This is a genomic window from Alishewanella aestuarii B11 (assembly GCF_000280055.1).
In the GTDB taxonomy this organism is placed as follows: Bacteria; Pseudomonadota; Gammaproteobacteria; order Enterobacterales; family Alteromonadaceae; genus Alishewanella; species Alishewanella aestuarii.
In genome coordinates this window covers 1-47,046 of sequence record NZ_ALAB01000037.1, presented here as the reverse complement: position 1 = coordinate 47,046, position 47,046 = coordinate 1, and the positions used below count along the sequence as shown (strand labels likewise).

General features: G+C 52.2%; 42 protein-coding genes. 20 read left to right on the top strand and 22 right to left on the bottom strand.

Annotated elements, in window-relative coordinates:
* From AEST_RS13950 to uvrD, 4 genes are all read right to left on the bottom strand, one after another.
* On the bottom strand, nucleotides 1–282 hold a 282-nt coding region (locus AEST_RS13950), incomplete at its 3' end, for a helix-turn-helix domain-containing protein (RefSeq protein ID WP_039925551.1).
* 755 nt (nucleotides 283–1,037) lie between these two features.
* Entirely contained in the window at nucleotides 1,038–1,829 is a 792-nt protein-coding gene (locus AEST_RS13945; RefSeq protein WP_008609800.1) for a hypothetical protein, read from the bottom strand.
* Between the two features lie 66 nt (nucleotides 1,830–1,895).
* Complete coding sequence (locus AEST_RS13940; RefSeq protein ID WP_008609799.1) at nucleotides 1,896–3,971, bottom strand: tRNA(Met) cytidine acetyltransferase TmcA domain-containing protein; 2,076 nt, start codon at nucleotides 3,969–3,971, stop codon at nucleotides 1,896–1,898.
* Nucleotides 3,972–6,140, bottom strand: a complete 2,169-nt coding sequence (gene uvrD / locus AEST_RS13935) for a DNA helicase II (protein WP_008609798.1) — start codon at nucleotides 6,138–6,140, stop codon at nucleotides 3,972–3,974. It abuts the gene before it with no gap.
* A 267-nt stretch (nucleotides 6,141–6,407) separates the two neighbouring features.
* Here uvrD and AEST_RS13930 point away from each other — a divergent pair, with 267 nt between their 5' ends.
* A complete protein-coding gene (locus tag AEST_RS13930; RefSeq protein WP_008609797.1) occupies nucleotides 6,408–7,331 on the top strand; it encodes a hypothetical protein in 924 nt (307 codons plus the stop codon).
* Nucleotides 7,332–7,377: 46 nt separating this feature from the next.
* Here the strand turns inward: AEST_RS13930 and AEST_RS13925 are convergent, their stop codons facing one another.
* From AEST_RS13925 to lptM, 6 genes are read right to left on the bottom strand one after another with little or no spacing between them, the layout of a single operon-like run.
* Nucleotides 7,378–8,076, bottom strand: coding sequence for an HAD-IA family hydrolase (locus AEST_RS13925; RefSeq protein ID WP_008609796.1), 699 nt, complete (start codon nucleotides 8,074–8,076; stop codon nucleotides 7,378–7,380).
* The gene (locus AEST_RS13920) at nucleotides 8,076–9,005 is read right to left on the bottom strand and encodes a tyrosine recombinase XerC (RefSeq protein WP_008609795.1); all 930 of its coding nucleotides are present in this window, start codon (nucleotides 9,003–9,005) and stop codon (nucleotides 8,076–8,078) included. Before AEST_RS13920 ends, AEST_RS13925 begins: the two co-directional genes overlap by 1 nt.
* On the bottom strand, nucleotides 8,992–9,651 hold the full coding sequence (locus AEST_RS13915) for a DUF484 family protein (protein ID WP_008609794.1): 660 nt from the start codon (nucleotides 9,649–9,651) through the stop codon (nucleotides 8,992–8,994). Before AEST_RS13915 ends, AEST_RS13920 begins: the two co-directional genes overlap by 14 nt.
* Nucleotides 9,648–10,478, bottom strand: a complete 831-nt coding sequence (gene dapF, locus AEST_RS13910; protein ID WP_008609793.1) for a diaminopimelate epimerase — start codon at nucleotides 10,476–10,478, stop codon at nucleotides 9,648–9,650. Before dapF ends, AEST_RS13915 begins: the two co-directional genes overlap by 4 nt.
* A gap of 13 nt (nucleotides 10,479–10,491) precedes the next feature.
* Nucleotides 10,492–11,748, bottom strand: a complete 1,257-nt coding sequence (gene lysA, locus AEST_RS13905) for a diaminopimelate decarboxylase (RefSeq protein WP_008609792.1) — start codon at nucleotides 11,746–11,748, stop codon at nucleotides 10,492–10,494.
* 5 nt (nucleotides 11,749–11,753) lie between these two features.
* Nucleotides 11,754–11,927 carry an LPS translocon maturation chaperone LptM gene (lptM, locus tag AEST_RS17095; protein WP_008609791.1) on the bottom strand — a complete coding sequence of 58 codons (174 nt, stop codon included), beginning with the start codon at nucleotides 11,925–11,927 and terminating at the stop codon, nucleotides 11,754–11,756.
* A gap of 72 nt (nucleotides 11,928–11,999) precedes the next feature.
* On the opposite strand from lptM, the gene cyaY reads away from it, so the two are divergent.
* Genes cyaY through AEST_RS13870 form a run of 7 tightly spaced genes read left to right on the top strand, consistent with a single transcriptional unit; the run spans nucleotide 12,000 to nucleotide 17,366 of the window.
* On the top strand, nucleotides 12,000–12,320 hold the full coding sequence (cyaY, locus tag AEST_RS13900) for an iron donor protein CyaY (RefSeq protein WP_008609790.1): 321 nt from the start codon (nucleotides 12,000–12,002) through the stop codon (nucleotides 12,318–12,320).
* The gene (locus AEST_RS13895; RefSeq protein WP_008609788.1) at nucleotides 12,320–13,003 is read left to right on the top strand and encodes an alpha/beta hydrolase; all 684 of its coding nucleotides are present in this window, start codon (nucleotides 12,320–12,322) and stop codon (nucleotides 13,001–13,003) included. Before cyaY ends, AEST_RS13895 begins: the two co-directional genes overlap by 1 nt.
* Entirely contained in the window at nucleotides 13,003–13,929 is a 927-nt protein-coding gene (gene hemC / locus AEST_RS13890; RefSeq protein WP_008609786.1) for a hydroxymethylbilane synthase, read from the top strand. The genes AEST_RS13895 and hemC overlap by 1 nt, the downstream gene beginning before the upstream one ends.
* A gap of 5 nt (nucleotides 13,930–13,934) precedes the next feature.
* Entirely contained in the window at nucleotides 13,935–14,672 is a 738-nt protein-coding gene (locus tag AEST_RS13885; RefSeq protein WP_008609785.1) for a uroporphyrinogen-III synthase, read from the top strand.
* Entirely contained in the window at nucleotides 14,669–15,793 is a 1,125-nt protein-coding gene (locus AEST_RS13880) for a uroporphyrinogen-III C-methyltransferase (protein WP_008609784.1), read from the top strand. Before AEST_RS13885 ends, AEST_RS13880 begins: the two co-directional genes overlap by 4 nt.
* Complete coding sequence (locus AEST_RS13875) at nucleotides 15,790–16,884, top strand: heme biosynthesis protein HemY (RefSeq protein ID WP_008609783.1); 1,095 nt, start codon at nucleotides 15,790–15,792, stop codon at nucleotides 16,882–16,884. The genes AEST_RS13880 and AEST_RS13875 overlap by 4 nt, the downstream gene beginning before the upstream one ends.
* The gene (locus tag AEST_RS13870; RefSeq protein ID WP_008609782.1) at nucleotides 16,860–17,366 is read left to right on the top strand and encodes a DNA-deoxyinosine glycosylase; all 507 of its coding nucleotides are present in this window, start codon (nucleotides 16,860–16,862) and stop codon (nucleotides 17,364–17,366) included. Before AEST_RS13875 ends, AEST_RS13870 begins: the two co-directional genes overlap by 25 nt.
* On the opposite strand, the gene AEST_RS13865 is transcribed toward AEST_RS13870, so the two are convergent.
* Entirely contained in the window at nucleotides 17,367–17,774 is a 408-nt protein-coding gene (locus AEST_RS13865; protein WP_008609781.1) for an acyl-CoA thioesterase, read from the bottom strand.
* 129 nt (nucleotides 17,775–17,903) lie between these two features.
* On the opposite strand from AEST_RS13865, the gene AEST_RS16850 reads away from it, so the two are divergent.
* On the top strand, nucleotides 17,904–18,689 hold the full coding sequence (locus tag AEST_RS16850) for an energy transducer TonB (protein WP_008609780.1): 786 nt from the start codon (nucleotides 17,904–17,906) through the stop codon (nucleotides 18,687–18,689).
* A gap of 48 nt (nucleotides 18,690–18,737) precedes the next feature.
* Nucleotides 18,738–19,133, top strand: coding sequence for a hypothetical protein (locus tag AEST_RS13855; protein ID WP_008609779.1), 396 nt, complete (start codon nucleotides 18,738–18,740; stop codon nucleotides 19,131–19,133).
* 87 nt (nucleotides 19,134–19,220) lie between these two features.
* Here AEST_RS13855 and AEST_RS13850 read toward each other — a convergent pair whose 3' ends face one another.
* The 4 genes from AEST_RS13850 to ubiD form a co-directional block, all read right to left on the bottom strand.
* Nucleotides 19,221–20,594 (bottom strand): pre-peptidase C-terminal domain-containing protein, encoded by a 1,374-nt coding sequence (locus tag AEST_RS13850; protein WP_008609778.1) that lies wholly within the window; start codon nucleotides 20,592–20,594, stop codon nucleotides 19,221–19,223.
* A 375-nt stretch (nucleotides 20,595–20,969) separates the two neighbouring features.
* The gene (fre, locus tag AEST_RS13845; protein ID WP_008609777.1) at nucleotides 20,970–21,677 is read right to left on the bottom strand and encodes an NAD(P)H-flavin reductase; all 708 of its coding nucleotides are present in this window, start codon (nucleotides 21,675–21,677) and stop codon (nucleotides 20,970–20,972) included.
* Nucleotides 21,678–21,702: 25 nt separating this feature from the next.
* Nucleotides 21,703–21,981 (bottom strand): 2Fe-2S iron-sulfur cluster-binding protein, encoded by a 279-nt coding sequence (locus AEST_RS13840; RefSeq protein ID WP_008609776.1) that lies wholly within the window; start codon nucleotides 21,979–21,981, stop codon nucleotides 21,703–21,705.
* Complete coding sequence (gene ubiD, locus AEST_RS13835; RefSeq protein WP_008609775.1) at nucleotides 21,978–23,462, bottom strand: 4-hydroxy-3-polyprenylbenzoate decarboxylase; 1,485 nt, start codon at nucleotides 23,460–23,462, stop codon at nucleotides 21,978–21,980. The genes AEST_RS13840 and ubiD overlap by 4 nt, the downstream gene beginning before the upstream one ends.
* Nucleotides 23,463–23,614: 152 nt before the next feature.
* Between ubiD and AEST_RS13830 the strand changes: the two genes are divergently transcribed.
* Nucleotides 23,615–24,259: a class II aldolase/adducin family protein gene (locus AEST_RS13830; RefSeq protein WP_008609774.1), complete on the top strand. Its 645-nt coding sequence runs from the start codon at nucleotides 23,615–23,617 to the stop codon at nucleotides 24,257–24,259.
* A 90-nt stretch (nucleotides 24,260–24,349) separates the two neighbouring features.
* The gene (locus tag AEST_RS13825) at nucleotides 24,350–25,120 is read left to right on the top strand and encodes an EAL domain-containing protein (RefSeq protein WP_008609773.1); all 771 of its coding nucleotides are present in this window, start codon (nucleotides 24,350–24,352) and stop codon (nucleotides 25,118–25,120) included.
* A gap of 91 nt (nucleotides 25,121–25,211) precedes the next feature.
* On the opposite strand, the gene AEST_RS13820 is transcribed toward AEST_RS13825, so the two are convergent.
* Nucleotides 25,212–27,710 (bottom strand): TonB-dependent receptor plug domain-containing protein, encoded by a 2,499-nt coding sequence (locus AEST_RS13820; protein WP_008609772.1) that lies wholly within the window; start codon nucleotides 27,708–27,710, stop codon nucleotides 25,212–25,214.
* A 181-nt stretch (nucleotides 27,711–27,891) separates the two neighbouring features.
* Between AEST_RS13820 and AEST_RS13815 the strand changes: the two genes are divergently transcribed.
* Together AEST_RS13815 and AEST_RS13810 are read left to right on the top strand one after the other, a co-directional pair.
* Nucleotides 27,892–29,064 (top strand): cystathionine beta-lyase, encoded by a 1,173-nt coding sequence (locus tag AEST_RS13815; protein WP_008609771.1) that lies wholly within the window; start codon nucleotides 27,892–27,894, stop codon nucleotides 29,062–29,064.
* A 259-nt stretch (nucleotides 29,065–29,323) separates the two neighbouring features.
* A complete protein-coding gene (locus AEST_RS13810; protein WP_008609770.1) occupies nucleotides 29,324–32,182 on the top strand; it encodes a TonB-dependent receptor domain-containing protein in 2,859 nt (952 codons plus the stop codon).
* A gap of 47 nt (nucleotides 32,183–32,229) precedes the next feature.
* Here the strand turns inward: AEST_RS13810 and AEST_RS13805 are convergent, their stop codons facing one another.
* Nucleotides 32,230–33,597, bottom strand: a complete 1,368-nt coding sequence (locus tag AEST_RS13805; RefSeq protein ID WP_008608766.1) for an IS4 family transposase — start codon at nucleotides 33,595–33,597, stop codon at nucleotides 32,230–32,232.
* Between the two features lie 131 nt (nucleotides 33,598–33,728).
* On the bottom strand, nucleotides 33,729–34,553 hold the full coding sequence (locus AEST_RS13800; RefSeq protein WP_008609769.1) for a hypothetical protein: 825 nt from the start codon (nucleotides 34,551–34,553) through the stop codon (nucleotides 33,729–33,731).
* A 147-nt stretch (nucleotides 34,554–34,700) separates the two neighbouring features.
* On the opposite strand from AEST_RS13800, the gene AEST_RS13795 reads away from it, so the two are divergent.
* A complete protein-coding gene (locus tag AEST_RS13795; protein WP_238534608.1) occupies nucleotides 34,701–35,540 on the top strand; it encodes an ion transporter in 840 nt (279 codons plus the stop codon).
* On the opposite strand, the gene AEST_RS13790 is transcribed toward AEST_RS13795, so the two are convergent.
* Both AEST_RS13790 and AEST_RS13785 read right to left on the bottom strand, forming a co-directional pair.
* Entirely contained in the window at nucleotides 35,537–36,247 is a 711-nt protein-coding gene (locus AEST_RS13790) for a VC0807 family protein (RefSeq protein WP_008609766.1), read from the bottom strand. The two genes, AEST_RS13795 and AEST_RS13790, sit on opposite strands and share 4 nt — an antisense overlap.
* Nucleotides 36,248–36,335: 88 nt before the next feature.
* Nucleotides 36,336–37,064 carry a LytR/AlgR family response regulator transcription factor gene (locus tag AEST_RS13785; protein WP_008609765.1) on the bottom strand — a complete coding sequence of 243 codons (729 nt, stop codon included), beginning with the start codon at nucleotides 37,062–37,064 and terminating at the stop codon, nucleotides 36,336–36,338.
* A gap of 362 nt (nucleotides 37,065–37,426) precedes the next feature.
* Between AEST_RS13785 and AEST_RS13780 the strand changes: the two genes are divergently transcribed.
* Together AEST_RS13780 and ppc are read left to right on the top strand one after the other, a co-directional pair.
* On the top strand, nucleotides 37,427–40,279 hold the full coding sequence (locus tag AEST_RS13780) for a TonB-dependent receptor plug domain-containing protein (protein ID WP_008609764.1): 2,853 nt from the start codon (nucleotides 37,427–37,429) through the stop codon (nucleotides 40,277–40,279).
* Nucleotides 40,280–40,453: 174 nt separating this feature from the next.
* Nucleotides 40,454–43,084: a phosphoenolpyruvate carboxylase gene (ppc, locus tag AEST_RS13775; RefSeq protein WP_008609763.1), complete on the top strand. Its 2,631-nt coding sequence runs from the start codon at nucleotides 40,454–40,456 to the stop codon at nucleotides 43,082–43,084.
* Between the two features lie 121 nt (nucleotides 43,085–43,205).
* On the opposite strand, the gene AEST_RS13770 is transcribed toward ppc, so the two are convergent.
* Both AEST_RS13770 and AEST_RS13765 read right to left on the bottom strand, forming a co-directional pair.
* Nucleotides 43,206–43,640, bottom strand: coding sequence for a hypothetical protein (locus AEST_RS13770; protein WP_008609762.1), 435 nt, complete (start codon nucleotides 43,638–43,640; stop codon nucleotides 43,206–43,208).
* On the bottom strand, nucleotides 43,597–44,229 hold the full coding sequence (locus AEST_RS13765) for a nucleotidyltransferase domain-containing protein (RefSeq protein ID WP_202948023.1): 633 nt from the start codon (nucleotides 44,227–44,229) through the stop codon (nucleotides 43,597–43,599). Before AEST_RS13765 ends, AEST_RS13770 begins: the two co-directional genes overlap by 44 nt.
* A gap of 327 nt (nucleotides 44,230–44,556) precedes the next feature.
* Between AEST_RS13765 and AEST_RS13760 the strand changes: the two genes are divergently transcribed.
* From AEST_RS13760 to AEST_RS13755, 3 genes are all read left to right on the top strand, one after another.
* A complete protein-coding gene (locus AEST_RS13760) occupies nucleotides 44,557–45,414 on the top strand; it encodes a DMT family transporter (protein WP_338009706.1) in 858 nt (285 codons plus the stop codon).
* 491 nt (nucleotides 45,415–45,905) lie between these two features.
* The gene (locus AEST_RS17600; RefSeq protein ID WP_169313980.1) at nucleotides 45,906–46,136 is read left to right on the top strand and encodes a zinc ribbon domain-containing protein; all 231 of its coding nucleotides are present in this window, start codon (nucleotides 45,906–45,908) and stop codon (nucleotides 46,134–46,136) included.
* A gap of 125 nt (nucleotides 46,137–46,261) precedes the next feature.
* A complete protein-coding gene (locus AEST_RS13755) occupies nucleotides 46,262–46,585 on the top strand; it encodes a hypothetical protein (protein ID WP_008609758.1) in 324 nt (107 codons plus the stop codon).
* Nucleotides 46,586–47,046 lie beyond the last annotated feature (461 nt).

Genomic DNA, 47,046 nt, shown 5'->3' with positions numbered 1-47,046 from the left:
CTGGCTATGCGATTCAATAAACTCGCCTAATTGCTTTTGCTGTTGCGCGCTGAGATAAGGAATCCGTCCCTTTGCTTTGCGGGCTTCAAGACCATCCAAGCCCGCTTCAAGGTAACTTGACACCCAGTTATTGACGCTAGTTCTGCTGATCTTCAATTGATTAGCGACTTGTGTGCGGTTTTTACATTCAAGGAATTGCGCGATCGCGAGTAAACGCATGCGTTTACGCGCATTTTTCTCAGCTCGGGAGAGCTTGAGGAGTTCTTCAGCGGTTTGATTCATAAAGCTAAGCGAGTGATTATTCGGAAACTGCAATTAGAACAGAAAACTAGACGGAATGGTATTATCCGCTACGCGGGTGTACTACACTCGCATGGCAGCCACAGCGCTGCGCTGGTGGCATTGTGCAGGCCTTCCTTGGCCTGCATCGCTTCACGACCTGCCTGCGGCAGTCCAACTTCGTTCCTGACGAAGTTGTCGCCATGCTACATCGCACTTCGATTACACAGCTTCTGTACGAAGCGCCAAACTAGAAGATGACACGATACTCAGACTCCGGTACGCCCGCCGTACCGGAGTCATTCTGCGATAGTGATAAAGACACGCAAGCGAGACAATAAACCAGACCAATAACAGCGAGCCATAACCACGCTATCAATGGTATGCCGTACTGTGACTACGCAGCCCCTTGCACGAAGCGCCAAACTAAACGAGTACACCACACCCAGACTCCGGTACGCCCGCCGTACCGGAGTCATTCTGCGATAGTAATAGAAGAGATAAAGCGAGAAGACAAAACAGACTTATCACAGCGAGCGATATCCGCGCCATCAATGACACGCCGCACTGTGACTAAACGCCCCCTGCACGAAGCGTCAAACTAAACGAGTACACCACACCCAGACTCCACTACGCCCGCCGTACCGGAGTCATCCTGCGATATTGATAAAAAAGACTAACCAAGGAATACAAAAAGTTATTAACAGGGATCTGGCTGTAGCCAACTTTGCAAAAGCGACAAAGATCCGTAGCAGTAACTATTTGCGGATCAAATTGCCATTAAGATCAAAAGTCCATTCGGCAGGGCCAAGCTCTGCGAGCAATGCCGATACCTCTGTTAATGGCCTGGCGGCGATAAATTGCTTTTGGGTATCGAGAAAGATCAGCCATTCACTGGCTTGTTTGCCGATATCCTGTTCATTAAATTGGCTATGCATACCCATATAGACTGGCATTACGCTACGCCAGCCCTGTTCCAGCCGGAAGATGTAACGACTCTGATAGTCGGGATGCAGAAAATTGGCCTGTTCGATCGCATTTAGTTGGCTGCGGTCGAATACCCGGGCGATGGCGACACCGCTGGAGCGTTGCAAATAGCCACGTAATAACAGCAACTGCTGTGCGCTTGCAGCTTCGGTCTGGTTGGCAGTTAGACTGCTTGTTAGTGGTTCGGCAATCTCCAATGCAAACAGCTGTAACTCGTACTGATCCAGATTCTCCCGATAGCGGTTAAATTCATCACAGCTGCCAGCTTGCAGAGGGTCACGTGGTTGTAGGCGTTGCCAGTCACCGGCTTGCCGGCTGGCGAATAGGAAATTCTGATATGGCAGCTGCAGTTTGGCCTCGATCGCCGAGCGTAACAGCTGCAAATCCGGTAAACCGGCCTGACGGTAGTCGCGTTGTGATTGGCATGCTTCATATTGCACGCTGAGCACACTATGGGCTTGCTGCGCTGCCAAGGCAGCCTGGAGCAGGCTGCGCTCGGACTGGCTAAGGTGTTCCAGGCTCGGCTGACTGGTGGCAAGTAACAACGATAACAGACTAAGCATAAGGTCTCCGCAAATTTTCCTGACTGTACCAGCTTTCGGCAGCCAGCCCCACTATTTCTGCGCTGTTTAATGATGTTTTGCGACGCTTTGCTGCATCAGTTTAATAATGGCGGCTTTACCGGCGAGTTGAAACCGCTTGGCAAGCAGTGACCAGGGCTGTCTTTGCCAGCAACGGGCGATAAAGACGGCAGTTGCCTGCGGATCTAACTGTAACCGGTGCTGGTTAAACCAATAGACCAGCAAGGTTGCCACCAGTTCATAAGGTCGTTGCCCGTTGGCAAACAAGCTAAGTTGCTGTCGCTCAAAAGGGCTAAGGATACGCAGTGGCGGTTTAACCAATCTTAGCAACAATGCCGGCTCCAAATTCGTCGGGTATTCGGTAAGTTCCAGATACAGTTGCTGCGAGAAATGTTCAGCCAGACGGCTGACCGTAGCAGTGTCACCCTGTAAGGCTTTACATACCAGTACCGAAGGTTCGGCGCTGGCTTTATCCAGTTGTTGACCGAGGCGGATTGGCAAAAAAGCATTGCGCTGCCAAAAACCTAATAAGCTCGGCGTGGCGCCAAAGCTACTACCAAGATAATGATAACCACGGCGGCTAAGTTCATCACTGACCCATTGCAGTAGCTGGCTACCCAGCCCTAGCTGTTGTAAGCCGGGCACTATGGCGATGCGCATAATGCGCGCCAGTTTTAGGCACGCCAATCCGGGCTCGGCGAGGTGAAAGGCCAGACTTTGCGCCAGCAAATGCCCCTGTACCCGCCGCTTGCCCTGATAGATCTGCTCTGCCAGTTCGGCGCTAAACTCGCCTTCGCTGCTAAGCAACATACAGCCAAGTAATTGGCCGTTTTGCTCCAGGGTATACACTGCGAGAGCAGCATTTTCTATTAACGCCAGTAAATCTTTAACCTGGGTTTGATAGTGGGCAAAGCTGAGCAAGGCAAAGACCTGCTGCAGCTTTTCCGGCTCGACCAGCCAGTCGTGATGTTGATAATGCTTTAACAGCACAGCTTGAGTACTGTCGTATGCTGGCTCGGGAAAGTCCAGTTTTAGCAGAAAGCTGTGCCGGATTAACTGTTCCAGCGGATCCTGTGCTTGATAGCGGATTGGCTCGGTTAAGCGTAGCTGCCGCCAGTCAGGACATTGTTGCGCTAAATAAGGCTGAAACCTTAACTGAAAACCCCGGCCTGTGCCTTCGTAACCATGCTCGGTGCTGGCAAACACCAACCGGCTATAGTGATTAACCAGCTGTTGTAATTGCTGGGCCGGCAGGGCTGCAGCTTCATCCACCAGCACCAGATCAGCGACTGGCAGCTCAGCCAATAACTGGTCAATCGCGATAAACTGCAGTGCTTTTTGTTGCGCTTGCTGGCTCTGGCTGGCGAAGTGCGCAAGAGCAACACTGGCCTGAAGCTGTGAGGGGGCCGTGATCAGGATGCGTTGTTTTCCCTGCTTAGCCAGCTCTGCTGCGGCCAGCCCCAGTGCAGCCGACTTACCACAGCCGCGATCGGCGGTTAATACCAGCGGGCGACGGCGATGACCTGTTACTACCTTTACAATAGCCGCCACGGCTGTCTGCTGCCCGGCAGTTTTAAAAGGCGGCTGACACTCAGCCGCCACGGCTAGCGGGGGAAAAGTGGGTTGTTGCAGGATCTGAATATCGCCATCCGCTGTAAGTTGGGCATGCAACAGATTGGCTTGTTGCAAAGTATTGCGCCAAAAAGCAGTAAAGCCTTGCGCGCCAGCCGGCGGTGTCAGTGGGTAGGATAATAACGGCTGATGGTCCGGATTGGGCTGCGCCAGCCAGCTGTCGGTAGGCGGTGTCAGCAGCAGCCACAAGCCACCGGCTTTTAAGGCGCCACTGGCGGCGGCGATCTGATCGCCGTTAAAGCCGCTACAGGCGTTAATCACCAACCAGTCACATTCGGTGCCCAGCAACTGATGCGCTTTCGCCTGCTTAAGCGCTGTGCACTGCTCCGGTGCCTCACTCCCCAGCCACCAACAACGCTCTGGCGCATATTGCGCCAGTAGTTGGTTGGCAAGGTGCAATAAGGCGGCAGGCTCACCTTGCAGCCATACTGGCAGCCGTACCCGCTGTACAGCGGCCTGCTGTAACAACTGGCCGAGCTGGTGTAGTCGCATTTAGATTGCTTCCAGCCGGGCGTATGCGGTCATCAGCCATTTACTGCCCAACTGATCAAAGTTGACCTGAATGCGCGATTGCGGGCCGCTGCCTTCGTAATTAAGGACAGTGCCTTCGCCAAATTTTTCATGCAGCACCCGTTGCCCGAGCTTAAAGCCGGTGTTTTCAAAGGCGCTGTGGCTGGCGGCACCGCTAAAGCGGTTATTAACCAGCGGCCGGCTAACCTGCGTGGTTAAACGGATTTCTTCGACACATTCGGCCGGCAACTCGCGTAAGAAGCGCGACGGTTTCGGATATTGTTCCTGGCCGTATAAACGGCGGCTTTGGGCATGGCATAAATACAACTTTTGCATGGCGCGGGTCATGCCGACATAACAGAGGCGCCGCTCTTCCTCCAGCCTTACCGGATCATCACCGCTTTGCTGGCTGGGGAACAGCCCTTCCTCGAGGCCACACACAAATACTAATGGGAACTCCAGGCCTTTGGCAGTGTGCAATGTCATCAGCTGCACCGCATCGGAATGCTCTTCCGCCTGATATTCACCCGCTTCCAGCGCCGCCTGAGATAAAAACGCCGACAGTGGGCTCATTTCTTCCAGCAGTGGGCTGTCGAAGTTCTGGCAGGCGGTGATCAGCTCGTTTAAGTTTTCAATCCGGGTTTGGGCTTTCTCGCCTTTTTCCGCCTGATACATGGCATAGAGCCCGGATTGTTTGATCACATGTTCAGCCTGCTCGTGCAGTGGCAGCTCGGTCAGCTCAGCATCCAATTGGCCAATTAACTGCATAAATTGCGCGATGGCATTCGCCGCACGGCCACTAAGCTGCTTTTGCTGCAACAGTTGCTCTAATGCCTGCCACAGCGTCTGACCCTGCGCGCGCGCTTGCTGCCGTACTTTATCCAGGGTGGTATCACCGATACCGCGGGCCGGGGTATTGATAATCCGCTCCAGCGCCGCGTCATCCTGACGGTTGTTAATCAGCCGCAGATAAGACAGCGCATCTTTAATTTCCTGCCGTTCATAGAAGCGCAGGCCGCCATAGATGCGATAATGTAAACCATCCTGAATTAACGCCTCTTCCAACACCCGTGACTGGGCGTTATTACGATACAGAATGGCAGTATCGGTGAGCGGATTACCCTTGTTATGCCAGTCGCGGATACGGCTGACAATAAAGCGGGCTTCATCCAGTTCGTTAAAGGCGGTATACAGCGAAATACTTTCGCCTTCGCTACCGTCGGTCCACAGATCTTTGCCAAGCCGGCTTTGGTTATTGCTGATCACCGCATTGGCAGCTTTCAAAATTGTTGCAGTGGAGCGGTAGTTTTGCTCCAGGCGGATGGTCTCCGCCCCGTCAAAATCTTTTAAAAACTGCTGGATATTTTCAACGCGGGCACCGCGCCAACCGTAGATCGACTGATCATCATCACCGACAATCATGACTTTAGCACTGCTGCCGGCCAGCAATCGCAGCCACTGGTATTGAATAGCGTTGGTATCCTGAAACTCATCGACCAGAATATGGCGGAAACGCTGCTGATAGTGGCCGCGTACCTCGGCATTCTGCTTTAACAGTTCAAAGCTACGCAGCAAGATTTCGGCAAAATCGACCAGACCGGCGCGATCACACATTTCCTGATACGCGGCATAGATCTTAATCATTTGCGCCAGGCTGTAATCACCACCGGCGTCCAGCATACCCGGACGTTGGCCTTCATCTTTACGCGCATTGATAAACCACTGCAGCTGTTTGGCTGGCCAGTGCTTTTCATCCAGATTCAGCGCTTTTAATACCCGCTTCACCAGCCTTAACTGGTCGTCAGAATCGATGATCTGAAAGCCCTGTGGCAAGCCGGCTTCCTGATAATGAGCGCGCAGCATACGATGTGACAGGCCATGGAAGGTGCCCATCCACAGATTATTCAGGCTGACGCCAATGGTGGTTTCAATCCGGGCGCGCATTTCCTGCGCCGCTTTATTGGTAAAGGTGACGGCCAGCAAACTATAGGGCGCAACCCGTTCTACTTGCATTAACCAGGCTAAGCGATGCACCAGCACCCGGGTTTTACCACTACCGGCCCCGGCCAGCACCAGCATATGTTGCGGGGGTGCCGCTACCGCATCGCGTTGTTTATCATTTAGCCCGTCCAGCAGGTAAGAAACATCCATTAGTTGGCCTCGTTTACTTAGTATCGGGGCATTATAACAGCCAGCAGCGCAGCGCCAAGTAAAGTGGCGAACACGGATGGAGAGGTTATCAGTGAGTAGTAAGGTATATTGCTTTAAATGATTGTTTTTGTTTGTTTTTTTTACTTAAATGCAATGATTGGTGTTTAAAAAACATCTTGTCTTGTCTTGTCTTTTGTTATAAATTTTTTACAAGATATTGTTTTAATATCTTGTAAAGTCAATAGATTAAATCACGGAGTGATGTAAATGAAGTTCATTTTCAAATATTTAAGTGCTGTTGCGCTCTGCTGTCTTCTTACCATGGCTTTTGTTGCCAAAGCAGTTTCAGATCCATGTTTTGATGACAACAAACAGTACAGCCAACAGTGCAGTCACTATCATTATGATAAGGTTACGGCATACTTTTTGGACGCCTTTAGTACCGAACAACAGGTGCATATATCCCGTGTTAGATCTCGCACCACCGGACAATTAGTGTATGCACACTACGATTTTGTTATTAATTGCTTAGTTAACTGTCCGGTATCTGATACTGACGTGATGCAAGAGGGGTTATGGGCTTTTAGGAATGCGCTACTAGAAAACCGCTTGTATGAAAAGGTTATGGAACAGTGTGATCCAAGGGTAGAAGTGTGTTGTTATGATTATGGTTGCAGTGAGATTTATTCAATTGGTGGTGGTAGCACTGAAACGAGCATGTCAGATAACTCAAGTACTGATGTGTCGGTACAAGGAAATAGTGGTGGTGGCATAAGACGAGTTGAACGCATTTTACATGGTGCTGATGCAGCGGTAAATTTGTACCAAAACTTAGCTAGAGATAGTCGGAATGCGGCGGACTTTCAGCAAGGCCATGCTTCACAATTACGCAAGCCATCGCTTTTCTCAATGAGAAAAATTAACGAAGGCTCTTACAAGGTAATGATGCTAACTGCCGAAAATATTTATGAAGACGCTGATGGCAGAGTGCAGCATGAACCTGAGCAAGGGCTACTCTATGTTGATTTAACGCATAACTGGGGAGACCAAAACAACATGGCCTTGCGCAATTTTCTTGAAATGGCCTTTGCTATTGGTACAACCTACCGCTGCTCACAATCAACAGAATGCAAGGGAGAAGCAGAAATGTTGCGATGTACTGTTAAGATGACTTGCAGACAAATAGATTAAGGCCACAGTTCTCTCTCTGCCAACGAGCTTGCATTATAGCAAGCTCCTACAGCAAGGCTTTTAGTAGGTTGAGCTCTGTCAGCCTGATATGTGGTAATACTGCAACTTGCTGTTGATAATGATCCAACCAGGCGGCCTGGCAACCGGCATTTAGCGCGCCCAGCACATCGGCACGGTGGCTGTCGCCGATATGCAGAATATGCTGTGGCGCGATCTGTAACCGGCTGGCGGCGGTAAGAAATAAATCGGCGTAGGGTTTCATCCGGCCATCCGGGCCGGCTTGCAGACTAAACTCAAATAAATCGCCCAAGCCCATTTTCTGAATACAGGCATTGCCATTAGTGATCGCAATCAGTTGATAACGGCTGGCCAGCGCCGTTAGCAGCGCTTTGACTTCCGGCTTGATCTTGATATTGGTACGTTCCTGCCAAAAAGCGGTATAAGCCACCTCGGCAATCTCGCCTGACTCACACTGGCTTAATCCTAAGCTGACTAAGCCGGCTTCAATACCCAGTAGACGCCAACGGCCTAAATCATGGCGGATCTCCGGTGTGGCCTTGGCCAGTAAACGGCGTTGCTGCCACCAAAAATCACTGTCGTAACCGCGGGTGATCGGGGCATGCTGTGCCAGACTGTGCAGCATGGCAGCTTCGGCGGCGGCAATCACCGGTTTGTTGTCGTACAGGGTATCGTCTAAATCGAAAGACAATACCGAAATAGGTTGTAAGGCTTTAAATAATTGCATTATTTTTTCCTGGCCCTTGGATGGGCGCTATCATAAACCTTGGCCAGATGCTGAAAATCCAGGTGGGTATACACCTGGGTGGTGCTGAGATTGGCATGGCCCAATAGCTCTTGTACGCCGCGCAGGTCGCCACTGGATTGCAATAAGTGGCTGGCAAAAGAGTGACGTAGCATATGCGGATGTAACTGTTGCCCCAAGCCTTGTTGTTTAGCCCAGTGTAAAACCCGTTCTCTGACCTGGCGCGGTGAAATACGCTGCCGCTCGATACTTAAGAACAGTGCCTGTTGATCGGCGGCTGGCGTATCTGCATCTAACAGCGCCGGGCGCTGCACCAGCCATTCACGCAGCGCCGAGCGCGCCATCCGGCCAACCGGTAACTGGCGTTGCTTATTGCCCTTACCGGTAACCCGCACTAAGGCTTCGCTCAGTTGTAAATCCGGTAAATTCAGCGCAACCAGCTCGGTCAGCCGCAAACCGGAAGAGTAAAACAGCTCCAGCATCGCTTTATCGCGGCAGGCCAGAATATCGTCGTGGCTGTCAAAGCTCAGCAACTGGCTAATTTGTTCAATTTCCAGCTGTTTGAGCAGGGTTTTGTCCGGTTTTGGCAGCTTGAGATAATCGGCCGGATTCTGGCTTAGCCACTGCTGGCTGATACCGTAGCGGTAAAAACTGCGCAGTGCTGAGGCCGCCAGGCTCAGGGAGCGGGCACTGAGGCTGCTTTTGCGGAAGCGTAAAAACTGTCGCTGCAATTGTTGTTCACTGAGCACAAACCAGCTGGCTGAGTCAGCATGCAGCGCAAGGCCCAATTTTGTCAGTTGCTGCTGATAGCTGCTCAGCGTTTGCGGGCTATAGCCACGTTCGTGCTTCAGGTAGTTGAGAAACTGCTGCACCGGTTCAGCCCAGTGCAGCGGTAGCTCAGGCGTTGACATAAGCAGGTAGCACCAGTGCCAGTAAGGTCACCAGGTGGCGCAGGAATAAGACATCCATCTCGGGCTGGAAATGATCATCCAGCTCGCTGCCAAAGGCCAGGATTGCCAGTGGCGCGTCCTGCTGGTCAATCCGTAGCAAGGCCACTGAATGCACCTTGGCCGGGAAGATGTTATGTTGTTCTTCTTTATTCAGCCGGCCCAGATACACCGGCTGTTGTTGCAGACGACGGCTTAGCAGCAGCTGATAGGGGCTCAGATCCGCGCCTGGCTGCTCCAGCCCGAGCAAACGGCAATATTTCACCTGCGGCATAGCATCGGCAAAGGCCTGTAATGCCTGTTGCACATCAGTGAGGCTCTTGGCCTGATGCACCGCGATATGCAAGGCATTTAACGCCAGAAAAATATGTTCGTTCTGGCGGGCTACCGACATTAAACGGGTAATATCTTCCTGTAACAGGTGGATTTTTTCGCGTTGCAGCTCCAGCTGGCGCTCGACCAGCGATACCGTGCCGCGCTGCTGATGCGGCAGGCGTAACAATGGCAGCAGCTCCGGATAATGTTGGAAGAAGTCCGGGTGTTGTTGCAGATAATCAGCCACTACCGAAGCAGCAACCAGTTCCTGGCTTTTTATCAGGGTGTCGGTCATAACGTCAGTTGTCCATCAAAAACATGTTCAGCCGGGCCGGTCATTTTTACCGGCTGGCCAGGTCCATTCCAGCGGATCTGCAGGCTACCGCCCGGTAAATCCACCCGTACTTGTTGCGCGAGTTTCTTTTGTAACTGGCCAACCACCACTGCCGCGCAGGCTCCGGTACCACAGGCCAGCGTTTCGCCGGCACCGCGCTCCCATACCCGCAGTTTAATATGCTGCGGATTGAGCACCTGCATAAAGCCGATATTGGCTTTTTCCGGAAACCGCTCGTGCAATTCCAGCTCCGGTCCCAGAGTGCGTACAGGCGCCGTATCGAGATCTGGCACGTCCAGCACCGCATGCGGATTACCCATCGACACCACACCGCAGAATACGGTTTGCTGTTCGCTCAGTAAAATATAGGTCGCTTCCTGCTTTTGTGCTTTAAAAGGCACCCGTGCTGGTTCCAGTTGTGGCACGCCCATATTGACGGTCACCTGACCATCCTGCTCGACATAAAGCGTGATCTTGCCAGACTTGGTGCTGACATTGATCTTGGTTTTATTGGTCAGGCCACGATAGCGCACAAATTTCGCAAAACAACGGGCACCATTGCCGCATTGCTCAACCTCGGAGCCGTCGGCGTTAAAAATGCGGTAGTGAAAGTCCAGGTCCGGATCATAAGGCGGCTCGACCATTAACAGCTGATCAAAACCAATACCGAAATTGCGATCGGCCAGCTGCTTGATCTGCTCCTTGGTCAGGAAAATGTTCTGGCTGACGGCATCTACCATCATAAAATCATTGCCCAGACCGTGCATCTTGCTGAAGTTAAGTAACATAGCGCCCTTAAGATTAACTGCTGATCACCTGCTCACCACGCCACAGATCCTGCCATTGCTCACGCTGGCGGATCAGATGACAGTGTTGGCCGTCTACCATCACTTCAGCGGCGCGCGGCCGGCTGTTGTAGTTAGAACTCATGGTAAAACCATAGGCGCCAGCAGAGCGAACTGCCAGTAAATCACCTTCGGCAATCGCCAATTCCCGATCTTTACCAAGGAAGTCGCCGGTTTCGCATACCGGGCCCACCACATCATAGTTCTGCCGCGGCAAGCTGTTATTCAGTACCACCGGCACGATATTCATCCAGGCGCTGTACAAAGCCGGCCGGATTAAATCATTCATCGCTGCATCAACAATGGCAAAGTGCTTTTCCTGGCCAGGCTTTAAAAACTCGACTTTAGTCAGCAGGATACCGGCATTGGCCATAATGGCCCGGCCCGGCTCCATAATCAGCTCCAGCTGTGGATAGGCTTTTAAACGTTCCACCACCTTGCTGATATAGTCGGCCGGCGACGGTGGCACCTCCTGATCATAGGTCACGCCCAGGCCGCCACCGATATCGATATGCTTCAGCTCAATACCATCCGCTTTCAGGGCTTCGATCAGGGCCAGCAGTTTTTCCAGTGCATCGAGGAAGGGTTGGGTTTCGGTCAGTTGTGAACCGATATGGCAGTCGACACCAACCAGTTCGATATGGCTCAATTCACGTGCCGCGCGGTAAATATCCGCTGCCAGCAGGATATCAATGCCAAATTTATTGGCTTTTAGCCCGGTAGAGATATAAGGATGGGTTTTGGCATCGATATCCGGGTTAACCCGCAGTGACACCGGAGCTTTTTTGCCCAGCGCTTTGGCAACGTCCTGTAAGCGGTGCAGCTCGCTGACCGATTCGACGTTAAAACACTTAATGCCCAATTGCAGCGCAAAGTGCATTTCTTCGGCAGTTTTACCGACACCAGAGAACACCACCTTCGCCGGATCGCCACCGGCAGCAATGACTCGGCGCAGTTCGCCGCCGGATACCAAGTCAAAGCCACTACCTAGGCGGGCCAGCAGGTTCAATACGGCCAGGTTGCTATTGGCTTTCACCGCATAACAGACCAGGCTGTGCGGATGCGCCGCCGCGGCATCGGCAAAGGCACGGTAATGGCGCTCTATGGTGGCGCGGGAATAAACATAGGTCGGTGTGCCATATTGGCTGGCGATATCGGCCAGGGCCACCTGTTCGGCAAATAAGCTATTGCCCTGATAACTAAAGTAATCCAATCTGCTTACCCCTGTGATTCAGTGTCTTCGGTAATCTTTTGCGGTGGCGGCGCTGCCACTTCCGGCTCGGCCTGTGGTAAGGTAAGCGGACCTTTCTGACCACAAGCACTAAGCAATACTGTGGCCAGCAACGCGCCGGTTAACAGGCGCAGTAAGCGCGAAATTCGCTGAGCGTGCATGGTTTTTATTTCATTAATTAATCGACGCTCTATAATCGCATCCTTAGCAGTAAAAGCAAACAGGTGAAGCAGATGAATGACCTAGAATATGAGGAATTAACGGATCAGTTACTACTGGCCGTCGAAGAGAGCATAGAGCGGCAGGAGCTTGATCTGGATTACGAGTCGAACGGTGGCTTGTTAGCGATCACCTTTGCCGACCGCAGTAAAATCATTATCAACAAGCAGCCACCACTGCAGCAGGTTTGGGTTGCGACCAAGTTTAACGGTCACCATTTTGAACTGCGTAACGGCCAGTGGATTGATAACCGCAGCGGTAGCGAATTCTGGCAACTGATTAATGATGCGGCCAGTAAGCAAGCCGGTTATCCGATTACGTTGGGTACAGCATAATGGCGTTACTTCCTTTTGTTGATGTGAAACCACAGGGCGAAACGAAAGCCGTAGTCGTCTGGTTGCATGGCCTGGGGGATTCCGGTCATGGTTTTGCGCCCATAGTGCCGGAGCTACGGTTACCGGCAGCGGCCGGTATCCGCTTTATTTTCCCGCATGCGCCGGAAATACCGGTTACCGTCAATGGCGGCATGCGGATGCGCGCCTGGTACGATATTAAAACCATGGACTTAACTAACCGCGCTGATGAAGAAGGGGTGCGGCAATCGGCCGCTGCGGTAACTGCCTTACTGGACAAACTGATTGCCGATGGCATACCGAGTGAGCGCATTGTACTGGCCGGTTTTAGCCAGGGTGGCGTCATTACGCTACATTTATTACCGCGCTTACCCTATAAGCTAGCCGGTTTTATTGCCTTATCCACCTATATGGCCTGCCCGGACAAGCTGAGTGCTGAAATGTTGAGCCATAACAAAGCGACGCCGGTATTTATCGGGCATGGTACTCAGGATCCGGTGGTGCCGCTGGCCGCGGGTCAGCAGGCGTATCAAACCTTTAAAGCGGCGGGCTTTAAAGTCAGTTGGCAGGATTATCGGATGCCGCACAGTGTTTGTGCGCAGGAAATTGATGAAATCAGCCGCTTTTTACAAAGCCGGCTGCTGCAACATGCTGAGGAGCTCTGATGCAGAGGATCCGTATTGCCACCCGGAAAAGCGCGCTGGCGCTGTGGCAGGCTGAGTTTGTAAAAGCCGAATTATTAAAGCACCACCCGGAGTTAACGGTAGAGCTGGTGCCGATGTCGACCCAGGGCGATAAGATTCTCGATACGCCACTGGCCAAAATTGGCGGTAAAGGTTTGTTTGTGAAAGAGCTGGAAACCGCGATGCTGGAAGACCGCGCCGATATCGCCGTGCACAGTATGAAAGACGTGCCGGTAGAGTTTCCGGATGGTTTGATGCTCAGCACCATTTGCGAGCGTGAAGATCCGCGCGATGCCTTTGTCTCAAATCAATTTCGTGCTATCGCCGAGTTACCGCCGGGTGCGGTCGTCGGTACTTCCAGTTTGCGCCGGCAATGTCAGTTAAAAGCGCTACGTCCCGACTTACAGGTGCGGGACTTGCGCGGCAATGTGAATACCCGGCTGGCCAAGCTGGATAACGGGGAGTTCGCGGCCATTATTCTGGCGGCGGCCGGCTTGCTGCGGCTGGGTTTTGCTGAGCGCATCGCGGGCTATCTGCCGGTAGAGCAGAGTTTACCGGCTAATGGTCAGGGGGCCGTGGGTATTGAATGCCGCACCAGCGACCAGCGGGTGCAAGCGTTATTGGCGCCGCTGGAGCATGGTATCACCCGCAATTGTGTGCTGGCCGAGCGGGCAATGAACCGCCGCCTGCAGGGCGGTTGTCAGGTGCCGATTGGTGCCTTTGCCACCCAGCACGGTGAGCAAATCACGCTGCGCGGTCTGGTGGGTTCCCTTGATGGCAGCGAAATTATCCGCGATCAAGTGCAGGGGCCGGCCAGCAGCGCTGAGGCGCTGGGGCTGCAACTGGCTGAGCGGCTGCTCGCCGCGGGCGCCGGTAAGATTTTAACTGCTGTGTATCAGGGCAGCTAACCACGATGTTTTTAATCACCCGGCCGGCCGGCAAAGCGGACCATCTGCTGGAAGCTCTGGATGACAGCGGCGTGCCCTATCTGTACCAGCCGGTGATTACTACCCAGATGGTACAGTTAAAAGCCAAAGATCTGCGCTTATTAAAGCAAGCGGACTTGCTGGTGTTTGTCAGTTTAAGTGCGGTGCATGCACTGGAGCAGCAACTCGATCCAAGCGAACTGAGCGCGCCTTTACTGGCGGTAGGTGAAACCACCGCCGCTGCTTTAACCCGTTGGACCGGCCGCAGTGTGCTGGTGCCACAAGATCAGCGCAGCGAAGGCTTGCTCGGTTTGCCCGAATTACAGGATGTCGCCGGCTTGCAGGTCGTGGTGGTACGCGGTAATGCCGGACGCGAATTGATTAGACAAACCCTAAGTCAGCGCGGCGCCCTGGTGCGTTATGTACAAAGCTATAGCCGGATCCCGCTGCCGTTAGACGGTGCTATGTTGTGCCAACAATGGCGTCAGCAGGGCATCCGCTGTGTGGTAGCGACCAGTAATGAAATCCTGCAGCGTATTTTTGATTTGGTGCCGGTTGCCGAACATAGCTGGCTTTGTCAGCTGGGCTGGATCCTGGTCAGCCCAAGAGCGCGTGACAGTGCGCTGACGCTGGGCATTGCCGCGCCAAGGATCCAGCTGGCGCAAAGCGCGAATGATGATGCCTTATTAGAGGCGATACAGCAGTTTAAGAAGGACTTGTTATGAGTGAGCAAAAGCCAACTACCATCGACAGTGAAGTGCCGCTGGCCGAGCTAAAAGCCCAGCTGGCCGAGACTGAAAACGAGCGCGCTGGCTCCGGCGGCAGTGGCATGGCCGTGTTCGCCTTATTGTTGGTGTTGTTGCTCGGAGGCGGCATTGCTGCTGCCGGCTGGTGGTTATGGCCACAATGGCAGGGTATGCAGCAGCAACTCAGTCAAAGCCAGCGCAGCGCACAGCAGCTGGAACAACAGCTGGCGCAGGCCATGGCACAACTTAGCGAGCAACAAACACAACAGCAAAGCAACGTTGAACAACAATGGCAAAATTGGCAGCGCACACAGCAGGCGAGTCAGGCAGAGCTAACCAGCCAATTACAAAGCCAGCTGGCGCTATTACGTCAGCAGTTGCAGGAAAAGGACGGTGCGCCGCCACAACATTGGTTACTGTCAGAGGTCGGCTACCTGTTAAAACGCGCCAGTTACAGTCTGGTATTGCAACAGGATTTACGCAGCGCGCGTATGTTGCTGCAGCAGGCCGATGCACAGCTGGTAAGACTGGATAATCCGGCGCTGTTACCGGTACGGCAAAGTATTCGTGATGATTTAACTGCGTTGCAGCAGATAAACCTGCCGGACTATAGCCAGGTCTATCTGCAACTGGCGCAACTGCGGCAGCAAAGTTTACAACTGCCGCTGAAGCAGCAGGAGCAAGCTCTGGTTACTCAGCCTGTTGCTGATGGCGAGCTGGCCAACTGGCGCCAGAATTTGGCCGCATACTGGCAACAAAGCTGGAGCAAGTTATTTCAGGTACGCCCGGCCGTGGCGGAAGATTTTATTAATCTGAGCGCGGAACAACAGGTACAGCTACGTTTGACCTTACAGCAGCAATTATTGTTGGCTGAGCAAGCCTTATTGCAGGGCCAGCAAGCGGTATTTAGTCGGGCAATACAGCAAGCTGCCGATCTGCTACAGCGCTATTTCGCCGCAGAGAGTAGCGCAGTACAGCAGGCTGCAGGCGAGCTGGTGCAATTAAGCCAGCTGGCGCTGAGTCGGGTTGAGTTGCCGGTACTACAAAGTCCGGCGCAGCTGGAGCGCCAGTTATCCCTGCTCTCTGAGGAGGGCTTATGAGTAAGCTGTTGCTGCTAACACTGATTTTAATTCTGGCAATGTTGCTGGGGCCGGTACTGATTAATAATCCGGGTTATATCAAGTTGATTGTGGCCGGCTACAGTGTCGAAATGACGTTACTCGGCCTGGTGATTGCGCTGGGTTTAGTGCTGCTGGCGGGCGCCTTACTCGTTACGGTGCTGCGGCATTTAGCGCGCTGGCAAAAATGGTCATTTAGCTTTTTTCGGGTGCGGCGGGCGAAAAAAGCGCAAGCAGCTTTTGCCCTGGGGTTACAAGCCTATGCGCGTCAGCAATGGTCTCAGGCCAGTGAACAGTTACAGCTGGCGTTGAATGATCCCAGCTTTGCCACCGAAAAGCGGATGCTGGCCAGCTACGCCAGTCTGTATGCAGGTAAAACGGAGCTAGCCGGTCATTTAGCCGGTGCGCTTGAAGTCAGTGGCTCTAACAGTGCCTTTGTGCAGGCCGATTTGTTATTACAGCAAGGGCAGGCAGGAGAAGCCTGTCGCTTACTGGCGCAGCATTTGTCGCAGGCAAAGCAGGACCCGGCATTGGGCCAGTTGTATTTGCAGGCATTGCAGCAGGCCGGGCAATGGCAAAGCTTGCTGGAAACCGTGCCACAAGCCGTGAGCGAGCGCTGGTTTAGTAAAGATAGCTGGCAGCAGCGGCGCTTTGCTATTTATCCGGCGGCAATCAGTCAGCTCAGTTTGCAGGGTTTTTCAGAGCAGGCCGACTACTGGCAGAATTTACCGGCGAAGGAACGTAAATCCGCGGCCGCTATGTTAGGCCTGGCCTGGGCGCTGGCGCAGCAGGGCCAAAACGAACAAGCCGAGCAGAAACTGGTACAGGCGCTGACGCTGGATGATTTACCCGCGGCCTGGCCTTATCTGCGGCAAATTCCGCTTGGTCGCTCGGTGCTGAAGTTACGCAAGGCGGTACAACACTGGCTTCGGGATCACCCAACGAATGGCTATCTGTATGCGGTTTTGGCCTATCTGGCGGAGCAGGAGGGCGATAAAGAACAAGCGGTCATGGCCTGGCAGAAGGTGCGGCAATATCAGCCGGAGCTATGGCAGAACGCCTTACCAGCCTAGCGGCGGTTCTTGCGCCTGATACCCGTTTGTTGGTGCTCGGCAGTATGCCGGGTGCCGCCTCGCTGGCCGCCCAGCAATACTACGCTCATCCACGCAATGCATTTTGGCCTATTATGGGGCAGTTGTTTGGTTTTGCCGCCGATTTACCTTATCCCGAGCGTCTGACGCAATTAAGAGCGCGAGGTATTGGTCTGTGGGATGTGCTGCAGAGTTGTGAGCGTCAGGGCAGTCTCGACAGTACGATCCGCGCGGAACAGCCCAATGATTTCGCCAGCCTGCTACAACAACAACCCGGCATCCGGGCACTGGCCTTTAACGGTGCTAAGGCAGCGCAGAGTTTCCGCAAAATGGTATTACCCAGCCTGCAAACACAGCCAATCCCCATACTGCTCAACCTGCCATCGACCAGTCCGGCACATGCGTCTGTCTCCCGCACCGACAAACTGGCAGCCTGGGCTGAAGTACTGACGCATCTGGATTAACTATTCACTTAGATGCTGGCTTAAGCGCTCGCGTAACTCACCTTCAATCGGCACTGCTTTGCCGGTTTTCTGATCCAGACAAACAAAGGTTACCTGAGCATCAGCGGCAACGGCCTCAGTGCCCGCGATCCGCACTTCCTGCGACACGACTGCACTTTTACTGCCAATTTTGCTAAAGCGGGTAAAGACTTCCAGCGTCTGGCCCATGGTTGCCGCGACCCGGTAGTTAATATTGATATTCACAATGACCCAGGCCAGGCCGTGCTTGGCAAACCATTCGATATCGCCGCTATCTTCCAGATAGCCCCAGCGCGCTTCTTCCAGAAATTCCAGATAGCGGGCGTTATTGACATGCTGATAGATATCTAAATGATAGCCGCGAACTTTTATCAGGGTTTTATGTTGCATAGTCGTTGTCCTTTAGTGCAATTACTCTGATTCTGCCACAGCTGACTTTATGCTGCCAGAATTAAAGATTGACTCGGAAAATCAGCTTGTTATTATCAGAAGTGCGCAAAAATTAACAGGGAAGCTAATATGCTAAAGAAATTAACCTTTTTGCTGCTGTTTAGCAGCGGCTCACTGAGTGCAGACTGGAATCAGGCACTTTTCGCTTACGAGCAGCAGGATTATCACGGCGCCAAACAACATTTCACTGAGTTAGTTAAAGTGGGTAATCCCCATGCGATGTTTAGCCTGGCTGCAATGCACTTCAACGGCGAGGGCACTGAGGCCAATCCATCACAGGCCGCTGCGTTATTTACATTGGCAGCAGCTTATGGCCATGCTGATGCTGCAACTTTGTCAGAGCAGCTGCGGGCTAACTTTGAGCCAGATGCCGAGCTCGCCTATCAACAGCAATTACAGCAATGGCAGCAACAGTTGGTCATTCCGGCCGGGCCCACCGAGCATCGTAGCCCCTCTGCGGCCCAAGGACTGCAACCTCTGAAACGGATTGAACCCCGCTATCCGGTAGAGGCCGCAAAACGCGGGCAGGCGGGCTATGTGAGATTGCATTATCGTATTGATGAGCAAGGTAAGGTGAATGATATCAGGGTACTGGATGCCTACCCGGAACAGCTATTTGTTAAAGCAGCGGTTAAGGCGTTAGAGGACTGGCGTTATGCTGCCGGTCAGCCAATGCTGACAACGACCGAGCTGAGTTTTACACTGGAAATCTCCGGCGTAGACCGGCTGAATATCGCAAACCTGAAACAGCTGCTGTTTCAAAGCAGGTTGTGGGATCTGGCACAAGCAGGATCGCCAGAGCATCAGTTAATGCTCAGTCGCGTGATGCGATTTATTGCGTCACAGGGTGCGTAGCACTTTATTATCGATACTGAATTGCCAATTACTACGCCAGACCTTGGGTTGCTTGAATCGAAATTACAGCTCGCCGCAGCCTTTGATACTTTGCCGCAACAGGCCCTGGTTGAGGTGGATGCTGCTGGAGTGATTATTAAAGCCGAGAGTAATGACGAGTTGCTGGGCAAGCAGTTAACCGGGGGGCGCAAAGCGGGCCATTTTCTGTTGCAGCCTCTTATAGTCAATAAAAAGACGGAAATACTGGTACAGCCCGCCCATACGGTGTCCCGTGCCTGGTCTGCGGAGTACTGGGTCGAGCAAGCGGCCAGGCATGGCCAGCGTGAGGCGCAGCGTCTTCTGGCCACAACAGATCCGAACTGGCAAACCTATCTTCTGAGCCAGCAGGATCCAGTGGTAATGGCCTGGCAGGCGACGGGGTTGTTGCCTGAGCCGAATCATTGAGGGTGTTTGATACAGTCGGTATGAAATGCGCGCCGGGAGATTAATCCCAGAGGGCTGTACTACCCTCTGAGATGATCGCCGCTAACCCTAGTAGGGATTCGTCGGGGTATAGAAGCTACTGAAGTTACCGTTAATGCCAAGACGGGTCGGGGTGACAGAGCTGCTATTGTTCAGTAGATTGTAACTGTCACCCGGTTGCAGCCGGTAGCGCAGCAAATCATGCAGGATCACCGGCTGACCACATTGCCGCTGCTGATACTGAGTTTGGCTATCAGCGCGCAGCACATAAACTTCATGCTGGCCGTCGACCGTTGTCTGGCCATTCGCCTGCACAAACAGCGAGGTGCGCTCTGACACTCCGATCACCCGGCCACTGCTACCTAAATGCGCCTGAAATACGGCTGAGCGTCCCATCCGGTCACGTTGGGCAAAATGAGTATCATTTAACGTATTGGCCAGCATTGGGATCTGCAGGAAGTTGTTACTGAATTTAATGGTGTTATGGCAGAAGTCGGTGACCACTTCCGCACTGACCGCGCCTTGCACGCCGTCCGGATTGTAGACAGTCTGACTTAAGACATGATTGCCGGCAGAGGTACCACCAACCACACCACCTTTGTTATAGACATATTGAATCGCTGCGTCGACCTTAGTACCCTGCCAGTTACTGATATAACCGCTTTGGTCACCACCGGCAATCCAGACAAATTCCGCGGTACGGATCACCCAGTCAACATAGTCGCTGTTTGCTTTTGTGCGGTTATCGACAATCAGTGTCTCGACAGAGGCAGCGTTGGTTAAGCCTTGCAGATAAGTATTATAGGCACCGGTGCCAGTGGTACGTAACACAACGATATTGCCGCCCTGAATATGGGGCGCAACACGCAGACTGAACGCGTCATCCACATCGGTACCGCCACCCATCAGTAGTGCCGCCGGTTCGCTCAGGCTAACGCAGGTGTCTGTCAGGCTGCCTACCCGGTATGCCGTTAAGCTACCAGGTTTGCTGGGTCGCGGCCCGTAGTTACAGGCAGGCGCCGGTGAGCCACCGCCGTCTCCGTTAAATTGTACCTGCAACTGATAGTTACCTGTCCCGGCATAGCGGGTTACCTTGATATAGTGGCGGCCGGCGGCGGCGGCTTTATAGGTACCGGTCTCCGGATTGCTGGCGCTTTGTCCGGATAAAATATAGCTGCCACTATCCCGGTATAAGAACCAATCAAAATCTGCATTACTGCCATGGCTTAGACTCACGGTAATATCACCGCTACTGCTGGTATCAAAGTAATACCAATCAACGTCATTGCGGCTACTGATACTGGCTTGTACCGTGACACCGGAGCATAAGGGGCCGTTAGCCGTGCTTTCGGTATTATTATTTTCAGCTTCCTGTGTCAGGCAGGCGTGCGCATGGCTACTGAATAACAGTACCAATGCACCTAGATGCATATATCTTTTCATTGTTGCTTCCTGTTTCTTGTTGTTATGAAAAAGCCCGGAGCGGGCGATAACCACACAGCAGAATGCCGGAAAGGCGTCTACCGTGTCGGTATAGGGTTAAACCGAGAGAGTTTTAGCGGTGATTTATTCGTCGAACCACTCGGATAAGTGGTAGTCAGTGGAGCAGGCATGTAGCCCCTGCCAGCGGAACGCCAGACAAGTCGCATCAGTATGATGAAGGGGCTTTGGCTGCATATCAAGATCGGTTAATAGATGTTATTTCAACTATTGACCTGAAATTGCAGCTTGTCAAGTTTCTAAAAGGCCTGCTTAAGCTGCCAATCTAGTGGGCGCCGCCAAATCGCTTAACTCTCAGGCGCCGTTTTTGGTCAGAATTCAGATATAGGCAAAGGCGTCGGCAAACATTTGCTCTCGGTGAGCGCCTTGCTCTGTGAAAGCTTCCCGCGCCACACCTGCCATCGCAAAGGGGCCGGCGATGTAAATATCGTAGGCCTCCAGCGAGACAAAATCCTGCAGTATCGCCTCGTGCACCAGACCGCTGCGGCCCTGCCAGGCAGCATTGGGTTCCTGCACGACCGGAATAAAGGAGTATTTGGCGTTGCTGGCGGCCCACTGCTGCAGCTCGGTTTGATAGTACAGCGCTTCTTCCTGCCGCACACCCCAGTATAAGAATACCGGTTTATCCTGCTTAGCGGCTGCTAAAGCCATTGCAATGCTATGCACATAAGAGAAACCGGTACCACCGGCCAGCAGGATCACTGGCCGTTCACTGTGCTCACGCCAGCCGGCATGGCCCAGACCGACCTCAACCTGAACCGCCGCCCCCTGATTAAAGGCCTGTTGCAAATGCAGCAGGGCGGCACTTGACCAATTATCGCCCGCTGGCGCGCCGATATGTAACTCCAGGTAGTCTTGTCCCGGGATACTGGCAATAGAAAACGGGCGTTTATCATCGGCAGTCAGGCAGAGCTGCAAATATTGGCCGGCAACGAAGCCCGTCGTCTGCGCCGGTTTTAGCAGCACTTTGCTGATAACCGGTGTTAGGGCTTCGATGGCAATAACCTGACAGGAAATAGCGTTCATAGGGCTCTCAAGGTTCAGGCGGCAGCTAGCCGCGGATAAAAGGGTGGTGCAGCTCTAAATCAGAGTCTGCAGTCGCCAGACAGCAATACACAAATTGCTGCTGGCGATCGGTTTCGGTTAATGGGTTAGGGTCGGCGTAACTGACACTACCACTGCGCAATTTACACACGCAACTGGTACAGACACCCTGGCGGCAGCGGTGCGGGAAATCGATACCCTGCCGCAAGGCAGCGGCGAGGATACTCTCACCTTGTGCGACCTCAAAGGTTAGTTTTGCCGGTAGGATCCGTACCTGATAGCTCATGTTTTTTGCTCTGGTAAAGTGATACCCAATGACGGCCATAAGGCATCAATGCGCTGTTTAATCGCCGGATCCATGACGATAGGCTCGCCCCACTCACGGTTAGTTTCGCCTGGCCATTTATTGGTGGCATCCATCCCCATTTTTGAACCTAAACCGGATACCGGTGACGCAAAGTCGAGATAATCAATAGGGGTATTTTCCACCAGCGTGGTATCCCGCGCCGGATCCATCCGGGTGGTCATCGCCCAGATTACATCCTTCCAGTCGCGGGCATTGATATCATCATCACAAACAATCACAAACTTGGTATACATAAACTGGCGTAGAAAGGACCAAACACCCATCATTACCCGTTTCGCATGTCCCGGATATTGCTTTTTCATCGTCACCACCGCCAGCCGGTACGAGCAGCCTTCAGGTGGCAGGTAGAAATCGGTAATTTCCGGAAATTGCTTTTGTAAAATCGGCACAAAGACTTCGTTTAGCGCCACACCCAGCACGGCAGGTTCGTCTGGTGGCCGGCCAGTATAGGTACTGTGGTAGATCGGATCTTCACGGTGGGTAATATGGGTCACGGTAAACACCGGGAAGTTATCAACCTCATTGTAGTAGCCGGTATGATCGCCATAAGGCCCCTCAGGCGCCAGTTCACCCGGCTCGATATAGCCCTCCAGCACAAATTCGGCACTGGCAGGTACCTGCAGATCGTTACTGACGCATTTCACCACTTCGGTATTATCGCCACGCAGTAAGCCGGCAAAGCCATACTCCGATAAGGTATCCGGTACCGGTGTCACGGCACCTAAAATGGTTGCCGGATCAGCGCCTAAAGCCACCGCTACCGGAAAACGCTGCCCCGGATGCGCTTTTTGCCATTCAAAAAAGTCCAGTGCACCGCCGCGATGCGATAGCCAGCGCATAATCACTTTGTTTTTACCCAGTACCTGCTGCCGGTATATGCCAAGGTTCTGCCGCTCTTTATGCGGGCCTTTAGTGACCGTTAAACCCCAGGTGATCAGCGGTGCAGCATCACCGGGCCAACAGGTCATTACCGGCAACTTTGTAAGATCCACCTGGTCACCGCTCAGAACCACTTGCTGACAAGCGGCTTTTTTTACTTGCTTGGGTGACATATTCAGCACTTGCTTAAAGATTGGCAGCTTACTAAAGGCGTCTTTTAAACCTTTTGGTGGCTCAGGTTCTTTGAGAAATGCCAGGAGTTTTCCAACTTCGCGCAGCGCCGATACCTCTTCCTGGCCCATACCCAGCGCTACCCGCTTTGGGGTACCGAAAAGATTAACCAGTACCGGGGTGTTAAAGCCTTTCGGCTTTTCAAACAGCAGCGCAGGACCCTCTCCACGCAGGGTGCGATCGGCAATTTCGGTCATCTCTAATACCGGATCCACCGGTTGACTGATCCGCACCAGTTCACCGCGCTGCTCCAGTTGTGCAATAAAGTCGCGTAAATCTTTATATTTCATCTTTGCCCTTAATGTTGTCAGCCGCAGCCTGACAAAAGCTGACCGTATTATACATTGCCAGTCATTTCCTGCCAGTTTTGGCCTGCTATGCGGCTGGGGTAAGCCAGCACGGCCTTTTATAATGTCGAAAATAAGGTGACGCGGGTTATACGATGGCGGAGCAGGAAGGGGTTATAAAATTTCAGTTAAGTTATCAGCCGATGGCACTGCCGCCGGCGGTTAACATTGCTGAAATCAATGCCTGGCGCACCCTTTGCGTGCAGCTGGGCATGCTGGGTCAGCATCCGGCACGTTATGACAACTATGGTTTTGGTAATATCAGCCAACGGCTGGGGCAGTCGGCACAGTTTATTATCAGTGGCACCCAAACCGGTGGTAAAAAGGTGTTAACAGCGGCAGACTATGCGTTAGTTAGCCAGTGTCAGCCTGAACTTAACCGTATTGAGGCACTCGGGCCCTGTAAGCCTTCCTCCGAGGCTATGACCCATGGTCAGCTGTACTTACTGGAGCAAAATATTCATTTTGTGATCCATGCACATTGCCCGGCGATCTGGCACTATGCCGATCGTCTGAATTTACCACAAACCCGGGCCGAAATTCCTTATGGTACTGTGGCCATGGCGACAGAGGTTGGCCGGCTATTTGTGGAAACCGCGGTCGTGCAGCAGCGTATTTTTACTATGGCCGGCCATGAAGACGGTGTGGTCACCTTTGGTAGTACGGCGGCCGCCGCCTTTCAGGTGCTGGCCGAGTATTATGCCCTGGCGTTACGTTTGGGTGCTGAGCCGAATATTTAAGCGGCCAGCCGAAAAACTGCCTGAAAAACAAGCGCCGGTTAGTTTTTTCTGGTAAAACTAATCAAAACGGACAGCAGAGACCCTGATAAGATGCAGTTTCCGGCAAATATTAAACAACAAACCTGCAGTGACTGCCTGAGTGGCCAGGATCTGGGCTTTCAGATCCGCATGGCGTTTCAGCCAATCATAGACTGGCATGAGAAAACCATTATTGCTTATGAGGCGCTGGTTCGTGGGCCAAATGGCGAAGGTGCCGGCTGGGTATTTCAGCATATTAACGACGATAATAAATACTATTTTGACCAGGCGTGCCGGGTAAAAGCGATCGAAACTGCGGCCAAATTGGGCTGCAAAACCTTTTTGAATATCAATTTCTTGCCCAATGCGGTTTACAACCCGGAAACCTGTATTAAGGCAACCATTGAAGCCGCCGACACCTATGGCTTTGATCTCACTAAACTGATTTTTGAAGTTACCGAAGGCGAGCAAATTCCAGATAAGGCGCATTTAAACCGAATTTTCCAAAGCTATGCCAAACGCGGCTTTCAAACCGCGATTGACGACTATGGCTCGGGTTATGCCACGCTGGATTGGTTAATAGAGTTAAAACCGCATATTCTGAAATTGGATATGCAGCTGATCCGCAATATTGAGCAGAATCCGGCCAAGCAGTTTATTGTCGAGCGTACGCTAGAGCAGTGCGAGCTGCAGGGTACCAAGGTGTTGGCTGAGGGCATTGAAAGCCGTGCTGAGTTGGACTATCTGACCTCTGTCGGTATTCGTTATTTGCAGGGCTATTATTTTGCCCGACCGGAGCTGGAAAAGCTTGCGACTTTGGCTGAGATTAACGGTCTGGCTTAAGCACTGAGCTTAGCTATAACTGTCGCAGCTCATTACACCAACAGCAAAAACAAAGGCGCCTTGCGGCGCCTTTAGCATTTACAGCTTTAAATTAGAAATTATACGCCACTCGGCCATAGAACAAGCGGCCAGAACGTCCAAACGGTGAGTAGTTCGAAAACGAGGTGGCGCCTGTGGTATTCAGATTGATTGGGAATGCATCCGGATACTGGTCAAAGATATTGTCGGCGCCAAAGGCTACCGTCCAGTTATCGTTAAACTCGTAGCGAGCTTCCAGATCAACCAGTGTTTTAGGTGTTAATACAAAGTCGGTGGCTGCAGTGGTGCCCGGCGCTAACACCTCACCATAGCGGGTAGCCTTTAAGGTCGCGCTTAAACTATCAAAGCTCCAGTTTACCGTGGCACCAATTTTATCTTTCGGTGTACCTTTCTCAAAGGTCAGCACATTCACCCGACCAAACAGGGTTGGCGCCGGATTCAGTGCGGAAAGCTGTGAGGTCGCCGGCACCGATTTCACCTTGGTTTCATTGTAGTTACCTACCAAAGTGAAGTCGAATAAGCCGAGCTTATCGGTGGGTAAGGTCCAGTTAATGACCACATCCACACCCTTGGTCTCGGTGTCGACGCCGTTAATAAAGAAGCGGCCGCCACCAATACCGATAAAGCCCTGAGAAGTCAGATACTCACGCACATTATTCTGAGTCAGGTTTTCGGATAGCACGATCCGATCATCAATATCGATACGATAACCATCGATAGTGATTGAAACTGGTCCAACACGGAATACGGTACCCAGTGAGTAGTTTACCGACTCTTCTGCATCCAGGGCTTTAGCGCCCAGCGCCTGAGCTACCGGATCATTCACCGGGAAGGTGGTAATATCAAACGGAATACCGTTGATAAAGTTGGTAGAGGTAGCCGTAAAGTTCTGTTGCTGCAGAGAAGGCGCACGGAAACCATTCTGTACTGAACCCCGCACGGCAAAGGTATCGGTAAAGTCATAACGCAGTGCTGCCTTGCCGGTCACGTTACTGCCAAAGTCGGAGTAGTCTTCGGCTCTTACCGCTACTGAGCCCAGCATATTGTCGGTCAGATTCGCTTCCAGATCGACATAAACGCCAATGGCGCGACGGGTCGCCCGTACTTCGTTAGAGGGACGGAAGCCCGGGAATACCTGAGCACCCGAAGCAGTCGGTGCACCGTTTAACAGCACGCCACCATTACGCCAGGAATCCGGTTCACCGGCGAAAATGCCGTAACGCTCACGGCGCATTTCTACACCGGTTGCCAGGTTAAGCGGCGAGGCTAAACCATCAACATTAAAGGAGCGTACACCTGACAGGTTAAATACTGCCTGGCCATAACGATAGCCACCGGCATCAAACTCGGTTTTGCTTAACGGGCCAATTGAGCGGTTCAGCGTATTCTCGATGGTAAAGGCCATGCGGTTTTGCCCCCAAACCAGCGAGCTGTCTACTGTCCATTCACCGACATCAAACTCATAACCGACCGCCGCACTGGCGTCTGTGACATCAGGGGCAATAATTGGCAGGAAGCCATCCGGATGAATTTCCGGTACGTTACGCACGTCATTCGGTGTACGGAAGAAACCGGCAGAGCGTGCTTCGCGATCCTGATAGCTCAGCCAGCCATACACCTTACCATTTTCCAGGGTTTTACCGGCATTGGCGAAAAAGGTGAACTGGTCCAGTTCCGGCTCGCCATACCAGGCATTAAAGCGATTGACCAATGCTTCACGTGGATCAAACTCGCCATTGACTCTGTTGTATTGCTGGCGGTGATCCCAGCCACCGCGCTCAGTGCGCTCTGCCTCTTTATATTCTGCCGATACCGTCAGATAGCCGTTATTACCCAGTTCAAAGCCGCGCCAGCCGCTTAACGTCAGCGTTTCTCCATCTACCCGGCTGCGGCGAAGGGTGCTGGGCGCGCTCCAGGTGGCACCGGCAACTACCGGGGTAGTGGGTACAGTGTAACTGGTATCGCGCCAGGCATAGGAGCTGGTAAAGTTACCGCCTTCACTGGCTTCGCGCAGCCGCACGTTGAGTACCCCGGCGATTGCATCTGAGCCATATTGGGCTGAGGCGCCGTCACGCAAGACTTCAACCGAATTGATAGCAGCGGTTGGAATAGTATTTAAATCCACCGCCGATGAACCACGCCCCACAGTTCCATTAACGTTAACCAGGGCTGCAGCATGCCGGCGTTTGGAGTTAACTAATACCAGAGACTGGTCTGGCCCTAAGCCACGTAAGGTTGCCGGGCGCACCGTATCGGTGCCGTCAGCCAGGCCGGGACGTGGGAAGTTAAATGAAGGTAAAGCAGTGGACAGCACCTGGTTTAGTTCAGTGGAGCCGGCGCGGGTCAGGCTTTCGGCGCTGACAACATCAATTGGCACTGCCGTATCTGATACCGAACGGCCCGCTACGCGGGTACCGGTTACTACGATTTGCTCAATACGTTCGGCCTTTTCTTCGGTTTCAGTATTGCTGCTTTGTTGAGCCAGAGCGAGTGGGCTGGAAAGCACCAGCGTCACGGCTAACGCAAGAGGATGGGGCTTGAAGCTATGCATAGGTGTTATCTCCTTGTTATATTTATTAAAGCTAGAACCTCAATAACCTGGTGTCAAACCAGTACCACAATTAAAGATAGCGTGACGTTAACTAAATTTTGCCTTAGGATAGCCATATCTTAGAGTGTACAGACTTCCAGATGTCTTTGCTACGCCACTTTGGTCGAATTGGAGCTGCAACATGAAAAAAAATACCCAGTTAATTCATGCCGGTCGTAGTAAGCAATGGACGGGCAGTGCGGTTAACCCGCCACTGGTACGCGCTTCAACCATCGTATTTGATACCATGCAGGAATTGCGTGAGGCGACGAAGCAGCGTGGTAACCGGGTACCCTATTATGGCCGGCGCGGCACCCAAACGCATTTTGCGTTTCAGGAAGCCATGTGTGAACTGGAGGGCGGCGCGGGTTGTGCACTCTATCCCTGTGGTGCCGCGGCGGTATCAGGTGCTTTACTGGCGTTTTTAAAGCAGGGCGATCACTTGTTGATGGTGGACAGTGTCTATGAACCGACCCGGGCACTGTGCGATAAGTTACTAGCTGGGCTGGGGATTGAGACTACTTATTATGACCCGCTGATCGGAGCCGGTATTGCGGCATTGATTAAACCCAATACCCGGATGATCTTTCTGGAATCGCCTGGCTCGCTGACCATGGAAGTGCAGGATATACCGGCAATTTGTGCGGTGGCGCGGGCGAGTCAAATCATTACGGTACTGGATAATACCTGGGCCTCGCCGATTTTGTGTAAGCCCTTTGAACTGGGCGTGGATATCTCAATTCAGGCGGCGACCAAGTATATTATCGGTCACTCTGATGTGATGCTTGGCACCGCCAGTGCCACTGAGCAATATTGGTCACAACTGCGCGAGCATAGCTATTTAATGGGCTACTGTGCTTCAGCCGACGATGTCTATGCTGCCAGTCGTGGCTTGCGCACCTTAGGGGTGCGGTTAAAGCAGCATGAACAAAATGCGTTGCAGGTAGCACAGTGGTTGGCACAGCGACCCGAGGTGGCGACGGTGCGGCATCCGGCCTTTGCCGATCACCCAGGTCATCAGCAATTTAAACGTGATTTTAGCGGTAGCAATGGCTTGTTTTCGTTCGTGTTGAGCCAAGGCTCATTAAAACAAGTGGAAGCCTTTATCGAAGGAATGCAGCATTTTAAAATGGGCTTTTCCTGGGGCGGCTATGAAAGCCTGATCACAGCAACCCTCAATGTGCAGACGCTGCGCCAGGCCAGCCACTGGCCCTATAGCGGGCCCTTGATCCGGCTGCATATCGGCCTGGAAGATCCAGAGGATTTAATCGACGATTTGCAGGCGGCTTTTCAGCGCTTTCATGCGGCCATATAGCATTGCATAACTATGCGATTCTGCGGCTGGCGCTGGCTGAGGCTGGCCTGCATTAGCTCATTCTAAATCTGCTCTAAAAGCCAGCAGCTTGGTTTTTTCTTATTCAGGAACTGCATAAATACTCACCGATCGGTATTTTTCAGGCAGTTTTTGCTGGCGATTTCACCACAATTCCCTACAATGCGCGCCCTCTGCAGCAGTGCCGGCACTGGTACTGCTGAGTTGTATCAGCCACTGGCTGTTTTATTCAGGAGCAAGCATGTCTGTATCGTTATCCAAAGTGAATTCTTTGCGTTTAAGTGTGGTGGCCGCTGCCGTTGCTGCAGCCAGTCCACAGTGGGTTGTGGCAGAAGAAAGCCCGCAGGCGGCAACCGAGCGCATTCAGGTTACCGGTTCGCGCATTCTGCGTGAAGGCGCTATAGCCCCGTCACCGGTAACGGTGATTTCCGGTCGTGATCTGGTGGAAACCGGCGCCATGAATATTGGTGAAGTGTTAAAAGAATTACCGTCACTGGCTGCCACTTATTCACTGGCTAACGCAGGCCGTTTTATCGGTACTGCCGGCTTAAGCTTACTGGATTTACGCGGTATGGGCGCTTCCCGTACGCTGGTGCTGGTTGATGGCCGTCGCCATGTCGCCAGCAGTGCCGGCAGTGCTGCGGTCGATACCAACAGCATTCCTACTGCCTGGTTAGACTCGGTGGAAATTATTACCGGTGGTGCCTCAGCTGTATATGGTGCCGACGCGGTAACCGGCGTAGTAAACTTTAAACTGAAAAAAGATATTCAGGGTTTCGATCTGGTGCTAAGCCGTGGTTTTGCTCAGGATAACCCGTACGATAACCATAAAGCCTTATTATCCTTTGGTACCGACTTCGCTGCGGGCCGTGGTAACTTTGCAGTAGCTGCTGAGTTTTCTGGTCAGGAAGGGATGAACGCCACTGACCGCCGGCAAACCCGCACCTCTTATATGGCTGTCGCTAACCCGGCTGACCGTGATGGTCGTGATAGCAACGGCGTCTTTATTCACGATGGTATTCCGGATCGGATCACCGTTGCTAATGCCGGTTGGTATGACAGCTCAACGGCCGGTAATTTTAAGTTAAATGGTGACTGGTACATCTTTAACCAGGACGGCAGCGTGCGCCTGCAGAACCTGGGTACCACCTATGGCAATATTGAACACTGCAGCAATTGTGAATTTTTAGATCTGCGGCAGTATCAGGATCTGCAGCCAAGCTTTAACCGCCAGAACCTGAATATGAAAGCCAATTTTGACCTGACCGACAGCATCAACCTGTTTGCCGAAGGCAAATATGTACGCAGCAAAGGCAGTAACGAAGGTCAGCCATCATTCTTTGAATATGGCTCAGCGATCCGCATTATGCGCGATAACGCCTACCTGGATGACAGCATGGCAGCGCTGATGGACGCCAATAACCTGGATTCAATCCGTATTCACCGCTTCCAGAAAGATGCTGGCCGTCGCTTTGAACAAAATACCCGTACTACATCACGCTTTGTTGCGGGTGCGCAGGGTGAGCTGTCGGCAGACTGGGGTTTTGAAGCCTATGTTACCCACGGCGAAACCAAGCTGGAGCAGGTTAACTATAACAACCTGATCCGCACTAACTTCGCCCAGTCAGTTGATGCCGTAGTTGATGCTAATGGTCGTATTGTGTGTCGTGACGCCACTGCCCGCGCCAACGGCTGTGCACCAACCAGCCTGTTTGGTGACAACGCCATTAATGATGCGGCCCGTAACTGGTTTAATACCACCTCTTACAGCCACAGCACCATCCGCCAGCAAGTGGCGAATGCCAGCGTTAACAACAGTGGTCTGTTCGAATTACCTGCCGGTATGGTCGGCTTCTCAGCCGGTGTTGAATACCGTAAAGAAGAAAGTGAATCTGTACCGGATCGCTTTGCCGCTACCGGCGCTACTTTCCTGAATTCACTGCAATATATGCGCGGTGAGTTCGATGTGAAAGAAGCCTTTACCGAAGTGTCAGTACCATTGCTCTCTGATCTGCCCCTGATCCAGGATCTGGTATTTGATGCTGCGGTGCGTTACGCCAATTACAGCACCATCGGTGATGCCACCAGCTGGAAAACCGGTCTGGACTGGAGCCTGAACGGCGAGTTCCGGATCCGTGCCACTTACTCTGAAGCGCTGCGGGCACCGAATATCAGCGAACTGTTTGGCCCGCAAAACCAAACCTTCTTCCGGGTAACAGATCCGTGCGCTACCACCGAGCGCCAGAGTCAGACGCGGGTAAACAACTGTGCGGCCATTGGTATTGCCCCGGACTTCCAGCTGAACAACCCTGCAGCGACAGTTGAAGGTTTAAACGGCGGCAACCCGGATCTGCGTGCTGAAAAATCAGATAGTTACACTGTTGGTTTTGTTTACCAGCCAGATTTTATCCGCGGCTTTAGCATGACCGTTGACTACTGGTCGATTGAAATCAATGACGCTATCGCCTCTATTTCTGCCCAAAATATTCTGAACCGCTGTGTCGATTCGGCCAGTGGCCCGAATATGCAGTTCTGTAATCTGGTACAGCGTAACCCGCAAACCCAGACACTGCGCTTAATTACCTCAGTAGTACAGAACGTGGCGGCACAAACGGCCAGCGGTATCGATTTTGAATTTGGTTATGATTTTGACGCCCTGGGCGGTCGCTTTAATACCAAGTTAATTGGTACCTGGCTGGAATCGCGTAAAACCTATTCGTTCCAGAACTTCCCGAACGAATATATTGAAAACGCCGGTGTTGCCGGTGACGCGACCTGGCAAGCTAACCTGAGCGTGAACTACCGTTACGATGCCTGGACAGCTGGCTTTAAAACCCGCTATATCGATGCGGTATCGCTGTTCACCAGCCAGTCACTGGCGCTGAACCCGGATCCAAGCGATATTATGAGTTATGGTAGTTACTTCGTAACCGATATCCGCCTGGGTTACGACTTCGCCAGCGGCGTTAAACTGGCATTCGGTGTTGATAACCTGTTTAACCGCGATCTGCCCGGTGTGGCTTTAGGCACTACCGCAGAAACCGGTCTGTACAATAATATCGGCCGTTTCTTCTACACCAGCTTCTCTTACGCGTTCTAAGCGAAGCGGTTAACGCATCCAACCCGGCCTCAGTGCCTGTCTCTTGATCACAAGTCAGCCTCAAGAGACTTTGCTAGGTCATAACCTTCAAGGATGGTTTGTAGTTTGAACCATCCTTGCCACAATACCTTGACCGAGGCCTTGCCGGTTTGTTTTGTATCTTTCCACCCACCGAGCTTTGCAAGCTCGGTATAAGCCCACTTCATCGAGGGGACGGTGTCAGGTAAGGTCCTGCTGACCCGTTTTATCCATAACAATTTCCAGGCTTTTGGCGACAGCACCTGTTCACAACTTATCTCGTCTGGTTGTTCGCGCGCAAACTTCAGCTGCACTATTCTTACAGCAATAAAGGCGCTGATGGTCACAAGCCGCTCAATGTTATCTTTACTTTGTAAGCGGGCATTCTCAATATCTGTACCATCCGTTTTCCAGGCTTTGTGATATTCTTCTACTAACCAGCGATGCTCGTAATAACGGATGATGTTCAGTGCATCTGCTTTGCTCTGGACTGGTTCGGTAGTCAGCAAATGCCAATTTAACGCGTTTTTGTCATCGGCTCGCTCTTCGCACCCGACATAATAAAGCGATAGTGATTCGCCACGCTTATTTGCCGGCACTTGCAACGTGACTGGCGCAAAGACAATGTCTACTGTTGCTGTACGTGCTTTACGTCCACCTTTTTGCGCTATATGGATTTGCTTTTGTCCGGCGCTTTCAAGACCTGCAGCATAGTCGTAGAGCTTCTGTTCAGACTGCTCAATATGGCGACTCTGCATGGAACGAACCACGAAGCGATGTTGCTTTGAGAGCTTATACTGCAAGTACTCATAGATATCAGCTTCGCGGTCGCAGACGGATATCACATCGGCCATTTTAGTGCCTAATCGTGCCGATAGATTGACCGAAGCAGACTGCCACTTGAAGCTTTCTTTCTCTTCATAAGGTGTTTGTGTTCGCACATGTTTCTTTCCGCGCGTGCTGATATCCCGTGTCCAGCGGGATTGTTCAATTAATCCAACAAGCTCTTGTTGCTCAGGAGCGAATAACAAAACGCTGTGCGCAAGTATGCCCCGATAGTTATTTCCTTGATTGACATGACCAAGCTCATCTCGCACGGAACGATGGCTGTAAGTGATGGCAGTGGTATCCTCTAAAGCCAGTAATAAATTATGTTTGGCGGCTTGCGCTGCTGTGACCAGATAGCCTGCTTTTGCTATCGCGTCAGCATTGACGTGCTCATTACGGATAAAACGATAAGCGCCTTCCATATCGGCGGGGGATTGTGTAATAGACACGAATGGCTTTCCTGGATCGTTTGCTAAGGTTTCCGCTAACTTTACCAGACGTGTGGTTCGGCGGGGATCCCCTAAGTCGGCCTGACCAAAAGTACTTTTTGCCCATTGTGCATTGTTCATCAGTATTCACCTTTAGATTAAGTGAAAGATCTGATCGGAAAGCGTGCGGAGAGTTCAAAAAATCCCCCAGTAAAAACCGGGGGATTTGTGTATAAGAGACAGGCCTCAGTGCCGGGTTTTTTGTTGTCTAATTATTTAACGCTGTTTTTATATTCTAAGTACTCGGCATATCGCTCAGGGTAGTGCGTTTCGACATAGCTATCGATGGCCAACAGCGGTAGTTGTTTTGCGGCTATTGCAAAGTAGCGCAGAAACTTTGTGTCTTGAGCTAAGTCTTCGTTATTCCAATTAGCAATTACAATATGAAAGCGGGCCCGGGCCAGCGCTTCAAGCCCCAGCTCCTCGCCTAGTATCGCTGAGGCAAACACCAGGGCTGTCAGCGCATCCCTGACTTGTTGATCTTCAATTAATAAGGCTTGAGAGTAAGGATTCGCTGCGTTGAAACTAAAATCTGGCTGCTGGTAGCGTATAGCCTGTTCTGCATCAGTCACGGCTTTAACAAAACTCAGTACTCTTAGGGCTGACGCATTTAATTCTGTTCCTGAATGAGGCGCGATAATTTGCTGATTATGTTGATTAAACAGCCAGCTCGCAAAGTCTAAAGCATTGTAATTGGCGGCGAATCTGAGCTCCTCAACACCTGGGTAGCCTTGCTCACTGAGGATGGATGACTGCTGTAACTCAGCTGTGCTAAGTAACCCAAAAAGTAATTGATGCAGGTTATCCAGTAAATCACCTTCTACCGGACTCACTAGTGGTAGCTCATCGACACTATATTGTTCTGCGGACGCAACCGTTTGCATGCGGGACAAAGGCGCGTCACTACTGCTTGCTGCAACGAGCTGTTGCTCTGGCGGCAGCACACGCTGTGGCGCTGGCTTGGGTGTGAGCACGAGATATCCGGCAAAACCAAGTAGCACAAAGACAATCAAAAGCAGAGCCTTGCTATAAGTCATATGAAATTCCTTTTCTCAGTGGCAGTAATTTAGCAGCAAAATACCGCTTGTACCATCCGATTACACCTCATCCAATACTCACGCCAATAGCGATTGATCTCTTAGCGCGTTCTTCTACAATAGCGCCCAACAAAGCCGGGAGGAATTATGACAGAGATGACGGGCACGGTGAGTTTGACTTTACAGCAACAGGTAGCAAGCTGGCTGGAAAAAAACTGGGTGCAGCGCACCTTATTAAGTTTAATTCTGCTTAACGCCGTTATTCTGGGGTTAGAGACAGTACCGACTGTGATGGCGCAGGCCGGCGGGCCTTTGATGCTGTTGGATAAATGGATCCTGGCGGTATTTGTGCTGGAGATTGCACTGCGTATCTTTGCCTATCGCGGCGCCTTTTTTAAAGATGCCTGGAGCCTGTTCGACTTCACCGTGGTTGCGATAGCGCTGGTACCGGCCAGCGGGCCTTTTGCAGTGCTGCGCGCGCTACGGGTACTGCGGGTATTGCGGGTACTGACCTTTGTACCCTCGATGAAAAAAATCGTTGGCGCACTGGTGCAGTCGTTAAACGGTATGTTGTCGATTGCCATGGTACTGGGGCTGGTGTATTACGTGGCCGCGGTAATGGCAACCAAGCTGTTTGGCGAAGCCTTCCCGGAATGGTTTGGTAATATTGGCCGCACCCTGTATACGCTGTTCCAGATCATGACGCTGGAGAGCTGGTCGATGGGCATTTCACGGCCGGTAATGGAGCAATTCCCCTATGCCTGGGCGTTTTTTGTGCCCTTTATCCTGATTGCCACCTTTACCATGTTAAACCTGTTTATTGCGGTGATCGTGAACGCCGTGCAAAGCATGCATGACGAGGAGCATAAAGAAGAAATTGATGCCAAACAGCAGTTGCAACATGACCTAGTCAGCCAGATGCAACAACTGCAGGCCGAGCTGGCAGCGCTGCGGGCGCAGCTGCCGCCAAATAACAAGGTTGATTAAGGCTGGTTTAAAAAGCTATCCAGCTCGCGGCCGGTTAGCTTGCTGATACTGCTGAAAATAAACCAGATGGCAAAAAACAGCACCAGCATACTGGGCAGGACAATCACCGGGTAACTTAGCCAGGTCATTCTGCCCAGCTCTTCATTAAAGGCGGTGGTGCCCGGCGGACTGACCAGGATCACCTTGGCCAGAATATAATTCAGCGCCGATGACAGGAAAAACGAAGCGGCGACCAGATAGCCGGCCTGCGCCAGTTTGCGCTCAAATAATACCGTGTTTTGCCGCTCTGCCAGTGCCTGATACAGCTTGTCGGTGTCGAGGATCTCGCCGTTCAGGATAAACTTTTGCACCAGCGGGTAGGGCGTATACTGGCTGATTAACACCGCCAGACCAATGGCGCCGGGAATGGCCGCCTCTTTAATCGCAATATAGCTGGCGTCCAGTTGCAACAGCGCGATACCGCCGGTCAGCAGCACACTGATCACCCCCAGCACCGAGAAAAAATTCACCTTGCCGGCCTGTTTCAGATCCCAGAGGCCATACAACACCGGAAACGCCAGCGCGACCACTAAACCCCATACCGGCCCCAGATGCTGCTCGCCGGAGAATTTACTTAAGATAATCGCCGGAATGGCCACGTTAATCAGCAGATTGGGTAGCAGGCCGCCGCCTTTTTTCGCGGGCTTGGCCGCAGAGGAATTTTGCATCACAACAACTCCGAAACAGATTACTGCCGCCAGTATAACCTTAAAAGCTGCGCCGATGCAGCAAGGTCAGGGCCAGACAGCAAGGCAGCTAACTAAAGATCGCGGCCAGTTGCTCCCGGTAACGGCGAGATAGCGGCAGGACGCTACCACACTTTAGTACCAGGCTGGCGTCGCCTTTTTCACCGGGTCTGAGTTCGGTTATTTCCTGCTTGCGCACCAGATAACGGCGGTGTACCCGGGCAAATAACGCCGGATCCAGTTTTTGTTGTAGCGAAGCCATACTCTCGCGCAGTAAATACATTTTAGGCTGGGAGTACACGGCAATTTCAACATAGTTACCGGCACTTTGGATCCAGCGAATATCTGTAACCTCAACCAAACGTAGCCGGCCCGGATCACGGATAGTCAGGCGCTCAGCATAGCGTGGCGTTGCCTCGTTGCCGTTTTGTGAAAGACTACCAATTATTCTATGGCAGGCTTTGAGCAGCGCCTGCTGGAAGCGCCCGGCGTTAAAGGGTTTTAGCAAAAAATCAACAGCGCTCAGCTCAAAGGCTTGTACTGCGTAATCGGCAGAGGCGCTACACAGGATCACCGCCGACTGATGCCGCAATTGCTGCAATACCGTCAGGCCGTCCAGCAGTGGCAGCTCCACATCCAGAATAATGATATCCGGCTGATGTAACTGTGCCAGTTTCAGGGCATCGGCACCATTATCCGCTTCGGCACTAATCACAAATTGCGCTTGTTGCTCCAGTAAATGACGGATCCCGGCCCGGGCCAGAGGTTCATCATCCACGATTAAACAGCTTAGTTTCATACTCGGTTCGCTTTAGGGTCGGCATGGCCGGCAGCTTGCCGGTGCTGACCGTATTAACAATGCATTAAGTGTAATAAAGATACATTCTTGAATGTATCAGTTTTGTCCCGAAAATATGTTAGCTGGTAGCATTGTTACTTTTTTGTATAAGCCCGCGCTGATGTAAGGCGTGGCGCAGCTTGCGCGGGATCTTGTCCCGCTTTTAGTCCCGCTTATCCCGGCGCTCTCCATCCCGGTGTCTTTTCGCTGGACCCTCAACACTGTGGCCATTAGCTTCGCGCGGGCTACAAGCGGTGTAACACCATTAAAAATGTCTAATAACAACCTGGTCAGCTAACTGGCCGGGGTCCAGAGGGAGCGTTATGCAAAAATCCATAATAAATACAGCTGTGCGCCTGGCGATGCTGGCTGCGCCAGTGGCCATTGCCGGCTTTAGTACTGTCGCCGTGGCACAGGAAGAAACCGCCCTGGTGGAGCGGATTGAAGTCACAGGTTCAAGAATTAAACGTATTGGTGAGCTGGCGCCGACACCAATTACCGTTATTACCGGAGACTCACTGGTTTCGGCTGGCGTGGTGAACGTGGGGGACTTACTGCACAAGTTGCCGAATACCCTGGTTGGTTTATCGCCGGAAACTTCAAATAATACTGTCTTTGCCAGCGGTTTAAACAATACTGACCTGCGCGGCCTGGGCTCCAGCCGTACCCTGGTGCTGGTAAATGGTCGCCGTTTTGTCTCGGGCGCACCGGGCAGCTCAGCAGTAGATTTAAACAATATTCCTACGGCCGTGGTCGAGCGGGTTGAAATCACCACCGGTGGTGCTTCTGCGGTCTATGGTTCTGATGCGATTGCCGGGGTAGTGAACATCATTACCAAAAAATCCTATGACGGCATTACGTTGGACGTATCGACCACCCAACCAACGCAAAGCGGGGGTGAGGAAGAATACGCCTCTATTACCTTTGGTTCAGAGTCGGGCCGGGCATCCTTTATTACCAACCTGAGCTGGGCACGGCAAAAGCAAATCAGCTATATGGATCGGGATTATCTGCGTGATGCACCAATCGTGATCCGCAACCCGCGGGTAGGGGCGGTCGATTTTGATGCCCGCAACGAACCCAATGCGGTGTTCGAAGGCTTGTTAGGCCGCCAGGTACTGGCCGCCTATGATAAAACCGGTACCTTTGTGGTGGGCGGTAAGCGTTATAACTTTACCGATAGCGGCGAGTTAAAAGAAATGGCGCTGGGTCAGCCATTACCACCTAACCCGAATGGCCGGGTCGACTACCTCGGCGGTGAAGGTTATGTATTTGCCGAGAACCAGTTTTTACGTACGCCGCTGGATCGGATCAACCTGTTCAGCAGCATGAAGTACGATATTAACGATAATCATGCCTTTACTGCGGAATTTACCTACTCAAAAACCGATGCCTACGGCGAAAGCTCACCGGCGTTCCTGAGCTTTGGCGTACTGGGTGATAATGCGCTGTTACCGCAGGCGGCTCGTGATCTGATCCGTAGCACGGCCAATAGCAACTTCCCGGATGGCCGGGTATCGATGGGCTATCTGGCCTCTGATTTCGGCAACCGTCGCTACAGCCAGGACAGAACGCTGGCGCGGATCGCGCTGGGACTGGAAGGCTTTGTTGGCGACTATTCCTATGATGTTTATGCCACTTCAGGCCATGTGCAGGCCGATACCGAGTGGTATGGTGAGATGTTTGAGCAGCGTTTCTACGATGCGGTTGATGCCATCGAACTGGACGGCCAGATTGTTTGTCGCAGCGCAGCGGCCCGTGCTAATGGCTGTCTGCCGTTAGATATCTTTGGTCGCGGCATTTATAACCAGGATGCCTACAACTGGGTGAGCACCGACGCGCTGCGCCGCTCGTCTATTCAGCAGCATGTGGTTGGAGCCTCTGTAAGTGGTGAGCTGTTTGAAGTGCCTGCCGGTGGTGTGGCCGGTGCCTTAACAGCCGAATACCGTAAAGAAAAGGCCGATACCCTGCCGGATCCGGCAATGCGTGATGGCTTATTATTTAACAACCAGTCGGCGCCGTTAGCCGGTGATTTTGATGTGAAAGAAATGGCCGCCGAGCTGTCAGTACCGCTGCTGGCTGATCTGCCGTTTGCTGATATGCTGACGTTAGAAACTGCCTTCCGCTGGATGGACTACTCCACTTCCGGTACCGATAATGCCTGGAAAATCGGCCTCAACTGGGCGGTAAACGATGAACTGCGGGTGCGGGTGAACCGTTCTAAGTCAGTTCGGGCGCCTAATATCGGTGAACTGTATAACCCGCCGGGTCAAACCTTCCGCTCGATCACCGACTGGTGTGCATCCAGCCGCGCTAATGCGCTGCCAGAGAAGTACGCGGATAATATCCGGGCGAACTGTGCGGCCCAGGGCATTCCGACTAGCTTTGAACCTTCAGCAGAATGGTTTAGTTCTACCCGTCCGGGCTTTATCGTTGGTAACACTGAGCTGAAAAACGAAGTGGCAAAAGATATTACCGTGGGCTTTGTGTATACCCCGGCCTTTATCGACAATTTCAGCCTGACCGTTGATTACTGGAAGTTTGATATCAGCGATATGATCAACAGCTTTACCGGTACCTCGCTGGTGACACTGTGTTACCAGGCCGACTCGCTGGACAACCCGTATTGCCCGCTGATTGAGCGTGATCCGCAAACTTTTGAGATCGTTAACTACTTCGAGAAGCCAGTTAACTCTGCAGTTAGCCGGACTTCAGGTTTTGATATCGAGGCGAACTACCGTCTGGCTACCGCCGTCGGTGATTTTGGTTTCCGTTTAATCAGTACCTATCTGCAGGAGCGGATGTACAATTCTACCGGCCGGCCGGATGATCAGGTAATTAATACCGGTGAGGTATTAAGACCGAAATGGAAACATCGCTGGACCACCGACTATACCTATGCTGACTTCTCGGCTGCGCTGACCATGACGCACCGTTCAGCCACAGTACTGTCGAATACCTGGTCGCCAAACGTCAACAACTACAACGATGTACCTTCGTACACCACCTTTGATTTAACGACCCGTTACAATGTCAGCCCTAAGCTGCAGCTGCGTACCGGTATGTTGAATATGTTTGACCGCAACCCACCGCGTCAACCAGGTGTTTATGACGATGGTGCTGCCTTTGAAGTTATTGGCCGCCGTATTACCGCGGGTCTGAAGTACGACTTCTAAGCGTTAACAAAGCCCTTTTTTGGCCAAAACCGGCGCCTTCCTCCCTGGGGGCGCTGGTTTTTTTATGCCTGAAAAACGCGGGCTAAATGTTGCTGCGCCTGAAACACATCATAGTTGAGTACCAAAGCAGAACGCGTTAGGGTGTATTTTATCAATAAGTAGTGGAGCACGGTTATGGATCAATATGCGGCTCTCAGAGCCAATGTCGGGTTACTGGGTACCGAGCTGGGTGAAACGCTGCGTCAGCATCTGGGTGATGCAGTGTTACAACGGGTGGAGCAAATCCGTCAGCTGTCTAAGGCAGCGCGGCAAGGTGATAATCAGCAGGCGGAACAGCTACGGCAGGTGCTGACGGCACTGTCGGATGATGAGTTACTGCCGGTGGCCCGCGCCTTTGCGCAGTTTCTGAATCTGGCTAATCTGGCCGAACAGCAATTTAGTATCAGCGCCGCCGGGCGTAGCAGTATTGAAAAGCCGGAACCCTTAACCGAACTGTTTCAACGCTTACAACAGCAGGCCATCGCCAAAGCCGATATCCGCCAGGCGCTGCATGATTTGTCGATTGAGCTGGTGTTAACCGCGCACCCGACCGAGGTAGCGCGTCGCACCCTGATCCACAAGCTTACCGAAATTGCCGGCTGTCTGGCCGCGCTGGAACAGCCGCAAACGCCGTGGCAGCGCCAGCAAACCGAGCTCAGGCTCACCGAACTGATTAGCCAGGCCTGGCATACCAATGAAATCCGCGAACAGCGGCCAACGCCGGTAGATGAAGCAAAATCCGGTTTTGCTGTAATTGAAAGCTCACTCTGGCAGGCGGTGCCGGATTTTTTGCGCGAGCTGGATACCGATTTACAACGCGCACTGGGCGAAGGTTTACCGCTGGACGCAGCGCCGGTGCGCTTTTCGTCCTGGATGGGTGGCGACCGTGACGGTAATCCTTTCGTTACTGCCAAGGTAACCCGTCAGGTGCTATTACTAAGCCGCTGGAAGGCGGCAGATTTATTTATTAAAGATTTAGACTTGCTGTCGACCGAACTGTCGATGAACCAGGCCTCGGCAGAGCTGCAAGCCGCCAGTGAACAGGCATCCGAGCCATATCGCGCCGTGTTAAATAAGTTACGCCAGCAACTGATTTATACCCGCGACTGGTTAACCGAAGCCTTAAAACATGACCGGCTGCAGCGCCCGGCCGATCTGATTTGGCATAATCAGCAGCTGCTAGAGCCCTTGCTGCTGTGCTATCAGTCACTGCAGCAAAGCGGCATGACCCGCATTGCCCAGGGCCGGCTCACTGACACGCTGCGCCGCGGCTATGCCTTTGGTTTAACGCTGCTAAAACTGGATATCCGCCAGGATGCCGGCCGCCATGCTCAGGTGTTTTCAGAATTAACGCGTTATCTGGGGCTGGGCGATTATGCTGCCTGGAGCGAAGCCGACCGTCAGGCCTTTTTACTGCGCGAACTGCCAAACAAAAGACCGCTGTTCCCGAAGCAATGGCAGCCATCGGCTGAAGTACAGGAAGTACTGGATACCTGCGATATCGTAGCGCGCCATGGCAGTGAAGCCTTAAGTACCTATGTGATTTCGATGGCTGGTAAGCCGTCAGATGTGCTGGCGGTGCAACTATTGTTAAAAGAAGCCGGTATCAGTTTCCCAATGCCGGTAGCGCCCTTGTTTGAAACCCTGAGTGATTTGCAAAACGCACCGGACTGTATGCAGCAGCTGCTTAGCATCGACTGGTACCGTGGCTATATTAATGGCCGCCAGGAAGTGATGATTGGTTACTCTGACTCAGCCAAAGATGCCGGCGTGCTGGCCGCGGCCTGGGCGCAATATAGCGCGCAGGAAGCCTTGGTTCAGTTGAGCCGTGATTATGGTGTGAAACTGACTTTATTCCATGGCCGCGGCGGTACCATTGGCCGTGGTGGTGGCCCGGCGCATGCGGCGATCTTATCGCAGCCGCCGGGTTCGTTAGTCGGCGGTTTGCGGGTGACCGAGCAGGGCGAGATGATCCGTTTTAAATTCGGCTTGCCACAATTAGCGGTGCGCAGCCTGGCGCTGTATGCCAGTGCGGTACTGGAAGGGCTGTTATTGCCGCCGCCGGTACCCAAAGCCAGCTGGCGCCAGCTTATGAGCACGCTGGCCAGCGACTCCTGCGACGCCTATCGTGCGGTCGTGCGGCATAATCCGGAATTTGTGCCTTATTTCCGTGCCGCCACGCCGGAGCAGGAGCTGGGTAAATTGCCACTGGGCAGCCGGCCGGCAAAACGTAACCCGACCGGTGGTGTCGAGAGTTTAAGGGCTATCCCCTGGATTTTCGCCTGGTCGCAAAACCGTTTAATGCTGCCCGCCTGGCTCGGTGCCGGCAGTGCACTGGCCAAAGCGGTCGACGCTGGCCACAGCGCGCTGTTGGATGAAATGCAGCAGCAGTGGCCGTTTTTTGCTACCCGGCTGTCGATGCTGGAAATGGTATTCTTAAAAGCCGATGCTGAGATAGCGGCCTACTATGACAAGGTGCTGGTGCCGGCCGCCCTGCAACCGTTGGGCGAACAACTGCGGCAGCAACTGGCAGCCGATCGCCAGCTATTACTGCAGTTAATTCACAGCGATACGCTGATGGCAAAAGAAAGCTGGATCCGCGAGTCGATTATGCTGCGCAATACCTATGTCGATCCATTGCATATCCTGCAGGTGGAGCTGTTAAAGCGCGCTCGCCAGGCACCGGATGATTTAACCGCACAAAGCAACCGCGCGCTGATGGTCACCATTGCCGGTATCGCTGCCGGCATGCGGAACTCTGGCTAATAGTCTCATAAAGCCGGGCTTCAAAGCGTTGCTCGAAACGGCAAAACTGGCAGCGGGAGCCCGGTCAACCCGCCATAGCTCGGATAGCGTCTCAGACTCTAATTTCGGCGGGTTGTTGTGTTTAACTACCGCTGCTATGGGTTTTTAGCCAGGCAATGGTTAAAACTAAAAGGTCTTGCGCTTGTTCTAAGCATTCTTTTACTGCAGCGTCTTCGACTAAATCACCGGAGTAATCTGTCACGTTGCGTTGCTTACGCAGGGCATCAAGCACAATCATGCGGTCTGTCTCTATACCAATAGTTTTCACCAGGGATTGGATCAACGTTTGATGGTGGCCTGGCTTGCTGGTTAAGGTGCGAAAGCCAGATGCCTGCAGTGCTGCATTGGCCAATTGCATAATGGCTTTGTAGCCGGTATCAAAGCGGGTTTCATTGCTAAGTCCTTCCAGTTGGGCATCTCTAATATTGCGTTGTGCCGCCTCAACCAGACGTTGAATCGCGTACTGATCTGGCTCAATACGCTCCAGCAGTTTCCCTATCAGATTGTCTAATGTCATTCATATCTCCATATAGTATTAGCATGGGGCTGGCCAAAAGCTGCCTGACAAAACCGGATTGTGCAGCAACGGCTGTGTGCCATTCCTCAGGTGAGTAGAGTTTAGGATTAATTTCACGGCCTAGCTGCTGCTGCGCCGGATACAGGTTTTTAATTGCGTCTGCATACGTAACATCACCTACCAGCAACACGTCGACATCACTTCCGGTATGGGCTTTACCGCTGGCAACGGAGCCATACACGGCTGCGAAGCTCAGCTTCGAACACAAAGGCTGTAGCGCCACTTGCAACACCTCAGTCAAGCCGCTGGTTTTGCGCATAATGCTGGCCAGCTCTTCAAAAACAATACAGTCATTATTGGCCTGATAATAGGTTTGGTTGCCTTGCTGGGTCTTTCGCAAAATACCGGCCTCAGCCAGCTTTGCCAGTTCTTTGTGCAAGGTGCCTGCTTGAGTACCAGTTAAACGAGCGATTTCCCGAACGTGATAGCCTTGCTCTGGGTGCAAAAGCAGCAAGCCCAGCACCTGACGGCGATATTCTTTAAACAACAAAGAGGCAAGGGTAGACATAGCACCACCAAATGAAGTCAATTAAGCTACAATCGTAGCTTTTTTTGCTTCATTTATCAATGCGCAATCTTTAGTGAGCTACGAACAGCACTTGCTTGCGGGCAGATCTTTTTGCCTGCTCACGTAAATGCCAAAAGGTAAGAGATCTGAGAGTTTTAACGCGTACCAAGCACTCAGGGTGCTCGAAAACCCATTCTAAAACCGGCATACTCGCCACACAGTAGGCCGGTTTTGTTATTTGAGGTAAGCCATGGGGTTTTATATGCTGCTGGCGCTGGTGTCGGCAGTAGCGATGGCCAGTAGCGGGGTGATTGCCAGACTAAGTGGCCTGGCCGCCGCTGAGCTGACATTTTATCGTTTGGCGGTGGGCGCACTCTGCCTATTGCTGTTATTACTGGCCAGCGGCCGGCTGGCGCTACTAAAAACCAAACCCGACTGGCGCATTGCGCTAAATGGCGTACTGCTGCCAGCTTTATGCTGTGCTTTCTTAGTGCCATTCAGTATATCAGCCTGGCCAATGCGATAATGCTGGTGTATCTGGCACCGCCGCTATCAGCCGTCGTCGCGCACTGGCTGCTGCAGGAAAAGCTGGATTTACCCGATACCGGCCTGATTGCCTTATCTTTTTTAGGTTTTGCCATGCTACAGCAGTTCCAGTTTCAACTGGTGCTGGATGCCGCACAGTTGCCCGGCTTACTGTTTGGCCTGTTATCACTGCTGGCCTACAGTGGCTTTTTGCTGTTAAACCGCCGGCCGCAGCCTGGCCACTCGCAGTTACAACGTACCTTTTATCAGCTACTGATTGGCGCCTGCTGCGTATTGCCATTTTTAGGCGGTATGGCGCCGCCAACCAGTGACAGCCTGCTCTGGATTGCGTTGGCCGGTATTTTCCCCGGCTTTCTGGCGATCTACTGCGCCATTGTCGCCTTACAGCATTTACCGACCCGGGTGTACGCTACCCTGGCTTATCTGGAGCCGGTAACCGTTATTCTGGCCGGTTGGTTGCTGTTTGCCGAGCAGTTAAGTCTGTTGCAGGGCGCCGGCGTGCTGCTTATTATGCTAACCGGACTGATGCTGGCACTGCGGCATAAGCCGGCTAAAGTGGTGGCGCAGGCACTAACAAAAGTCGGGCAGCAATTAGCGCCGCTGGCAGCAAATACTGAGCCCACGCAAGCTGCCAAGCATCCCAATCCTGAACAAACCTAAAGCTCCCACCAAACAGCCTGAGACACTGCCCGACTCCTGCGGCCCGACTCCGGTATGCATGCGTACCGGAGTCGTCAACTGCGATAGTGGGCAAAACACCTTTGGTCAGATACTCAATTAATACTTCAGCGAAAAAAACGCCCTGTACCTGAATCTAAACCGCTCCCCCTAATAGCACCCAATCCCGACTCCGGTATGCTCGCCGTACCGGAGTCGCAATCTGCGATAGTGGGTTAAAGACCATTGATGTGATACTGAAGTAATGGCTTGGCGAAGAAAGAGGGGATCGCGCCTGAAGTGGAAAGAGCCAAATTTCAGTTTGTTGGGCGAATTAATCTGCCCGTAAAGCAAAGGTAGGCTGTACCTATAAGCTGTTGTATGTTTTAAAAAAGCAATGTAGTGTTTCTACATTAAGTTTACAAATACGGAGCAGTCCGTATTTAAATACGGATCTTTCAGTCGAATAAGCGTTGTGTCAGTAAGGAACCATAGTGCGTAAATATTCAACTTGCCCGGAGTGCGGACACTCCAATTTATACGCTAGCAAAGATATTTCGTCTGGTGGGGGCTATGCACCTAATTATCTTCCGGACTTGGGCTCCTTTTTTTCGAGTGCCAAGTTCACCGTAGTTGTGTGCAGAGACTGCGGACTAACGCGGTTCTTTGCTAGCCACAAGGCGCTTGATGCTCTCCCAGGCTCGAAGGAATGGAGTAGGCTATGATGATTAGCTATCAAGACGCTACAAGTTGAGCTAACAATTCGCCGCGGTTGGCGGCTGTGGCGTAGGACATTTACATTGTTCGTGCCGCTGTGCTCGGGCGATACACACCAAGAAGGATCTAACCAATGAAAAAATTTCTAATTTTGAACACGCTGGTACTTTTTTTACTATCTTTTTCAGTATCTAGTTATGCAAGTGACGAACGAGTTATTTATAACAAGCATCAAAGCTATACCGCGGTGATTGAGGACGTAATTGATATCACAGATAACGGTTTCAGAAGTCTAAATTACATCCTGACATGGAATGATAATAAAATTATCGTTCCAGCGAATAACTTACTAGTGCAAAAGAAAAAAGGTGAGATGCTTAAATTTCTAGTGATGTGGCACGAGCTAAAAACAGAAGAGGGTTCTGTAAAAAATCTTGGTTTTACTGCCCTTGAATAAGCCGTCATGCACAAAAATTTTATCGCCTGTAAAAGCGCTGGTCGCGACGGCAAAAGCCGCGCGGCTGTCACCTATGTGCTGTGAGTTAGCGAGCTGAGTATTTAACGGCGGCTTGATATATAAGGGAGTTAGAAATGATCAGGATGTTATTGTGTCTAACAGTATGCATAAATGTTTGTGCGATTTACTACTTTCGAAACTATTCGAGTTCAAGAGAGAAAGCTGCATTCTATAGTGGTATTACAGGGTTGGTTTGCTTACCTTTAGCTGGAATGGCGTTTTTACTTAGTGCTAAAAACATTCAGGGCGTCCATGGTAATTTAGGTGGATATTCTTTTGTTATTATTATTTTGTTTTTTGCAACCTGCACCTCAGTTTACTCACTAAATAACTGTGCCAAATAGTAGATCACTCAGGTAAGGGAACTCAATGCGGTTTGCGCGATCAGATCAGTCGCCAAA

Bases quoted from the DNA above. Each gene is read 5' to 3' on its own strand.
- uvrD (WP_008609798.1), bottom strand. From the start codon at position 6,140: ATGGATGTTTCTTACCTGCTGGACGGGCTAAATGATAAACAACGCGAT.
- AEST_RS16850 (WP_008609780.1), top strand. From the start codon at position 17,904: ATGCTAAAGAAATTAACCTTTTTGCTGCTGTTTAGCAGCGGCTCACTG.
- AEST_RS13815 (WP_008609771.1), top strand. From the start codon at position 27,892: ATGAAAAAAAATACCCAGTTAATTCATGCCGGTCGTAGTAAGCAATGG.
- AEST_RS13810 (WP_008609770.1), top strand. From the start codon at position 29,324: ATGTCTGTATCGTTATCCAAAGTGAATTCTTTGCGTTTAAGTGTGGTG.
- AEST_RS13885 (WP_008609785.1), top strand. From the start codon at position 13,935: ATGTTTTTAATCACCCGGCCGGCCGGCAAAGCGGACCATCTGCTGGAA.
- AEST_RS13825 (WP_008609773.1), top strand. From the start codon at position 24,350: ATGCAGTTTCCGGCAAATATTAAACAACAAACCTGCAGTGACTGCCTG.
- AEST_RS13945 (WP_008609800.1), bottom strand. From the start codon at position 1,829: ATGCTTAGTCTGTTATCGTTGTTACTTGCCACCAGTCAGCCGAGCCTG.
- AEST_RS13770 (WP_008609762.1), bottom strand. From the start codon at position 43,640: ATGACATTAGACAATCTGATAGGGAAACTGCTGGAGCGTATTGAGCCA.
- AEST_RS13755 (WP_008609758.1), top strand. From the start codon at position 46,262: ATGAAAAAATTTCTAATTTTGAACACGCTGGTACTTTTTTTACTATCT.
- AEST_RS13805 (WP_008608766.1), bottom strand. From the start codon at position 33,597: ATGAACAATGCACAATGGGCAAAAAGTACTTTTGGTCAGGCCGACTTA.
- AEST_RS13820 (WP_008609772.1), bottom strand. From the start codon at position 27,710: ATGCATAGCTTCAAGCCCCATCCTCTTGCGTTAGCCGTGACGCTGGTG.
- AEST_RS13840 (WP_008609776.1), bottom strand. From the start codon at position 21,981: ATGAGCTATCAGGTACGGATCCTACCGGCAAAACTAACCTTTGAGGTC.
- AEST_RS13795 (WP_238534608.1), top strand. From the start codon at position 34,701: ATGACAGAGATGACGGGCACGGTGAGTTTGACTTTACAGCAACAGGTA.
- AEST_RS13830 (WP_008609774.1), top strand. From the start codon at position 23,615: ATGGCGGAGCAGGAAGGGGTTATAAAATTTCAGTTAAGTTATCAGCCG.
- AEST_RS13870 (WP_008609782.1), top strand. From the start codon at position 16,860: ATGGCAGAACGCCTTACCAGCCTAGCGGCGGTTCTTGCGCCTGATACC.
- AEST_RS13865 (WP_008609781.1), bottom strand. From the start codon at position 17,774: ATGCAACATAAAACCCTGATAAAAGTTCGCGGCTATCATTTAGATATC.
- AEST_RS13785 (WP_008609765.1), bottom strand. From the start codon at position 37,064: ATGAAACTAAGCTGTTTAATCGTGGATGATGAACCTCTGGCCCGGGCC.
- AEST_RS13780 (WP_008609764.1), top strand. From the start codon at position 37,427: ATGCAAAAATCCATAATAAATACAGCTGTGCGCCTGGCGATGCTGGCT.
- AEST_RS13790 (WP_008609766.1), bottom strand. From the start codon at position 36,247: ATGCAAAATTCCTCTGCGGCCAAGCCCGCGAAAAAAGGCGGCGGCCTG.
- AEST_RS13920 (WP_008609795.1), bottom strand. From the start codon at position 9,005: ATGTCAACGCCTGAGCTACCGCTGCACTGGGCTGAACCGGTGCAGCAG.
- hemC (WP_008609786.1), top strand. From the start codon at position 13,003: ATGCAGAGGATCCGTATTGCCACCCGGAAAAGCGCGCTGGCGCTGTGG.
- cyaY (WP_008609790.1), top strand. From the start codon at position 12,000: ATGAATGACCTAGAATATGAGGAATTAACGGATCAGTTACTACTGGCC.
- ubiD (WP_008609775.1), bottom strand. From the start codon at position 23,462: ATGAAATATAAAGATTTACGCGACTTTATTGCACAACTGGAGCAGCGC.
- lptM (WP_008609791.1), bottom strand. From the start codon at position 11,927: ATGCACGCTCAGCGAATTTCGCGCTTACTGCGCCTGTTAACCGGCGCG.
- fre (WP_008609777.1), bottom strand. From the start codon at position 21,677: ATGAACGCTATTTCCTGTCAGGTTATTGCCATCGAAGCCCTAACACCG.
- AEST_RS13800 (WP_008609769.1), bottom strand. From the start codon at position 34,553: ATGACTTATAGCAAGGCTCTGCTTTTGATTGTCTTTGTGCTACTTGGT.
- AEST_RS13915 (WP_008609794.1), bottom strand. From the start codon at position 9,651: ATGACCGACACCCTGATAAAAAGCCAGGAACTGGTTGCTGCTTCGGTA.
- AEST_RS13895 (WP_008609788.1), top strand. From the start codon at position 12,320: ATGGCGTTACTTCCTTTTGTTGATGTGAAACCACAGGGCGAAACGAAA.
- AEST_RS13875 (WP_008609783.1), top strand. From the start codon at position 15,790: ATGAGTAAGCTGTTGCTGCTAACACTGATTTTAATTCTGGCAATGTTG.
- AEST_RS13850 (WP_008609778.1), bottom strand. From the start codon at position 20,594: ATGAAAAGATATATGCATCTAGGTGCATTGGTACTGTTATTCAGTAGC.
- AEST_RS13940 (WP_008609799.1), bottom strand. From the start codon at position 3,971: ATGCGACTACACCAGCTCGGCCAGTTGTTACAGCAGGCCGCTGTACAG.
- AEST_RS13930 (WP_008609797.1), top strand. From the start codon at position 6,408: ATGAAGTTCATTTTCAAATATTTAAGTGCTGTTGCGCTCTGCTGTCTT.
- AEST_RS13925 (WP_008609796.1), bottom strand. From the start codon at position 8,076: ATGCAATTATTTAAAGCCTTACAACCTATTTCGGTATTGTCTTTCGAT.
- ppc (WP_008609763.1), top strand. From the start codon at position 40,454: ATGGATCAATATGCGGCTCTCAGAGCCAATGTCGGGTTACTGGGTACC.
- dapF (WP_008609793.1), bottom strand. From the start codon at position 10,478: ATGTTACTTAACTTCAGCAAGATGCACGGTCTGGGCAATGATTTTATG.
- AEST_RS13880 (WP_008609784.1), top strand. From the start codon at position 14,669: ATGAGTGAGCAAAAGCCAACTACCATCGACAGTGAAGTGCCGCTGGCC.